We start from the raw sequence: 57,671 nt of genomic DNA on the forward strand, positions 1-57,671 counted from the left end.
TTGGCCCGCTCGCGGTCAATTCCCCGCGCGGGTGTCCACCTTCCAGCTCCGCCCTGGCCGATCTTGGTGGATTTACCACCGTTTTCGGTGTTAAATCCTCCAAGATCTCGGCTGGACGGGTTGCCCGCGCGAGGGGCTGACCGCAAGTGATCAGGCAGCCGAGAACAAGGCTCGAAACGGTGGTAAATCCATCAAGATCAGCCGGGGTGGAGCTGGAAGGTGGACATTCGTGCGAGGAATCGACCGCGAGCGGGCCAGCAGCTGAGAAGAAGGCCCGGAAACGGTGGTAAATCCACCAAGATCGGCCGGGGGGAAGGCCAGAAGTGGACACCCCCGTGAGCCCGCGTGCGGTCCGAACCGGGCGCCGGCCCACGGGTGGCGTCGGCCGGATGAGCGTCGTGGATAGCGCATAGGCTGTCCCGGTGGGGAAGGTTGTGCTGGTCACCGGATCGGTGTCGGGGATCGGGGCGGCTACCGCCCGGCGGCTGGCGGCGGATGGGATGACCGTTGCGGTTCATTCTCGGGCCAGCCGGGCCGACGGGGAGGCGCTCGCTGAGGAGCTCGGTGGCTCGTACCATCAAGCGGATCTTGGTGACGACGACGCGGCGTCGGGGCTGGTCCCGGCGGTCCTGGAGCGGCACGGGCGCCTGGATGTGCTGGTCAACAACGCGGGGATCAGCTGGCCGATTCCGCACGCGCGGCTGGACGGGCTGACCGCTGACGACTGGCGGCGGCTGCTCGACGTGAACCTGATCGCGCCCTGGCTGCTGTGCACGGCGGCACTGCCCGCGCTGCGGGAGAGCAACGGCTGTGTGGTCAACGTGACGAGCCATGCGGGGGTGCGGCCGAAGGGCAGTTCGATCGCGTACGCGGCTAGCAAGGCCGCGCTCAACCACGTGACGAAACTGCTCGCGGCGGCGCTGGGGCCGGATGTGCGGGTGAACGCGGTGGCGCCCGGCCTGGTCGACACCCCGATGACTGCTTCGTGGACGGATGCTCAGGAGTTGTGGCGTTCCGCGAGCCCGATGCGCCGGGCCGCTCAGCCGTCCGATGTGGCCGATCTGATTCTGATGCTCATCGGTCACACGTACCTGACCGGGGAAGTGATTCTCCTGGATGGTGGTCTCAACCTACGGTGAGAGCCATGGGTGATGTGATCTTGCGAGCGGCGACCGTGGCGGAGTTGCCCGCGGTGCTGGCGTTCTGGCGGTCGGCGGCGGAGAACGAGAGCCGGCCGGTGGACACCGGGGCCGCGGTGGAGGCGCTGTTCCGGCGGGATCCGGAGGCGCTGATCCTGGCCGTGGACGGTGCGGAGATCGTCGGGACGGTGATCGCCGGATGGGACGGCTGGCGCTGTCACCTCTACCGGCTGGCGGTGGCGCCACACCGCAGGCGGGAGGGTCTCGGCGGCCGTCTGGTCACCGCGGCGGAGGAGCGGTTCACCAGCTTCGGCGGTACGCGTACCGACGCCATGGTCCTGGACGGCAACATCGTCGCGCACGGCATCTGGGCAGCGCACGGATATCGGCGGCAGGACGACTGGTCCCGCTGGGTGAAGCCGCTGGGTCAGTAGAGGTCGGCCCGGTCGTCGAGGTCGTGGGCGGGTGGGCCGGTGAAGGCGCCACCCCGGTAGGTCAGGTGCAGGGTGTCGAGCCGGTAGTAGCCGTCGTTGGACCAGCGCCCGTTGAACCGGTAGTTGATCCGCCACCGCATCCACCGGCCGGGCGTCAGGGTGACGGCGGGGCGCTCGTACCATCGGGCCGGGTTGCCGCCCTGTGCCGGAGTCAGCTTCACGTGCAGGAGATCGCCGGTTTCCCGCAGGCCGAGGTCGGCGGGCGGTTCGTGACTGACCGACGCCCGCGGTACGAAATCCTGCCACTCCCGCATGTCGATCTCGTGCAGTAGTGGTCCACCGGTCTCCGGCAGCGGGAAGAGGGTGGGCAGCGCGTTGCGCCGGATGGCCGCGGCGCCACCCCGGGACTGTTTCGTCCATGCGATGCGCACCCACTGTGTGATCACGTCCATGCTTCGATCATCGGCGAAAACGCTTTGCCCGTGGTGGCCCGGGGCGGCGATCATCCATCGACATGAGGGACCGTGAGTTGCGGCAGGCGCTGGCCGGGAACCCGGCGCTTCCGCCGGTGCTGATCTCCCGTCTGATCGAGGGCGCCGACGACGAGCTGGCCGAGTGCCTGGCCCGGCGCACCGATCTGGATCCGGAGCAGGTCCGGGTGCTGGCCGCCCGGTCCGATGACATCGCGGCGGCGCTCGCCCGGGGTGGGCTGCTCGACGCGGGGGATGTGGACGAGGCGGTCCGGCCGTACACGGCGATGGTCCTGCTTGATGAGGGTCGTGGCCGCCAGGAGTGGGCGGTGGCCTTCGCCGGTGACCCCGATCCGAAGCGGAGGGTGAGCCTGGCGGCCTGCCCGGATCTGCCCGCGCAGGTGAATCTGCTGCTCGCGGCCGATCACGACTTCGAGGTGGTCGCCGAGTTGGCCTGCTTCACCACGGACGGTGATCTGCTGGCGCGGCTGGCCCGGCATCCGGACGACGGGGTGCGGGTGGCGGTGGCGTCGAATCCGGACACCCCGCCGTGGGCGCTCGCCGAGCTGGTCACCGACCCCCGATCCGAAGTTATCCACAGCCTCCTGGGTAAGGCTGTGGATAACCCGGCCACGCCGGTCGGGGCGGTGGCTAGGCTGGCCGGACATCAGTCATCGTTCGTGCGCCGGCAGCTCGCCGGGCGCGGTGATCTGCCGGTGGAGGCGGCGGAGCGACTGGCCACCGATCCGGTGCCCGGGGTGCGGGCCGCGGTGGCGGAGCACCCGGGGTTGTCCGAGGCGACGATGCGACGGCTGGCCGACGACGAGGATCGGGAGGTGCGCCGGAGGGTGGCGCGGAACCCGTCGGTGCCGCTGGATCTTCTCGGCCGGGCCATCCGCAAGACGGCCGACGGTCTGCTGCCGCGGATCGCCGCGGCCGGGCCGGACGAGGTGCGTGAGCTGGCCGGCAGCCCGTCGCCGCAGCTGCGGATGCGGTTGGCGGAGCGTCGTGATCTGCCGCCGGAGATCCGGGATCGGCTGGCCCGTGACCCGGACGCGAAGGTGGTCAGTGCGGTCGCGCCGCACCCGGGGATACCCGAGGAGTTGTTGCGGGACATGGTGGCCCGGCACGGTGCCCGGGTGATCGCGCGGGTCGCCGCGAACCCGGACGCGTCGGCCGGTCTGCTGACCGATCTGGCCGGGCGTGGGGCTGACCCGGAGGCGTCGGCCGTTTTGCTGACCGATCTGGCCGGGCGTGGGGCTGGCCCGGAGGCGTCGGCCGGTCTGCTGACCGATCTGGCCGGGCGTGGGGCTGGCCCGGACGCGTCGGCCGGTCCGCTCACCGATCTGGCCGGGCACGAGCCGTCGGTGCCGAAGGTGCTCCGGGTGATCGCCCGGCGGGCCGACGCGCCCGCCGAGGTTCTGGAGCTGTGCCTGGCCGACGTTCGGGCCCGGGTGATCGCCGCGGCCCATCCGAACCTGCCGGCCGCCCGGATCGTCGAGCTGATCACCGCAGGAGCCGGCGGCGAGACGGACGAAGCGGATGGGGGAGACATCGGGCTGGCGGCGGAGGCCGCCGCCAACCCGTCACTTCCGGTGGAGGTGATGGAGCGGCTCAGCGGCCCAGGGCTTTGAGCGCGGCCAGCGCCTGACCGAGGTGGTCGTCGCCGAACGGGCGCAGCACGACGGTGCCGGAGCCGACGTCGGTGAGAGCCTGGATCTTCGCGGGGATGTCGGCGGCCGGGCCGATCAGCCCGAACACCTCCTCGACCGGCACGCCGAGGAACCCGGCCTGCCCGGTCAGAGCCGTCGTCCGGATCTTGGCAGCGGCCTCCGGATCGTCTTCCACGTGCAGGAACGCGAAGTTGATGATCTCGTGGTCGTCGCCGGCCCCACCGCTGCGGATGGTGGCGATCGCCTCGGTGATCCGCTCCGGGCTCAGGCCCTCGACGATGATCGTGCCGTCGGCGACCCGGCCGGACAGCTCCAGACCCTTCGGCTTGACCACGCCGGTGACGATCGGCGGGACCACCGCGGGCGGGTGCACCAGCTTGACACCGTCCAGGTGCACCTCGCGGCCGTCCAGGGTGACGGTCTCGCCGTTGAGGAGGCCGCGGACGGCGACCACGTTCTCCTCCAGCAGGGACAGTGGCGACTTCGGGTAGGCGCCGACCTGCTTCATCCAGGCCGGCACGCCATGACCGATCCCGGCCACGATCCGGCCGGGGTGGATCCGGGCCAGCGTGGCGATCTCCATGGCGAGCAGGGACGGGTTGCGCAGTGGGGCGGGTGCGATGCCGATGCCGACCCGCAGCCGGGAGGTGGCGGCCAGGGCCAGGGCGGCGGCGCTGACGCCACCGTTCCAGCCCAGGTCCTCCACGACCCACAGGTCGTCGGCTCCGGCCCGGTCCAGGGCGGCGGCGAACTCGGGAAGCTCTTCGGGGGCGCGATTGCAGTCGAACATGACGCCGATACGGGGCATCACGGAAGCCTAAGCGCTTCCGGGAGGGCTTTCGAGTGCAATACCGAAAGCCTGGTGACGGCACGGGTGAGTACCACGTACAGACGGTTCAGGCCCTTCGGCTCGGCGGACACGATGTCGGCCGGCTCGTGCACGATGACATGGTCGTACTCCAATCCCTTGACCATCGTCGCCGGGACCACCCGGACCCGCGCCGGGCTGTCGACGTCGTCGGGCGTCGCGTGCTCCACCCCCGCGGCATCCAGGTGGGCGCGCAGCCGATCGACCGCCTCGTCGGCCGCGATGACCGCTACTGATCCTTCGTGCGCCAGGGCTGCGGTCACCTCGGTGAGCGTCCGTGGGTCCAGGTCGCCGGGCTCCGCCACGTCGATCACGGTGAGTTCGCCGTCCCGGCGCAGGGAGACGGCCTCCGGCACGTTCACCCCGAGCGCCGGCAGGAGGCGGTTGGCCAGGGCGACAACCACTTCCGGTACGCGGAACCCCACGGTCAGCGGGACCACCGCCGCGTCCGGTTTGCCGAGATGCCCGAGAATGTCCCGCCAGTCGGTGGTGGCCCACGGGGCGGTGCCCTGGGCCAGGTCGCCGAGCAGGGTGATCGACCCGTGCTCGCTGCGCCGGGCGATCGCGCGGGCCTGCATCGGGGACAGATCCTGCGCCTCGTCGACGACCACGTGACCGAAACTGGCCTCCCGTTCCAGCAGCCCGGCGGCCTCGTCGACGAGCACCAGGTCGGCCGCGCTGAACTTCGCCGATTTGACCGTCTTCGGCGGCTTCACCCAGCGGATCGCCTCCTGTTCCTCCTCGGTGAGCAGGTCGCCGGCGATCGACGGATCGGTCAGCAGGGCCACCACCAGCGCCTCCGGGGTGACCGCCGGCCAGCAGGCGTCCAGGAACGCGGTCACCGGCGCGATCCTGCTCATCCGGCGCAGCCAGGAGTCGTTCGGCGAGTTGCCGGTGCGGTACTCGGACTGGAGCTGCAACAGGTTGACCACCCGGGCGCGGACCCGTTCCCGGCCGGTCGCGTACGGCAGGCCCTCCCGGCGGGCCTCGTCGACGATCCGGCGCAGCGGCTCCACGTCGATGCGCCAGCGGTACGAACCGTCGGACACCATGATCGGCTCGTCCGGTTTCGCGATCCGGCTCCACAGTGTCCGGTGCAGGACCGTCGCCATGCGTACGTCATGTTTGACGGCCGTGACCGCGACCGGATCGACTGCCCGGACCGGCGCCCGGCCCACCAGATCGTCCAGCGTGGACTGCTGCACCTCGACCTCACCGAGGGTCGGCAGGACCGCCGAGATGTACGACAGGAAAGCGCTGTTCGGCCCGACGATCAGCACTTTCGACTTCCGCAGCCGCTCCCGGTGCAGGTAGAGCAGGTAGGCGGCCCGGTGCAGTCCCACCGCGGTCTTACCGGTGCCGGGTGCGCCCTGCACGCAGATCGAGTCGGCCAGATCGGCCCGGACCAGCTCGTCCTGCTCCGGCTGGATGGTCGCCACGATGTCGCGCATCGGGCCGACACGCGGCCGCTCGATCTCCGCGGTCAGGATCCGGGAACTGGTGCCCAGCTCCTCACCCCGGTCCAGGTGCTCGTCCTCGAAGCTGGTCAGCTCGCCCTTGACGAACCCGAACCGGCGCCGGGTCGACACTCCCTGCGGGTCGCGCACGCTGGCCCGGTAGAACGAGCGGGACAGCGGCGCCCGCCAGTCCAGCACCATCGGCTCACCGGCGTCGTCGGTGACGTGCCGGCGGCCCACGTGGTACGGGCTCTCGTCGATGTCCAGCCGCCCGAAGAACAGCGGGGTGTCCGGATCGTCGGCGAGTTCCTTGACCCGGCGGGCCATGTGCCGGCCCAGTTGCTCGGCGGTGTAGGCGTCCCCGGCGACCTTGTCACCGGTCGCGAACAGGGATTGGGCCCGGTCCCGCATCCGGCGCAACGCGGCCCGGGAGTCGTCGAGGTGGCTGCGTTCGGCGGTGAGTTCGGTGTCCAGATCAGTGGTGGGCACAGGTCGTCCTCGGTTTAAGCGATCGAGGTCGCTCGCGTATCCGCGAGGGCGTGTCGGCCGCCCCACGGCGCGGGGACGCCCGCTGCGGTGCTTTCTCACCACGGCCGTCAAGCGGCCCTCAACCCTACGCCGTTCCCTCTATCCGTCTACCCCTTTTTGGCTCCCCGGACCGTCGCAGGTTAAGGACATTATTAAATTCATGGGGAGGCTTCGCAGTGCAGTGGGAGATCATCATGACCTTGATCGGGCCGTCAGCACCGCTGGAGGACCCGAGGCGTTCCAGGAGGGTGTCGAGCGGATCCTGAACGAGGCGCGCGGTTGGCGGCTCGCCGAGCTGCGCAAGCGGCGCGGGATGACGCAGGAGCAGGTCGCCGAGCGGATGGGTGTCTCGATCGCCAGGGTGTCGCAGATCGAAGCCGGCTCCGTCTCCACCCAGGACGTGCTGGCCCGCTACATCGCCGCGCTGGGGGGAACGCTGCTGCTCGTAGCCGACTTCGGTGATGAGCAGATGAAGGTCGCCTGAGAGCTGCCGGGGCCGGCCCGGGGTGGGCTGGTGAGAATGGGGGGATGGCGGAGCGGGAGAGTGTGGCCGGTGGGCGGATCACGGATGCGCGGACGTTGCGGGCTCTGGCGCATCCGGCGCGGATCGAGATCGTCGAGCATCTGACCGCCACCGGGGAGTCGGTGACCGCTACCGAGTGCGCTGAGCTGGTCGGGTTGTCGCCCAGTGCGACCAGCTACCACCTGCGGGAACTGGCGAAGTACGGCCTTGTCGAGCATGCGCCCAGCCGTGGGGACGGGCGGGAGCGGCGGTGGCGCGCGGTGGGTGCCAGCCTGTATTTCGGCGGCGACTCCGAGGCGCCGGAGTCGATCGCGGCCGAGCATGCCCTGGTCGACCTCTATCTGAACCGGGGGCAGGCCCAGGTCCGGGAGTGGCTGGGGCGGCAGGCCGGGGAGCCGGGCGAGTGGCGTGAGGCGAGCGCCCTGATGGGTCAGCAACTGCTGCTCACCGCCGAGGAGCTGACCGAACTCAATCAGAAGGTGCTGGCCCTGACCGAGCCGTTCCGGTTGCGTGAGCGGCGGCCGTCGGCTCCGGAGGGCGCGCGTCAGGTGGTGGTGCAGTACATCGCTTTCCCCCGATAGCCGAACCGGCGGGAGCGGGTTGTGCCCGCAGATGTGAAGGAATACTTTCGAAGTATGTCCTTCACATCTGCCGATTCGCGCTGGGCCGACGTCTATCTGGCGGCCGCCGGTCGTGGTGTCTCGGTCTGCGGTGACTTCCTCGCGGCCACCACCCTGGCCCTGGTCCTGCAGGAGGCCGGGCACGGTGGGCTGGCCGTCTCCGGGCTCCTGCTCGCGGCCACCCTGCCGATCGCGCTGCTGGCGCCGCTGGCCGGACGGCTGGTGGACCGTTTCGACAGCCGTACGCTGCTGGTGTCCGCGGGTTTGATCCAGGCCGCGGTCTGCGCGGTCCTGGCCTTCGCCGCCCACCCGGTGTTGATCATCGCGTTGATCGCCACCCTGGCCTGCGGGCTGGCCATCACCCAGCCCACGCTGGCCGCCCTGATCCCGCGGATGGTGACCGAGAAGGATTTCCCCAGGGCCAGCGGCATCGTGCAGAGCGCCGGCCAGATCGGCATCCTGGTCGCCCCGGCGCTGGCCGGCGTCCTGGTCGGGCAGACCGGGCAGCGGCTGCCGCTGCTGATCGGCAGCCTGCTCGGCGGGCGGCTGCCGGGCCGGTGGCGGACTCCGGCCACGGTGCTGGGGCTGCTGGCCGGCTCCTGCCTGGCGGTGCTGATCGGTGGTGCGACGGTCGGCTCGGCCTGGCTGCTGATCCCGGTCTGGATGGCCGGCGGGTTCTTCAACGGCCTGCTCAACGTCTGTACGAGTGTGTTGATCGCCGGCCGGGTCCGGCCCGAGTCGCACGGCCGCGCGTTCGCCGCGTTCGGTGCGTCGATGCAGACCGCGGGCATCGTCGGCTTCTTCGTGGCGGGCCCGCTGGTCGGCCTCTTCGATCCGCGGGTGCTGGTGACCGGCGCCGGCGCGGCCGGTCTGCTGGCCGCGGCGGCGTGCTGGCCGCTGATCCGGCGGGAGATGCGATCTGAGACACGGCAGGCCCCGCCGACCAGCATGCGGGACGAGATCGGAGATACCGTCGCCCCATGAGCGACAGCGTCCGTCGGCCCCGGGTCGGGCACATCCAGTTCCTCAACTGTCTGCCGATCTATTGGGGGCTGATGCGATCGGGCGCTCTGCTCGACGTCGACCTGCGCAAGGACACGCCGGAGCGGCTCAGCGCCAGCCTGGTCGCCGGTGACCTCGACATCGGGCCGATCACGCTCGTCGAATTCCTGCGGCACGCCGACGAGCTCCTGCTGCTGCCCGATCTGGCGGTCGGCAGCGACGGGCCGGTGCTCTCGGTCAATCTGGTGTCCACCCGGCCGCCGGCCGAGCTGGACGGGCGGCCGGTCGCGCTCGGCTCCACCTCCCGGACCGGTGTGATGCTGGCCCAGATGCTCCTGTCCGAGAGATACGGCGCCGAGCCGGAGTATTTCCGCTGCCCACCCGACCTGTCCCAGATGCTGCTGGAGGCCGACGCCGGGGTGCTGATCGGCGACCCGGCGCTCCGCGCGATGTATGAGGCGCCCCGCAACGGTCTGGAAGTGATCGACCTGGCCGAGGCGTGGCGGGAGTGGACCGGTCTGCCCATGGTCTTCGCGGTGTGGGCGGTCCGCCGTGACTTCGCGGCCGCGCACCCGGGTCTGGTCAAGGACGTGCACGAGGCCTTCCAGCGGTCCCGCGACCTGTGCCTGGACGAGCTGGACGAGGTGGCCGAGGCGGCGGCCCGCTGGGAGCCGTTCGACGCGGCGACGCTCGCCAACTATTTCCGGGTTCTCGACTTCTCTCTCGGAGAGCGCCAGATCGCCGGTGTCCGGGAGTTCGCCCGGCGTGCGGCGAATCGCGGTGAAGTGCCGCCACTTCCGGCGGGCGGTCCGGTTTTCGCCGACGTTTGATCTTCGGCTTAGCGGGCCTTAAGATTCGCGGGCTCTTATCGGCCACCCCATGAAACGGTGACCATGCGTCTGCGCGCTCTGATCAATCGTCTCGCCCTGACCACAGCGGCTGCCGGGTTGACCCTGACCGGGCTGGCCACGCCTGCTCAGGCCGCCTCCGAGATGGATTTCGCCTATGTCGGCATCGTCGTCCCGGAAACGGTCACCGTAGTCAATGGGCAGACCAAGACGGTCAAATTCGACCTTTACAACCTCAGTGACGTAGCCGCCGAGAATGTCACCGTCGCTTTCGGTAGTGCGGCCAAACCGATCCCCGCGGATCTGGGATTCACCGCGCCCGCCGAATGCGCCGAGAACGTGTGCCAGGTCGGTTCCCTGAAGCCGGGTCAGCGGCGCAGCGTCACATTCACGCTGAAGCCGACCGGCTCCGGGACGACGCCGGCGTCGGCGATCACCCTGTTCAGTTCGGTCGCGGGCAAGCTCAGCGACGAGACCTCGCTCGCGGTGGTGCGTACCGCCAAGGGCGGCGTCGACCTGGAGATCGACGGCGTCACCGACATGAAGCTCAGCCCCGGCAAGTCGGCCGACGTCCCGGTGCTGATCCGCAACGCCGGTGACAAGGAGGTCAAGGCGCTGGGTCTGGTGCTGATGGCGCCGTACGGCATCACCCCCGTGCTGGACTACCGCAACTGCGAGCGGCTGGCCGAGGGTGGCATGTCCGTGATCGTCTGCGTCTTCAACGAGGGCCTGGCCGGGGGCGGCGCCTTCACGCTGCCCGCCGACACCCCGCTGCGGATCAAGGTGCCGGCCGATGCCGCCGGGCCGTTCGACTACCCGGCGTACGTGGGCGCGGTCGGTCTCACCGATAAGTACGTCTTCGACTTCGCCAAGCGGACCGCCGGTGCCGCCGGCAAGGAGCTGAAGATGGAGGCCCTGCTCTCGGCCACCGCCGAGGAACCGGATGTCGTCGAGGACCTGAACGAGGACGACAATTACGTCCACTTCACCGTCAGCGTGCCGAAGACCAGCGCGGACAGCGCCGCGATCGGCGGGGTGCTGCGCGGTTCGATCGGTTCCGAGGCCTCCGTCAAGGTGGGCCTGCGCAACAACGGCCCGTCGGCGGTCATCCCGCCGGGGATCGACTGGATGCCGTACGTCCACGTCAAGCTGCCCACCGGGGTCGAGCTCACCGAGGCCGACTACCGCTGTCTGCCCGGTAGGTCGCTCACCGACATCGACGAGACGGTGCAGGACCCGGCGGACGTCACCGACCTGGTGTGCCTGGTGATCGACTCGGTGAAGCCGGACAAGAAGTTCCTGTTCGACATCTCCGCGGAGATCATCGACTCGCTCGACTACAAGGCCGGCGCGGTCACCGTCGACGGTGGTGTGCAGGACTCGAAGAGCGGCAACGACAAGGCCGCCCTCACCGTGAAGCTGACCGCCGGGGGCGAGGGTGGCGGCCTGCCGATCACCGGCGCGCCGGCCGGCCTGATCGCCGCCGGTGGCGCGGCGCTGCTGGTGGCGGGCGCGATCGCCTTCCGCTCGGCCCGCCGTCGCCGCATCGTCACGGTCGTCGAGTAACCGAATTTCACCAGAGGGGGAGCCGGGCATCCGCCCGGCTCCCCCTCTGGTTTCAGGCGTTCAGCAACTCGTCCAGGGCGGCCACATCGGCGCCGGTCAGCTCCCAGGTGCCGGCCGTGACGTTGGCCAGCACCTGCTCGGCCGTGGTGGCCCCGGCGATCACACTGGCCACCGCGGGCTGGGCGGCCAGCCCGGCGACGGCCACGTCGAGCAGGCTGTGCCCGCGTTCGGCGCCGAACGCGGTCAGCGCCTCGATGGTGTCCCAATCGGCGGCGTCGAGCCACGACCGGTACCGCTCGTTCGACATCCGGCTACCGGCCGGCGGCTGCTCACCGCGCCGGTACTTGCCGCTCAGCAGTCCGGACTCGATGGGGAAGAAGGGCAGCAGACCCAGGCCGAACTGCTCACAGGCCGGCACCACCTCGGCTTCGACGTCCCGGTTCAGCAGGCTGTACCGGTTCTGCGCGCTGACGAAGCGGGACGTGCCGCCGGTCCGGGCGGTCCAGTCGGCGTCCGCGATCTGCCAGCCGGAGAAGTTGGAGTTGCCCAGGTAGCGGACCTTGCCGGACCGGACCAGATCGTCGAGTGCGGCCAGGGTCTCCTCGATCGGGGTGGCCGGGTCGGGCGCGTGCATCTGGTAGAGGTCGATGTGGTCGGTCTCCAGCCGCCGCAGTGACGCCTCGACGGCCCGGACGATGTAACGCCGGGAGCCCCGGGCGCCGAAGTCCCGCCCGTTCATGCCCTCCATGTCCATCCCGAACTTGGTGGCCAGCACCACCTCGTCGCGCCGGCCCTTGAGCGCCGCCCCGAGCAGCGACTCGGAGGAGCCGTGCGGGGTGCCGTAGATGTCGGCGGTGTCGAAGAGGTTGATGCCGTGCTCGATGGCGGCGTCGACGACCTCACGGGTGCCGTCGGCGTCGAGTTTGCGGCCGAAGTTGTTGCAGCCGATCCCGACGACGGACACGACCAGACCCGAGTCGCCGAGCCGGCGGTAGGTCATCTCACTCATCAGGGGTTCCTCCAGCTAGATCGCGGTAGTGGGGGCGCAGCACGTCGACAAGGGGCACGTGCCGGACTTTGACCGGTGGGGCGTCCAGCGCCCGGAGCAGCAGTTCGGGTGGGGTGGCGCCACGCGGTGGGCGTTCCCGCAGACGGCCGAGGCTGATCGCGGGGGAGTAGTAGTCGGCCAGCCGGGAGTCGAGTGGTTCGTCGTCGACGGCCAGCGGATCGACGGTCTCGTCCGGTTCCGGGGTGCCGCGCAGCGCGCCGAGCAGCTCGTCGCGCCCGCGGCCGCGCCACGCCAGCACCAGGAACGGGTCGTCGTCGAACGCCTCGGCCAGCACGTAGAGCGCCGCCGATCCGTGTTTGCAGGGGATGCCCCAGTCCGGGCAGGAGCAGTCGATGTCCAGCCGGTCCGGGAAGAGCGGCAGGCCCAGTTCGGTGAAGAGGTCGACGATCTCGTGCGGCATCTCACCGGCGAGCAGAGCGGCCCGGTAGAGCGCGCGGGCGCCGAGCTGCTCGGTGATCTCCGCCCACTGCTCGGCGCCGAAGCTATCGATCCGCACGGTGACCCGGTAGGGGTCCGGCCGCGAGCCCTGCACCCGGGCCTGCACCTGTCCCGGGGTCAGTGCGAAGTCGATGACCTGGCCTTTCCGGGCATAGGCCCGCCCACGGGACAGACGACCCGGATCACAGACGTTTTCCAATACGTCCACGAACCGGCGTGACCACCACTGCTCGCCGATCTTGCCGCGTTTGGACCGGACCGCCAGGCCACCGTCGACCTGGATCGGCCGGCCGCTCTCGAAGAAGGCCATCAGCGCACCGCCGCCGGGTCGAGCGCGAACAGCTCCCGCAACTGGGTGGTGCTCAGATCGGTGATCCACTCCTCGCCGGTGCCGACGACCGAGGAGGCGAGCGCCTTCTTCCGCTCGATCATCGCGTCGATCTTCTCCTCCAGCGTGCCGGTGCAGATGAACTTGCGGACCTGCACGTTGCGGGACTGCCCGATCCGGAACGCGCGGTCGGTGGCCTGGTCCTCGACCGCCGGGTTCCACCACCGGTCGAAGTGGACCACGTGGTTGGCGGCGGTCAGATTGAGTCCGGTGCCGGCCGCCTTCAGGGAGAGCAGGAAGATCATCGGCTCGTCGTCGGTCTGGAACCGTTCGACCAGTTCGTCCCGGCGCGCCTTGCTCAGCCCGCCGTGCAGCCAGAGCACCGGCCGGTCGGTGTGCGCGGCGAGATAGGGCTGCATCAGCGAGCCCCACTCCGCGTACTGCGTGAAGACCAGTGCCTTGTCCCCGTCGGAGATGATCTCGTCGGCCAGTTCCTCCAGCCGGGCCAGCTTGCCGGACCGCCCGGGCAGGCGGGAGCCGTCCTTGAGCAGGTGGGCCGGGTGGTTGCAGACCTGTTTGAGCTTCATCATCGCGGCCAGCACGTTGCCGCGCCGCTGAATCCCCTCGCTGCTCTCGATTTCGGCCATCATGTCCTCGACCACCGCCTGATAGAGGGTGGCCTGCTCGGGGGTGAGCGAACACCACACCTTCATCTCGTTCTTCTCCGGAAGGTCCGAGATGATGCTCTTGTCGGTTTTGAGGCGCCGGAGCACGAACGGCCCGGTGGCTCGTTTCAGCGCCGCGGTCGCGTCCTCGTCCTGCCGGGACTCGATCGGCTCCTGGAACCGGCGGCGGAACCGTTTCGCCGGCCCGAGCAGACCCGGATTGCAGAAGTCCATGATCGACCAGAGTTCGGCGAGATGGTTCTCCACCGGCGTACCGGTGAGGGCCAGTCGGGTCCGGGCCGGAATGGCCCGCACCGCCTGCGACTGACGTGTCCCACTGTTCTTGATGGCCTGCGCCTCATCGCACACCACCCGCGTCCACGTCACAGTCCGTAGTGTCTCTAGATCACGGAGCGCAGTCCCGTACGTGGTGAGAACCAGATCCGCATCGGCCACCGCGTCGTCGAACTCCACGCCCCGGAGCCGGGTCCCGCCGTGATGCACGTAGACCCGCAGACTCGGGGCGAACCGCCCGGCCTCCTTGAACCAGTTGCTCACCAGCGACATCGGGCAGACCAGCAGAGTCTTCGACGGCTGGTCGGTGAGCAGCAGCGACAGGGTCTGCGCGGTCTTGCCCAGGCCCATGTCGTCGGCGAGGATCCCGCCCAGCCCGAGCCTCCCCAGAAAGTGCAGCCAGGACAGACCCCTTTCCTGGTACGGCCGGAGAGCCCCCTGGAATCCCTCCGGCGTGGGCAGCGGATCGAGTCGCTCGGCGGCCTGCCCGGACAGCAGATCCCCCAGATCGCCGTCCGCGTCCACCTCGACGAGCGGCAGGTCCTCCTCGCCGCCGTCGGCCACCTGCTGGAGGATCTCGCCCGCGGTCAGCTCGCCCTCATGCCGCCGGCTGACCGCCTTGAGCGCGGCCTTCAACTGCCGGTCGTCCAGCTCGACCCACTGACCGCGCACCCGGACCAGCGGGATCTTGGCGCGGGCCAGCTCGGCCAGCTCCTCGGCGCTGACCATGGCGTCCCCGATCACCAGGTCGAGCCGGAAGTCGACGAGCTGCTCCAGCCCGAACCCGGAGTCGGCCGCCGCCCGGGACGCCCCGGCCTTCGACTTCGGTTTCGACCGGGTGGTCAGTTTGAGCCCGACCCCCTTGCGCCCGGCCCAGGCCGGCAGCTGCACCCCGAACCCGGCCGCCTGCAGCAGCGGCGCCGTCTGGCGCAGGAACTCGTAGGCCTCCCCGGTGGTCAGCGACATCGCGGCCGGACGTCGTTCGAGCAGGGCGATGTGCAGCACCGGGAAGAGCCGGATCGCCCGCCCGAGCCCGGCGAGCAGCGTCTCGTCCGGCCGCTGCGGCAGCCCGGGGAACCGCTCACCCGCCCAGAGGTCACGAGCGGGCAGGTAGAGCCCCGGATCCTCGGCCGACTGCAGAGCGAACTCCAGCGACCAGGCCACCGGAGCGGGCGGAAGGTCCGGCTCACCCGGGGCGGTCGTCCCGGCGGCGCGGCCGAGGTCCGGGTCCGGTTCGGCCGGGGTGGTGGTCCCGATGGCGCGGCCGAGGTCCGGGTCCGGTTCGGCGGGGGTGGTCCCGGTGGCGAGGATGGCGTCCGGGTCCGGTTCGATCAGCCGGAAACTGACCCGGATCGGGCCGTTCGCCTCGTTGGCCGCCCGCATCCAGTCGTCCAGGGCTCGCCGCAGGTCGCGCACGTCGGCGTCGGGCGCGCCGGGCAGGGCCGGGTCGGCGGTCAGGGCGCCCAGCCACCGATCGGGCAACGGCGCTTTCGGCCCGGGGCGCTGGCCCACCATGATGCGGTCCGGCAGGATCGACCGGGCCGCGCCGTCGAGCAGGGAGTCCAGGGCGTCGCGGATCACCCGGCCCAGCTGCCGGCCGCCGTCGACCGCCCGGACCACCGGGGGCATCCCGGCCGCGAAATCCTTGAACGTGGCCGCGTCGGAACCGGTCAGCACCGGCCGCCAGCGGGCCGCCGGCACACCGGCCTCGATCACCAGCTGCGGCAGCATCCGACCACGCCGGGCCAGGTCACAGGCGTAACCGGCGAGCAGGCTCAGGTAGCGCAGCGACGCCCCGGCGATCCACCGGCCGTCCGGGTCGGGCTCGGCGAGCAGCCCCAGCGCGGCCACCGCGGCATCGGCCGGCACCGACAGCGCCGGAACGGTCCAGACCCCCAGCTTGAGGCCCCGGGTGGCGGCGTCGGCGCCGGTCTCCGGGGAGGGCAGCGGGCCCCGGCCGGTGCCCGGCAGCTCGACATGCACCGGCGCGGCGACGCCGGCGGTCGCCGCCTCCCCGATGAATGCGGCGAGGGCGGCGGACGGCGCGGCGAACGGATGCGGGCGGGACCTCGCGCGGGACGTCGAGGTCAGCGGCAGCGCCGGATCCTCAGCCCAGATGATCAAGCGGCCCGGACGTCCGACCCCCGGAGCCCAGCCGCCGTGCACGACGAGCACATCCACCCCCAGAAACGATCTGTCGAGACTATCGGCCGACGATCCCGAACCCGCGCTTCCGGCGCGGGATGCGCTGTTCGAGGGGTGACCCTCGCCGCTGACGGTGGGCGGTGGGTGGACGTACGCTTCAGTTCGTGACCGCGAATCCGGAGATCGACAGCATCCTGCAGCGCGGAGCCGACGGCGGGCGCATCACGCCCGAGGAGGCCCTGCTCCTCTACACCGAGGCCCCGTTCCACGCGCTGGGCGAGGCGGCCGACGCGGTCCGGCGACGGCGCCATCCCGACGGTGTCGTCACCTATCTGATCGACCGGAACATCAACTACACGAACGTCTGTGTGACGGCGTGCAAGTTCTGTGCCTTCTTCCGGGCCCCGAAACACAAGCAGGGCTGGGCGCACCCGATCGAGGAGATCCTGCACCGGGCCGGTGAGGCGGTGGAGCTCGGCGCCACCCAGGTGATGCTGCAGGGCGGCCACCACCCCGACTTCGGGGTGGCGTACTACGAAAATCTCTTCTCCTCGGTCAAGCAGGCGTTTCCGCAGCTGGCGATCCACTCGATCGGCCCCAGTGAGATCCTGCACATGGCCAAGGTCGACGGTGTCTCCATCGAGGACGCGGTGCTGCGGATCAAGGCGGCCGGGCTGGACTCGATCGCCGGCGCCGGCGCCGAGATGCTGCCGGAGCGGCCGCGCAAGGCGATCGCGCCGCTGAAGGAGAGCGGGGCCCGCTGGCTGGAGGTGATGGCGATCGCCCACCGGCACGGCCTGTCCTCCACCGCGACCATGATGATGGGCACCGGGGAGACGAACTTCGAGCGGATCGAGCACATCCGGATGATCCGTGAGGTGCAGGATCTGGCGGTGGCGAACGGATATCAGGACGTTCCGGTCGAGCAGTCGCACGAGGTCGGCGGCTTCCGGGCCTTCATCCCGTGGACCTACCAGCCGGAGAACAACCACTTGAAGGGCCGCACCCAGGCCACCACGATGGAGTACCTGCGTTTCATCGCGGTCTCCCGGCTCTTCTTCGACAACATCTCGCACCTGCAGGCGTCCTGGCTGACCACCGGCAAGGACATCGGCCAGCTCTCGCTGCACATGGGTGTCGACGACCTGGGCTCGATCATGTTGGAGGAGAACGTGATCTCCTCGGCCGGCGCCCGGCACCGGTCGAACCTCCAGGAGCTGATCACCATGATCCGCACCGCCGACCGCATCCCGGCCTGGCGCGACACCTGGTACAAGCATCTCGCCGTGCACCACACGCCGGCCGACGACCCGACCGACGACCGGGTGGTTTCGCACTTCTCCTCGATCGCGCTGCCCGGCGGCGGCGTCGGGAAACAGCTCCCGCTGGTCGACGTGTCCTGAGAAGCGGCCCATTTGGTGGGTGGCAGTCGTCCGTTCGGCCAGGTTCGGATCGTCGGACCGGTGAGGCTCGGTTGCTCCTTCGTAACGAGCCCGGCGGTTGGCTGTACCGGCTCGTTCCCGCTGGTTACGTTGCCTGTGTAAGGCGTTGGTCACACAGGGCCTTGGTAACTCGGATACGTCGCAGGTCGCGGTCAGCGCCCGGTGACGAGCAGTCGGACCCGACCGATGGCGGTCGTATATATAACGCACAAGGCGCGGGCGGGATGGGCAACCATCCCGCCCGTTCTGTTATGCGCTCGTGGCAGGCTTTAGCGCGTGACGCGCGCAGACCTGGACAAGCAGCCGCACGAGGTCGCCGAGATGTTCGACGGCGTGGCCCATCGTTATGACCTCACCAACACCGTGATCTCGTTCGGGCAGGATCGTGGCTGGCGCCGCGCCACCCGGGCGGCCCTGGGCCTGCGTCCGGGGGAGCGGGTTCTGGATGTCGGCGCCGGCACCGGCGTCTCCACGGAAGAGTTGAGCCGTTCCGGGGCGTTCGCGGTGGGCGCGGACATCTCGGTGGGGATGTTGCGGGCGGGCCGCCGGGTGCGGGCCGAGGTGCCGCTGCTGGCCGGCGACGCGCTGCGCCTGCCATTCGCGGACAAGACCTTCGACGCGGTGACCATCTCCTTCGCTCTGCGTAATGTTGTGGACACTGCCGCTGCGCTGCGTGAGTTCGCTCGGGTGGTCCGGCCGGGCGGTCGTCTGGTGGTGTGCGAATTCAGTCATCCGACTTTCGCGCCGTTCCGGACGGTCTATCTCCAGTACCTGATGCGCTCGCTGCCGTCGGTGGCGCGGGCGGTGGCGACCAACCCCGAGGCGTACGTCTACCTCGCCGAGTCGATCCGCGCCTGGCCGGATCAGCGGGGTCTGGCGGACGTGATGGCCTCGTCGGGCGTCTGGGACCGGGTGGGCTGGCGGAACCTGAGTGGTGGAATCGTCGCGCTGCACCGGGCGACCCGAGTGTAAAAACGGTATTCCGCCCACAAAGCGGTAAATGCGCTGTTTAGCTCGAATCATGACTGATATCGGGCAACTCGACGACACCGACATCGACCTCGCGATCGACGAGGGTGAGGCGGGCGAGCGCCGCGCCACCGAGCTGGCCAGCCGGCTCCGGATGGTCGCGGCGCAGGACCCGGATCTCGCCCAGGACCTGGTCGAGGAGCTGATCGTGGCGCTGGACCGGGCGATGGGCGGTACCATCCGCGAGCATCTTGACGGTCCGGCACTCGGCGTGGCGGACCGGGTCCTTCGGGCACCTGAGCAGGGACGTTAGTCCCAACGAAACAATTAGGCGGACCTAAGCGCAAAGATCTTCGATTGTCGGCCTACACTCCGATCGAGGCATGCTTGTGAACTAATTCACGAGCATCCGGGCGAGACGGAGGTTGGACCGTGAACGACCACGTGGCTGGTGGACCCGTCGGTGACGAGGCGGACGTGATCGTGGTCGGGGCCGGCCCGGGTGGCTCGGCGGCCGCCTATCACCTGGCCCGGCATGGCGTGCGGGTCCTGCTGCTGGAGAAGACCGAGTTCCCCCGCGAGAAGGTGTGTGGCGACGGTCTGACGCCCCGTGCGGTGCGCCAGCTGGTCCGGATGGGCATCGACACCTCGGAGAAGGCGGGCTGGCTCCACAATAAGGGCCTGCGGGTGATCGGCGGTGGGGTTCGGCTGGAACTGGACTGGCCCGAGCTGGCCAGTTTTCCGAACTACGGTCTGGTCCGCACCCGGATGGACTTCGACGACATGCTGGCCCAGCAGGCGGTCGAGGCGGGCGCGCTGCTGCGCACCGGGGTGAACGTGACCGGCCCGGTCCTGAACGACGACGGCTACGTGACCGGCGTCGAGGCCAGGATCGGCCCGGACAAGGAGCCGGTGCGTTTCCTGGCCCCGCTGGTGATCTCCGCGGACGGCGTCTCCGGCAAGTTCCCGCTCGCCCTGGGCCTGGCCAAGCGGGACGACCGGCCGCTCGGCGTCGCGGTCCGGCGCTACTACCGTTCGGCCGTCAAGGCCGACGACGACTACCTGGAGTCGTGGCTGGAGCTGCGCAGCGCGCAGGACCCGGCCCGGCTCCTCCCCGGTTACGGGTGGATCTTCGGGCTCGGCGATGGCCGGGTCAACGTCGGGCTGGGCATCCTGAACTCGTCCGACGCGTTCGGCAAGACGAACTACCGCAACCTGCTGACGGACTGGCTGGGCAGCACCCCCGAGGAGTGGGGTCTGCGCGACGAGGCCAACGCGGACGGTCCCACTCTGGGCGCCGCGCTTCCGATGGGCTTCAACCGGGTGCCGCACTACACCCGTGGCGTGATGCTGGTCGGCGACTCCGGCGGCATGGTCAATCCGATGAACGGCGAGGGCATCGCGTACGCGATGGAGTCCGGCGAGATGGCGGCCGAGGTGGCCGTGCAGGCGCTGGCCCGTCCCGCGGGTCCGGAGCGCGAGCGCGCGCTGCAGGCGTACCCCGCCGAGTTGAGTCTCCGGTTCGGTGGCTACTACCGGATCGGTGGGATCTTCGTGAAGCTGATCGGCAATCCGCAGATCATGCGGCTCGCCACCAAGTACGGCATGCCGCAGCCGCTGCTCATGAAGTTCGTCCTCAAGCTCCTGGCCAACCTCACCGACCCCCGGGGTGGAGACGCCATGGATCGCATCATCAACGGCCTGACCAAGGTGGCGCCCTCCGTATGAAACAGGACAAAACGGGCACCCCGACCAAAGGACTGCAAAACCACATTAACTAGTGTGAAGCGGCTAACAGTCGTACGGGAGTAAACATGACGGTCAACCCTTATGTCCCGATCGTCGGGTTGCTGATTCTTGGCGCCCTGTTCGCGTTGTTCTCGGTGTCCATCGCGCCCATCGTCGGGCCCAAGCGCTTCAACCGCGCGAAGCTCGACGCTTATGAGTGCGGGATCGAGCCGGCGCCACAACCGATCGGTGGCGGGCGATTCCCGGTGAAGTTCTACCTCACCGCGATGCTCTTCATCATCTTCGACATCGAGACGATCTTCCTCTATCCGTGGGCCGTGTCGTTCGACGCGCTCGGCCTCTTCGGATTCGTGGAGATGGTCCTCTTCATCCTCACCGTCTTCATCGCCTACGCGTACGTGTGGCGGCGTGGCGGTCTCAACTGGGACTGATGCGACATGGGAATCGAAGAGAAACTCCCGGCCGGCATCCTGCTGACCAGCGTGGAGAAACTATCCAACTACGCTCGGAAGTCATCCTTCTGGGGCGCCACCTTCGGCCTCGCCTGCTGTGCCATCGAGATGATGGCCGCCGGTGGTCCGCATTACGACCTGGGCCGGTGGGGCATGGAGGTCTTCCGCGCCTCGCCCCGGCAGGCCGACCTGATGATCGTCGCCGGTCGGGTCAGCCAGAAGATGGCTCCGGTGGTCCGGCAGATCTACGACCAGATGCCCGAACCCCGCTCGGTGATCTCGATGGGGGTCTGTGCCTCCTCCGGCGGGATGTTCAACAACTACGCGATCGTGCAGGGTGTCGACCACATCGTCCCGGTCGACGTCTATCTCCCGGGTTGCCCGCCGCGGCCGGAGATGCTGATCGACGCGATCCTGAAGATGCGCGAGAAGGTCATGGCGCAGCCTCTCGGTCCCAACGGCCGCAAGATGCTCGAAGCTCGGCAGGCCGAGGGCCGAGTTCCGATCGTCGCGCCGGGTGCCATGCCGTCGTCCTACCGCGTGGACAAGGTCCGTCGTGAGGAATGGACTCAGGCCGTGAAAGAGGGACGCGAAGAGCAATTGCGGATCGAGAACTGGATGAAGCTCCAGCCGCATTTGCGGGAGGCTCACAAATGAGTATTCAAAGCGGAACTGAGGGTAGCGCTCCCCGGGGTGCGGAATTAGGCGCCCCCGCACAGACGCCGCCCAGCCCGGATAAGGGCATGTTCGGCGTCAAGGGAACCGGAGATGTCTCCGGCTTCGGTCGTCTGGTCCGCCCGAGACCTGCTGTTTTTGGCAGCGAAAGGCCCTACGGCGGGTATTTCGACGACGTCTATGACGCGCTTGAGGAAGCTTATCCGGCCATCTCCGACGCCATCGAGAAGGTGGTCGTAGATAGGGCCGAACTCACACTTCACGTGAGTGCCGAGCACATCGTCGAGGTGTGTCAGGTAATGCGTGACGACGAGTCCCTTCGCTTCGAACTGTGTTCGTCCGTTCACGCAACCGACTATCTCGGCTCCGATGAGCGCCGTTTCCACGTCGGTTATCAATTGACTTCGATGACCTATCGGCGGCGTGCGCGACTGGAGGTCGCCGTCGCCGAGGGCGTCACCGTTCCGAGCGTCGTCCGGGTCTACCCGACCGCCGACTGGCAGGAGCGGGAGATCTACGACATGTTCGGCGTCGTCTTCACCGGCCACCCGAACCTGACGCGGATCCTCATGCCGGACGACTGGGAGGGCCACCCCCAGCGGAAGGACTACCCGCTCGGCGGCGTGCCCGTCGAGTACAAGGGCGCCGAGATTCCGCCTCCCGACCAGCGGAGGGTCTACCAGTGACCACATCTGAGTACGCGACCGAGCGCGAGACGACCGAGGGCCGGGTCTTCACGGTCACCGGCGGTGACTGGGACGACCTCACCGCCACCGTCGATCCGCTCAGCAACGAGAAGATCGTCGTCAACATGGGCCCGCAGCACCCGTCCACCCACGGGGTGCTCCGGCTGGTGCTCGAACTCGAGGGCGAGACGGTGACCGAGGTCCGCCCGGTCGTCGGCTACCTGCACACCGGGATCGAGAAGAACCTGGAGTACCGCAACTGGACCCAGGGCGTCACCTTCGTCACCCGGATGGACTACCTCGCCAACATGTTCAACGAGGCGGGTTACTGCCTCGCGGTGGAGAAGCTGCTCGGCATCACCGACCAGATCACCGAGCGGGCGAACACCATCCGGGTCATGTTCATGGAGCTCCAGCGGGTCGCCTCGCACCTGGTCTGGCTGGCCACCACGGGCATGGAGCTGGGCGCCATCTCGATGATGCTGTACGGCTTCCGCGAGCGGGAGTACATCCTCGACATCTTCGAGGAGACCTCCGGCCTGCGGATGAACAACGGCTTCATCCGTCCCGGCGGGCTCTCCCAGGACCTTCCGGAGTCGGCGATCCGCAAGATCCGCGACTTCCTGAAGTACATGCCGAAGAAGCTCAAGGAATACGAGGCCATGCTGTCCGGCCAGATCATCTGGCAGCAGCGGACGCAGGGTGTGGCCGTGCTGGACGTGACCGGGTGCCTCGCGCTCGGCGTCACCGGCCCGGTGCTGCGCTCGGCCGGCCTTCCCTGGGACCTGCGCAAGACCATGCCGTACTGCGGGTACGAGGACTACGAGTTCGACGTGCCCACCGCGACCACCGCCGACGTCTGGGGCCGCTACCTGGTCCGGGTCGCCGAGATCCGGGAGTCGCTGAAGATCATCGAGCAGGCCCTGGACAAGCTGAGGCCCGGCCCGATCTGGATCGCGGACAAGAAGATCGCCTGGCCGGCCCAGCTCGCGATCGGCACCGACGGACTCGGTAACTCCCTCGAACACGTCGCCAAGATCATGGGCTCGTCGATGGAGTCGCTGATCCACCACTTCAAGCTGGTGACCGAGGGCTTCCGGGTCCCGCCCGGCCAGGTCTATGTCGGCATCGAACACCCGCGTGGCGAACTCGGCGTGCACGCGGTCTCCGACGGTGGCACCCACCCCTACCGGGTGCACTACCGCGAGCCGAGTTTTGTGAACCTCCAGGCCATCCCCGCGATGGCCGAGGGCGCCCTGCTGGCCGACGTGATCGCCGGCGGCGCCTCGCTGGATCCCGTGATGGGTGGGTGTGACCGATGACAACGGTGGAATTCTCGCCGGCCGCCGAGCCGCTGGCGGCCAAACTCCTCGACCAGGCACAGGAGATCCTGGCCCGGTACCCAGCCGGCCGGGAGCGCTCCGCGCTGCTGCCGCTGCTGCACCTGGTGCAGACCGAGGAGGGCTACGTCAGCCCGAGCGGGGTGGCGTTCTGCGCCGACCTGCTCGGCATCAACAAGGCCCAGGTCGGTGCGGTCGCGACCTTCTACACCATGTACAAGCGCAAGCCCACCGGCGAGTACCTGGTCAGCGTCTGCACCAACACCCTCTGCAACGTGATGGGCGGCCAGGAGGTGTACGACGAACTCGTCGAGCACCTGGGCGTCGGCCACGGCGAGACCTCGGCCGACGGCAAGATCACGCTGGAGCACGCGGAGTGCCTGGCCGCCTGCGACTACGCGCCGGTGGTGACGGTCAACTACGACTTCACCGTCGACCAGGCCACCCCACAGAGCGCCGTCGAGCTGGTGGACGGCCTGCGCCAGGGCGAGCGGCCGACGCCGGCGCGCGGCGCCCGGATCTGCTCGCTCAAGGAGATGCAGTACCAGCTCGCCGGGTTCGCCGACCCCCGGGACGGCGCGGTCGGCGACGGAGTGGCCGGAGCGCCGACCCTGCGCGGCGTGCGGCTGGCCCAGGAGCACGGGGTCGCGGTCGCCGGATTCGATCCGGACACCCCGATCACCAAGACCAAGCCGCTGCCGAAGGACGAGGTCACCACACCCGCCGAGAAGGCCGGGGTGGCCGCCAACAAACCGGCGTCCGACGCCAAGCCCGCCGGTGACAGCCGCCCGAGTGGCAAGGAGGGCGCGAAATGACCCAGCCTCGGCAGGAGGTCCTGCAGAAGCTCACCCCGGTCCTGACCAAGCGCTGGCTGTCGCCGGACGCCTGGCAGATCGGCGTCTACGAGCGGCTCGACGGCTATCTCGCGGTGCGCAAGGCGCTCGACGTGCACCCGGACGACCTGATCCAGCTGATCAAGGACTCCGGGCTGCGCGGCCGGGGTGGCGCCGGCTTCCCCACCGGGCTCAAGTGGGGCTTCATCCCGCAGGGCGACGGCAAGCCGCACTATCTGGTGATCAACGCGGACGAGGGCGAGCCGGGCACCTGCAAGGACCTGCCGCTGATGACCTACGACCCGCACTCGCTGGTCGAGGGCGCGATCATCGCCTCGTACGCGATCCGGGCCAGCCGAGCGTTCATCTACATCCGTGGTGAGGCCGTGCACGCGGCGCGGCGACTGCGCAACGCGGTGCGGGAGGCGTACGCCAAGGGCTATCTCGGCAAGAACATCCTCGGCTCCGGATTCGACCTCGACCTGGTCGTACACAGCGGGGCGGGGGCGTACATCTGCGGTGAGGAGACCGCCCTGCTGGACTCCCTGGAGGGGTTCCGCGGGCAGCCCCGCCTGCGGCCGCCGTTCCCGGCGATCGCCGGCCTCTACGCCAGCCCGACCGTGGTCAACAACGTCGGCACCATCGCCAGCGTGCCGTACATCGTTCTGGGCGGCGCCGACTGGTGGAAGAGCATGGGCACCGAGAAGTCGGCCGGCCCGATGATCTACTCGCTGTCCGGCCGGGTGGTCAACCCGGGCCAGTACGAGTGCGGCCTCGGCATCACCCTGCGCGAGCTGATCGAGCTGGCCGGGGGCATGCAGCCGGGGCACGAGCTGAAGTTCTGGACGCCGGGCGGCTCGTCGACGCCGCTGCTGACCGCCGAGCACATCGACACCGCGATGGACTTCGAGGGGGTCGCGGCGGCCGGGTCGATCCTCGGCACCACGGCGATGCAGATCTTCTCGGACCAGGACTGCCCGGTCTACAACACGTGGCGGTGGCTGGAGTTCTACCACCACGAGTCGTGCGGCAAGTGCACCCCGTGCCGGGAGGGCAACTACTGGATGGTCCGGACGTACCGGCGGATCCTCGCCGGGCACGGCACCTACCAGGACCTGGACACCCTGCAGGACACCGCGGACAACATCTTCGGCCGGTCCTTCTGCGGCCTCGGCGACGGCGCGGCCACGCCGGTCGTGTCGACGCTCAAGTGGTTCCGGGACGACTACCTCGGCTACATCGAGGGCCGCACCGCGCCGCGGCTCTCTGAGAAGTCCCTCGTAGGAGCACACTGATGACTGACGTGGAAAAGAGGACCGACCTCGTCACGCTGACCATCGACGGGGTGCAGGTCACCGCGGAGAAGGGTGAGCTGCTGATCCGGGTCGCCGAGCGGATGGGCACCGCCATCCCGCGGTTCTGCGACCACCCGCTGCTCGCCCCGGCCGGCGCCTGCCGGCAGTGCCTGGTCGAGGTGGAGGGCCAGCGCAAGCCGGTCGCCTCCTGCACCCAGACGGTGGCCGAGGGCATGGTGGTCAAGACCCAGCTCAGCTCGCCGGTGGCCGCCAAGGCGCAGGCCGGCGTGATGGAACTGCTGCTGATCAACCATCCGCTCGACTGCCCCACCTGCGACAAGGGTGGCGAGTGCCCGCTGCAGAACCAGGCGATGAGCACCGGCCGGGCCGACTCCCGCTTCGTCGAGAAGAAGCGCGAGTACGAGAAGCCGATCCACATCTCCAGCCAGGTGCTGCTGGACCGGGAGCGCTGTGTGCTCTGCCAGCGGTGCACCCGGTTCTCCGAGGAGATCGCCGGCGACAAGTTCATCGACCTGATGGACCGATCGTCCGGGGAGCAGATCAACGTCTACCGGGACGACTTCTTCGGGGGTACGGGCACCGGCGACGGGCAGGTCGGGGAAGGCGAGGGCGACGTCGCGTTCAACTCGTACTTCTCCGGCAACACCATCCAGATCTGCCCGGTCGGGGCGCTGACCGGCGAGCAGTACCGGTTCCGGGCCCGCCCGTTCGACCTGGTCAGCACGCCGAGCGCCTGTGAGCACTGCGCCTCCGGCTGCTCGCAGCGCACCGACCACCGCCGCGGCAAGGTGCTGCGCCGGCTGGCCGGTGACGACCCGGCGGTGAACGAGGAGTGGAACTGCGACAAGGGCCGCTGGGGTTTCCGGTACACCAACGCCACCGACCGTGTGCTGACCCCGCTGGTCCGCGACGCGTCCACCAGTGAGCTGCGGGAGGCCTCCTGGAGCGAGGCGCTGCTGGCCGCCGCCGAAGGGCTCCGGGCCGCGAAGGAGCGCGGGGTCGGCGTACTGCCCGGTGGGCGTCTGACGGTCGAGGACGCGTACGCGTACGCGAAATTCGCCCGCACCGCCCTGGGCACCAACGACGTCGACTTCCGGGCCCGCCCGATCCGCGCCACCGGCACCCCGCTGACCGGAACCGAGGAGGCCGACTTCCTGGCCGCCGTGGTCGCCGGGGCCACCGACGTGACGTACGAGCAGGTCGAGAACGCCCCGTCGGTGGTGATCGCGGGGCTGGAGCCGGAGGAGGAGTCGCCGATCCTCTTCCTGCGCCTGCGCAAGGGCCACAACCGGCGCAAGGTCCGGGTGACCGCGGTGTCGCCGTACCTCTCCCGGGGTCTGGAGAAGCTCGGGGCCGCGCTGATCGCGACCGTTCCGGGCGACGAGGCGCACGTCCTGGCGACCGACCCGGCGGTGGCCGGCGCGCTCGCCGAACCGGGCGCGCTGCTGCTGGTCGGCGAGCGTCTGGCGACCGTGCCGGGCGGGCTCACCGCGGCGGCCGACCTGGCCACCCGCACCGGCGCGAAGCTGGCCTGGGTGCCCCGGCGGGCCGGTGACCGCGGCGCGATCGACGCCGGCTGTCTGCCGAACCTGCTGCCCGGTGGCCGTCCGGTCACCGACACGGCGGCCCGGGCCGAGCTGTCGCTGGCCTGGAAGACCGACGTGGGGGTGCTGCCCGGCACGCCCGGGCGGGACACCGACCGGATCATCGCGGCGGCCGCGGACGGCACGCTCGGCGCGCTGCTGGTCGGCGGCGTCGATCCGGCCGACCTGGCCGATCCGGCGCTGGCCGAGGCGGCGCTCGACGCGGTGCCGTTCCTGGTCAGCCTGGAGATGCGGCAGAGTGCGGTGACCCGGCGGGCCGATGTGGTGCTGCCGATCGCGCCGGCCGTGGAGAAGGCCGGCACCTACATGGACTGGGAGGGCCGGCTCCGGTCGTTCAACGCGGTGCTGAAGAGCACCGCGATGACCGACGGGCGGGTCCTGGAGGCGATCGCCGCGCTGCTCGACGTCACCCTGAACACCGGGGACGTGGCGGCGATCCGGCGTGAGCTGGGTTCGCTGCCGGGCAACACGGCCAGCCCGGCCCGGCCGTCGGCCGAGGCGTCCCGGGCCGCGCAGCCGGCCGCCGACGAGGCCGTGCTGGCCACCTGGCACCAGCTGATCGACCTGGGTTCGCTGCTCGACGGCGACCGGGTCCTGGCCGGCACCGCCCGGCCGCCGGTGGTCCGGCTCGGCAAGTTCCTCGCCGAGTCGCTCCAGGTCGCCGACGGTGACCTGGTCACGGTCAGCACGTCGCACGGCTCGGTGACCCTGCCGGCCGCGATCACCGACATGCCGCCGCGGGTGGTGTGGCTGCCGACCAACTCGCCGGGTTCGACGGTGCGCCGCAGTCTCGGCGTGACCGCCGGAGCGGTGGTCAAGCTGTCGGCCGGCGTGCCCGGCCCGATCCTCGCCGAGCAGGTGGAGCGATGAACGAATACCTACTGGCGGCGACCGCCGTCGATCCGACCCTGGAGACGTTCGAGAACGACGTCTGGTGGATCTCGCTGATCAAGCTGCTCGGCCTGTTCGTGCTGCTGCTGCTCCTGACGCTGTTCACGATCAACTACGAGCGCAAGGTCGTGGCCCGGATGGCGGTCCGGCCGGGCCCCAACCAGGTCGGTCCGAAGGGCTGGTTCCAGAGCCTCACCGACGGCATCAAGCTGCCGTTCAAGGAGGAGATCATCCCGAAGACCGCCGACAAGGTGGTCTACTTCATCGCCCCGGTGATCTCCGCGACGGTGGCCTTCACCGCTTTCTCGGTGATCCCGTTCGGCGGCGTGGTCAACATGTTCGGCCAGCAGACCGCGCTGCAGCTCACCGACGTGCCGGTCTCGGTGCTGGTGCTGCTCGCCTGCTCGTCGATGGCGGTCTACGGCGTGGTGCTGGCGGGCTGGGCGTCCGGCTCGACGTACCCGCTGCTCGGCGGTCTGCGATCAAGTGCGCAGATGATTTCGTACGAGGTGGCGATGGGCCTGTCCATCGTGGCGGTGTTCATGACCGCCGGCACGATGAGCACCTCGCAGATCGTCAAGGCGCAGGCGAACGGCACCCCGATGGAGCTGTTCGGCTTCGAGCTGACCACCCCCGGGTGGTACGCCGTGCAGCTGCTGCCGAGCTTCATCATCTACATCATCGCGGCCGTCGGTGAGACCAACCGTGCCCCGTTCGACCTGCCCGAGGCGGAGTCCGAGCTGGTCGGTGGCTTCCACACCGAGTACTCGTCGTTCAAGTTCGCGCTGTTCTTCCTCGCCGAGTACATCAACATGATCACCGTCTCGGCGTTCGCGACCACGCTCTTCCTGGGTGGCTGGCGGGCTCCGGCCCCGATCACCACGTTCTGGGAGGGTGCGAACTCCGGCTACTGGCCGCTGCTCTGGTTCTTCGGCAAGGTGCTGATCCTGCTCTTCGGCTTCATCTGGCTGCGGGCCACCCTGCCCCGGATGCGCTACGACCAGTTCATGCGCTTCGGCTGGAAGGTCCTGATCCCGGTCAACCTGCTCTGGATCCTGGTGCTGGCCTTCTTCAAGGTCTCCCGCAGCGGCGCGATCTCCGACACCACCCGCTGGATCATCACCGGTGTGGTCGCGGTCGCGGTCCTGGCCGTCGCCTGGGGCTGGCCGTCACCGAAGAAGCCGAAGCAGCTCTCCATCGAGGAGGAGCTGCACCAACGGCCACCGGGCAGTTTCCCGGTCCCGCCGATGGATCTCCAGGTCCCCCCGAGCCCCCGAGCCCGCCGAGCCGTGGCCGAACGTGCCCCGGCCGGTGTCGGCGTCGAGCCCGATTCGAAGGAGGTGTGACATGGGTTCGTTCACCGGCTCCTTCAAAGGGTTCGGCGTGACCTTCGCGCACATGTTCCGCAAAGTGGTCACCACCGACTACCCGTTCGCCCCGCCCAAGCCGGCGCCGCGCTACCACGGGCGGCACATCCTCAACCGGCACCCGGACGGCCTGGAGAAGTGCATCGGCTGTGAGCTGTGCGCCTGGGCCTGCCCGGCCGACGCGATCTACGTCGAGGGCGGCGACAACACCGACGAGCAGCGGTTCTCGCCGGGTGAGCGGTACGCGAAGATCTACCAGATCAACTACGCCCGGTGCATCTTCTGCGGACTCTGCATCGAGGCCTGCCCGACCCGCTCGCTGACCATGAGCAACGAGTACGAGCTGGCCCGGGACAACCGGCAGGACCTGATCTTCACGAAGAAGGAACTGCTGGCCCCGCTGTTGGAGGGCATGGAGCAGCCGCCGCACCCGATGCGCCTGGGCGAGACCGACCGCGACTACTACGTCGGGGCGCTCACCAACCCGGGCACCTCGGCCGGTGCCGAGAAGGCCCCGTGGACCGTGGACGAGGGCACCGAGGGGAGCGAACGATGACCGCCGTCTCCACCGGGGAACAGGTCGCGTTCTGGATCCTCGGCTCGCTCGCGGTGATCGGCGCGCTCGGCATGGTGCTGGCCCGCAACGCGGTGCACTCCGCGCTGTGGCTGGTCGTCACGATGCTGAACCTCGGGTTCTTCTACGTGATCAACTCGGCGCCGTTCCTCGGCTTCGTGCAGATCATCGTCTACACCGGCGCGATCATGATGCTGTTCCTGTTCGTGCTCATGCTGGTGGGCCGGGACGCGTCGGACTCGCTGATCGAGACCCTGCGCGGGCAGCGGATCGCCGCGATCGTGCTGGGTGTGGCCTTCGCCGCGCTGATCGGCACCGGGCTGGCCCGGGCCCTCGGCGACGCCCCCGCGGTGGGGCTGGAGGCGGCCAACCAGAACGGCAACGTCCAAGGGCTGGCCTCGCTGCTCTTCACCAAGTACGTCTTCGCCTTCGAGGTGACCTCGGCTCTGCTGATCACCGCGGCGGTCGGCGCGATGATCCTCGCGCACGTCGAGAAGACCAAGGAGGAGACGCGCAACCAGGTGACCCGGATGAAGGAGCGCTTCCGGCCGGGCAACCATCCCGGTCCGAAGGCCGGCCCCGGCATCTACGCGAACACCATGTCGGTGGCCGCGCCGGCCCGGCTGCCGGACGGCAACGGGGCCGAGCGGAGCATCTCGCCGATCCTGCCGGTCCGTGAGCTGACCGCGGACGAGGCAGCGCCTAAGGGGACCGAGAAGTGACTCCTGACTATTACCTCGTCCTGGCGGCGATCCTGTTCACCATCGGGGCCTCCGGGGTGCTCGTCCGCCGCAACGCGATCGTCCTGTTCATGTGCATCGAGCTGATGCTGAACTCGGCGAACCTGGCGCTGATCACCTTCAGCCGGATCAACGGCGGCCTGGACGGCCAGATCATCTCGTTCTTCGTGATGGTCGTCGCCGCCGCTGAGGTCGTGGTGGGTCTCGCCATCATCATGTCGATCTTCCGTACGCGGCGCTCGGCGAGCGTCGACGACGCGAACCTCCTCAAGTACTGAAGGGCCTTCACGTGGAACAGACTGTGGAGTTCGCCCCCGCGACGGGAGTGTTGAGCAACATCTGGTTGCTCGTGGCCATTCCGCTGGCCAGCGCGGTGATCCTGCTGCTGCTGGGCAAACGGGCCGACAAGTGGGGACACTGGCTCGGCGTGGCCTCGGTCGCCACCTCATTCGTACTCGGGCTGATCTTCTTCTTCTCGCTCTCCGGTCTCGACGCCGGAGCCCGCTCGGCTGAACTGAGCCTGTGGGACTTCATCGTGGTCGGTGAGCTGAACGTCGACTTCGGGTTGCTCTTCGACCCGCTGTCCGGCGTCTTCGTCCTGCTGATCACCGGTGTCGGTTCGCTGATCCACCTGTACGCGGTCGAGTACATGAGTCACGACCCCGGCCGCCGCAGGTTCTTCGCCTACTTCAACCTCTTCGTCGCGGCGATGTTGCTGCTGGTCCTGGGCAACAACTACGTGATGCTGTACTTCGGCTGGGAGGGCGTCGGCCTGGCGTCCTACCTGCTGATCTCGTTCTGGTACACCAAGCCGGCCGCGGCCACCGCGGGCAAGAAGGCCTTCCTGATGAACCGGGTCGGCGACGCCGGCCTGGCCATCGGCATCTTCCTGATGTTCACCGAGCTGGGCACCACCCAGTACGACGGTGTCTTCAACGGCGTCGACTCGCTGGCCGCCGGCACGATCCTGATCATGGGGATCCTGCTGCTGCTCGGCGCGTGCGGCAAGTCCGGCCAGTTCCCGTTGCAGGCCTGGCTCCCGGACGCGATGGAGGGCCCGACCCCGGTCTCCGCGCTCATCCACGCGGCGACCATGGTCACCGCCGGTGTCTACCTGATCGCCCGCTCCAACCCGATCTTCTCGGCGAACACCACGCTGCAGCTGATCGTGGTCAGCATCGGCGCGCTCACCCTGCTGATCGGCTGTGTCATCGGCGCGGCCAAGGACGACATCAAGCGGGTCCTGGCCTGGTCGACGGTCTCCCAGATCGGCTACATGTTCCTCGGCGTCGGGCTCGGCGGCGGGGCGTACGCGCTGGCCATCGTGCACCTGCTGGCGCACGGCTTCTTCAAGGCCAACATGTTCCTCGGCGCCGGCTCGGTCATGCACGGGATGCACGACCAGGTCGACATCCGGCGGTTCGGTGGCCTGTCCAAGCACATGAAGATCACCTGGCTGACGTTCGGCACCGGCTGGCTGGCGATCATCGGCATCCCGCCGCTGTCCGGCTACTTCTCCAAGGAGCCGATCATCGCGGCGGCGTTCGAGCGTGAGGTGGCCTGGGAGGCCTGGGTCTTCGGCGGTGCCGCACTGCTCGGTGCCGGTCTGACCGCGTTCTACATGACCCGGCTCTTCGTGCTGACCTTCCACGGCCCGGCCCGCTGGACCGAGGACAACCAGCACCCGCACGAGTCGCCGGCACTGATGACGATCCCGCTGATCCTGCTGGCGGTCGGCTCGGTCGGCGCCGGTTTCCTGATGAGCACCAGCGTGCCGGACTGGCTGACGCCGGTGCTCCCGGCCGCCGAGGGTGAGACCCACGGCGTGCTCTCGCACACCGTGGTCACCATCCTGTCCCTGCTGGTCACGGTGCTCGGCGCGGGTCTGGCCTGGGCGCTCTTCCGCCGGGGTACGGCCCTGGAGCCGGAGCCGGCCGGAGTACTCGTCACCGCGGCCCGGCGCAACCTCTACACCGACTCGTTCAACGAGGCGGTGTTCGAACGGCCCGGCATCTACCTGACCCGGGCGCTGGTCTACCTCGACAACCGGGGGATCGACGGCCTGGTCAACGGAATCGCGGCCGGCGTCGGCGGCGGTTCCGGCCGGCTGCGGCGGATGCAGACCGGCTTCGTCCGGTCGTACGCCACATCGATCCTCGCCGGCGCCATGCTCGTGGTCGGCGCCTTCCTCGCGATCCAACTGGGGTGGTTGGCGTGAAAGATTTTCCCTTCCTCTCCGTACTGACGCTCCTGCCTCTAGTGGGTGCGCTGGTGGTGGCCTTCATTCCGCGGACCAAGGCGGAGCTGGCCAAGCTGGTCGCGCTCGGCTGGTCGCTCCTCGTGCTGGTGCTGAGCATCGTCATGTGGATCGCCTACAGCGTGGGCGGAGACCGGTTCCAGTTCCACGAGTCGTACGCCTGGATCCCCGCGTGGGGCGCCAACTTCACGTTCGCCGCGGACGGCATCGCGCTCGTCATGCTGATGCTGATCGCCATCCTGTTCCCGGTGGTGCTGCTGGCGTCCTGGCACGACGTGGACCAGAGCACCCGGTCGGCGCCGGCCTACTTCTCGCTGCTGCTGGTCTTCGAGTTCACCATGATCGGGGTGTTCGCCGCGGCGGACGTCTTCCTGTTCTACGTGTTCTTCGAGATCATGCTGATCCCGATGTACTTCATCATCGGCTCGTTCGGCAGCGGCCAGAAGCAGTACGCGGCCGTCAAGTTCTTCCTGTACAGCCTGGTCGGCGGCCTCTTCATGCTGGCCTCGGTGATCGGCCTCTGGGTGGTCGGCGGGAAGACCTTCGACTTCGCCGAGCTGGCCGCGGCCGCCGGTGACCTGGACACCAACACCGCGCGGTGGCTGTTCCTCGGCTTCTTCGTGGCGTTCGCGATCAAGGCGCCGTTCTTCCCGTTCCACACCTGGCTGCCGGACTCCGGTGGGGCCGCCCCGGCGGGTGCCGCAGCGCTGCTGGTCGGTGTGATGGACAAGGTCGGCACGTTCGGGATCCTGCGCTACTGCCTCTCGCTGTTCCCGGAGGCGTCACGCTGGTTCGCCCCGGCGGCGATGGCCCTGGCGGTGATCGGCATCATCTACGCGGCGCTGCTCGCGGTCGGCCAGAACGACCTCAAGCGCCTGGTGTCGTACACCTCGATCGCGCACTTCGGTTTCATCGGCATCGGCATCTTCGCCTTCACCACCCAGGCCGGCACCGGCGCGGTGCTCTACATGGTCAACCACGGTCTGGCCACCGGCCTGCTGTTCATCGTGGTCGGCATGTTCGTGGCCCGGCGTGGATCGTCGCTGGTCAGTGACTTCGGTGGGGCCGGCAAGCTGGTGCCCGTACTGGCCGGGGTGTTGTTCTTCGCCGGTCTGGCCTCGCTGGCGCTGCCCGGCACGGCACCGTTCGTCAGCGAGTTCCTGGTGCTGATCGGCACGTTCAGCACCAACAAGGGCTACGCGGTGGTGGCCACGCTCGGCATCGTGCTGGCCGCAGCCTACGTGCTCTGGATGATCCAGCGGACCACCCAGGGCACGCTCAACCCGGCGCTGACCGAGGTGCCGGCTATGTCCAAGGACATCACCCTGCGGGAGAAGGTCGTGGTCGCCCCGCTGATCGCCCTCCTGCTGGTGCTCGGCTTCTACCCGAAGCCGCTCACCGACGTGATCAACCCGGCGGTGCAGGCGACCATGCAGGACGTCGGCGTGCAGGATCCGGTCCCCACCGTGGAGGCCGGCGGAAAGGTGGGCGGCTGACATGGAACCGTTGACTCTGCCTCCCATCGACTACGGGGCACTGCTCCCGATGCTGATCCTGTTCGGCGCCGCGTGCGCCGGGATCCTCGTCGAGATCGTGGTGCCGCGTCAGGCCCGCAACGTGGTGCAGCTCTCGCTGTCCCTGCTCGCCGTGGTGGCCTCGCTGACCGCTGTGGTGCTGGCCCGGGAGACCCGGACGGTCACCATCGGCGGCGCCGTCGCGGTGGACGGCCCGACCCTGTTCCTGCAGGGGGCGATCCTCGTCCTCGGCGGGGTCTCGCTGCTGCTGATCGGCGAGCGCACCATCGAGCGGGGTGGCGCGTTCGTCGCCCAGGCCGCGGTCACCGTCGGCTCGGAGAAGGACGCCAAGCAGGCCAACAGCCCCGGCGCGACCGAGGTCTACCCGCTGAGCACCTTCGCGCTCGGCGGCATGCTCCTCTTCGTCGCGGCGAACGACCTGCTCACCATGTTCATCGCGCTGGAGGTCTTCTCGCTGCCGCTCTACCTGCTGTGCGCGCTGGCCCGTCGCCGGCGGCTGCTCAGCCAGGAGGCCGCGCTCAAGTACTTCCTGCTCGGCTCGTACGCCTCGGCGTTCTTCCTGTTCGGGGTGGCCTTCATCTACGGCTTCTCGGGCGGGATCCAGCTCAGCGTGGTGCACGAGGCGGTCGCCAACCCGCAGCGCAGCGAGGTGCTGCTCTACGTCGGCCTGGCGATGGTAGCGATCGGCCTGCTCTTCAAGGCGGCGCTGGCGCCGTTCCATGTCTGGACGCCCGACGTCTACCAGGGCGCTCCGACGCCGATCACCGCGTTCATGGCGGCCTGCACCAAGGTCGCCGCGTTCGGGGCCCTGCTGCGGGTGCTCTACGTGGCCTTCGAGGGGGTGCGCTGGAACTTCCAGCCGGTCCTCGGGGTGATCGCGATCCTCACCATGTTCGTCGGGGCGATCCTGGCGGTCACCCAGACCGACATGAAGCGCCTGCTGGCCTACTCGTCGATCGCCAACGCCGGATACCTGCTGGTCGGGGTGCTCGCGCTGAACGAGGCCGGGCTCAGCAGCACGATGTTCTATCTGGTCGCCTACGGGTTCTCGGTGCTCGCCGCGTTCGCGATCATCAGCCTGGTGCGGGACGCCGACGGCGAGGCCACCCACCTGTCCCGGTGGGCCGGCATCGGCCGGAAGAGCCCGCTGCTGGCCGGTGTCTTCACGTTCATCCTGCTGGCCTTCGCCGGCATCCCGCTGACCAGTGGCTTCACCAGCAAGTTCGCGGTCTTCGGGGCGGCTGTCGAGGGCGGTCAGACCTGGCTGGTCATCTTCGGTGTGATCAGCAGCATGCTGCTGGCCTTCCCGTACCTGCGGGTGGTCGTGCTGATGTGGCTCTCCGAGCCGGGCGAGACCACCCCGACCGTCTCCATCCCGGGTTACCTCACCTCGGCGGCGCTCGCACTGGGCGTGATCGTGACCGTGGCGCTCGGCGTGGTGCCGGCTCCGCTGATCGATCTGACCCGCGAGGCGTCACAGTTCGTCAGATAGCGACCATCCGGAACTGATCATCGGTTTTCATCGGCGGGAGTCCTTCGGATTCCCGCCGATGTGCTTTGCGGGCCGCTCACGGTGGGTTATCTCCCGGCGTCAGACCCGATTGGGGTACGCCGGGAGAACGGTCCCGCGTCGAGCCCTCTCCGGAGCTGTGCCGATCCGAGTGACCGTTTTCCATCACTTGGTGACCGCTCCAACCCGGACCATCGCATTCGGCCCGGCGCGGGTCCGGATACCTGGTGTGACGCCTACGTCAGTCGGTAGCCACGGTCACCTTCGTGGTCCGTACGTCCGCTGTCGGATTTTTGATCTTGTCTCGTGCCACCCTGGGACTGAAACCGTCAGATGGGTATGGCAAGGTGAAACCGTGGTGAGCACCGAGCTAGCTTTGGCATCGCTGGGCCTCGACGTCGACCCCGCGATGGACGAGTCGGTGTCCGCGACGCTGGCCGCTGTGGAGGTCGCGCTGCGCGGGCACGTGTCCAGCGCCGACCCGCTGGTGGCGGAGGCCGCGCGCCATCTCGCCGACGCCGGCGGCAAACGGTTCCGGCCGCTGCTGGTCGCGCTCGGCGCCCAGTTCGGCGACCCGGCCGCCCCGCAGATCGTCGCCGCGGCCAACGTCATCGAGCTGACCCACCTGGCGACGCTCTACCACGACGACGTGATGGACGAGGCGCCGGTGCGGCGCGGCGCGGCCAGCGCCAACGCCCGCTGGGGCAACTCGGTGGCCATCCTGGTCGGTGACTACCTCTTCGCCCAGGCCGCCGACCTGGCCGCCACCCTCGGCACCGAGGCCGTGCACCTGCAGGCGCAGACCTTCGCGCGGCTGGTGCACGGGCAGATCGCCGAGACCGTCGGCCCGCGCGACAGCGACCCGATCGAGCACCACCTGCACGTCATCACCGAGAAGACGGCGTCCCTGATCGCCACCGCGGTCCGGTTCGGCGGGCTGTTCTCCGGTGCCCGGCCGGAGGTGGTGGAGGCCCTGGCGGCCTACGGCGAGACCATCGGCATCGCCTTCCAGCTCTCCGACGACCTGCTCGACATCGCCAGCGAGTCCGGCCAGTCCGGCAAGACGCCCGGCACCGACCTGCGTGAGGGCATCCCCACGCTGCCGGTCTTCTACGCGCTGGCCGACGACGACACCGAGCCGTCCGCGGTCCGGCTGCGGGAGCTGCTGTCCGCCGGGCCGCTCACCGACGACGCGCTGCACGCCGAGGCCCTCACGCTGCTGCGCGGCTCGGCGGCGATGAAACGGGCGCGGGAGACCGTGCGCACCTATGCCGAGGCGGCCCGGTCCAGCCTGGCCCCGCTGCCGACCGGGGAGCCGCGGCGGGCGCTGGAGGCGCTCTGCGACGTCATCGCCGACCGGACCAACTGAGCGTCTTCTCTCCACGATCGGTCATCGCCGACCGGACCGGCTGATCAGGCGGCTGCCCACGATCATCAGGGCGGCCGCGCCGATCATCGCGCCCGCCGCGGTGAACCACATCGCCGGATAGCCGCCGGTCTGCGCGATGGTGCCCATCACGATCGGGCCGACACAGCCGCCGGCGTAGACACCGGTCTGAGTGATCGAGGTGGCCGCGGCCGGCGCCTGCGGGTGCAGCCGGACCACCGCGAAGGTCATCAGGCCGGGCCAGGCCCAGCCGAACCCGAAACCCAGCACCACGCCGGCCAGCAGCGCCGGGGTGCCCGGCACCGCCAGCAGAAGGAGCCCGGCCGCCCCGGTGGCCAGCAGAGCCGCGATCACGCCGATCTGGTGGTCCGGGTGACGGTCCGCCTGCCAGCCGCCGATGATCCGGGCCAGGGCGCAGATCGCGCCGCCCAGCGTCAGAGCCAGACCGGCCGGGCCGGGAGCGATGCCGCGCTCCACCGCTGACGAGACGACGAACGTGCCGAGAGCGTTGGCCGAGCCGGCCGCCAGGGTCGCGGCGATGCCGACGACGATCAGCGGGCCGGTGCTCCGGCCGGACTTACGTGCCGCTTTCTGATCACCGGTGTCCCGGGGCACCAGAAGGATCGCGGCCACCGCCAGCAGGCCGGCCAGAACGAACGCCCAGCGCCATCCCACAGTCAGCGCGAGCACCGGAACCGCGGCGCCGGCCAGCAGGGTACAGGCCGGAATAGCTGCCTGTTTGATGCCGAAGGTGAGGCCCTGCCGATTCATCGGGGTGTATCGGGAAAGGCTGGTATTGCTGGCCAGCTGACCCATCGCATTGGCCGCCGCGCCGAGCGCCAGAATGGCGGTCAAGGTCCACAATGATCGAGCCGCGAGTGCGATACCGATCAGTGAGGCGCCGGCCAGTCCGATAGCCGCCCGGGCGATTCTGGCGGAACCATACCGTTCCACCAGTTTTCCGGCCGGGACGGAAGCGAGCGCACTCACTCCGAAGTAGGCCGAGACCGCCAGTCCCAGTCCGGCCGGCGAGAAATCCAGCTCCTCGCCCACCTGCACGGCCAAGCCGCCGACCAGGAAGACAGGTATCGAGACAGCAATGGTCGTAGTCAGGGCACCGCTCGTCACCCGGACCGCGTTTGTGCTGGTGGAACCGGTCTGAGTGGGGTCTTTCGCGAGCCTGTGCATTGCAGGCAGACTAGGCGATCCCACCCCGGTCCTGATGCGGACAGTTCCATTGATCACACGCGCTGTGTAAATCGACCGTGATCCACATGCGTTTGGCATTCCGTCGACAGACGATTCTTCATATGGTGTAAGTCCCTGGGCCTCGGAGGTAGCTGTGCGTGACCCCTTAGCGGAGCCGTCAGATCTCATCCGGAGCGTGTCGCGTGCCCTGCGCGTGCTGGAATCGGTGGGCCGGGCACCACGCGGGCTCACCGTCAAACAGATCGCCCGCAGGTGCGAGCTGACGGTCGCTACGACGTACCACCTCGTGCGCACTCTGGCGTACGAGGGTTACGTCATACGCCGTGAGGACGGCACGTACATCGTCGGACTGGAGATCGCCGACCGGTACCGTGAGCTGGTCTCCGCGTTCCGTGGCCCGCCCGCCGTCGGTGAGGCGCTGCGCCGGGCTGCCGTCGACAGTGGATACAGCCACTACCTGGGCCGATTCGTCGGCGGGCGGATAGCGGTCACCGCGTCCGCCGAGGGTGCCCGGTCGCCGTTCCTGGACGACGTCGCCCCCGGCTTCGACGAAGGCGGGCATGCCACCGCGCTCGGCAAGGCGCTCCTCGCCACCCTCACCCCCGACCAGCGGTCCCGCTACCTGCGCGACTACGGGATGCGGGCGTTCACCCCGGCCACCCTTACCACCCCCGAGGCGCTGGAAGCCGACCTGGCCGCCGGCGAACGCCGCGGCATGCAGATCGAGATGGGCCAGTTCCGGCAGGGCCTGGCCTCCGCCTCCGTCGTCGTGGTCGCCGACCGGGACATGGAACGCCGCCTCGTCCTGGCCTGCTCGATGCCCGCCGCCGAAATGCTGACCTCGGCACGAGTGGTCCGCGCCAAACTCACCGCGGCCGCCCGGAACGTGGCCGAAGCCCTGTCCGGGGGAGAATCCGCAACCGCCTGAACAGGTGGTCGCTCTCCGGAATCATGCCGCCACGGCGTGAGGTGGAGTTCTAAGGCTGCGTTGAACCTTCACGCCTCGCGCCGCGTACCTCCAACCGGGAAGGGCAGACCCGGCGGGAGGCGGTACGCATGCGATGCGAGGACGGGCACGACGACGCCGCGTACGTCCTCGGCGCGCTGTCGCCGATCGAACGCGCCGCCTACGAGAGTCACCTGGCGACGTGCTCGTTCTGCCGGGAAGCGGTGGCCGACCTGTCCCAGGTGCCCGGCATGCTGGACCGGTTGGACGCCGACGAGTTCGAACGACTCCTCGACCCCGACCTGTTCGCGTCCGTACCCGACACCCGGCCCCGGCGCGCCCACGTCACCAACGGGCGGCCCCCGGTCAAAAAAGCCGGAAGACTACGGGCCCGGCTCGTCAGCACCGCTGTCGCCGCCGTCCTGGTGCTCGGCGTCGGCGGTGGAGTCGTCGCCTGGGGCATGGGCCAGGGAGATCCGGCCGGCCCGCCGCCCGGGCCGGCGATCGCGATGACCGCCGTCGAGAACGGGTCACCGATCGCCGCCACCATCCGGGTCACCAGCACCGCCGGTGGCAGTCAGGTCGAGATGCGCTGCGAGTACAGCAGCACCGCCAAGCCCTATACGTTCCGGCTCATCGCGTACGGGCCGGACGAGCAGACCGAACAGATCGGCTCGTGGCTGGCCCAGCCCGGAGCGGAGTTCCTGCTGCCCGGCGCCACCCACTTCGGCCAGGGCAGCCTGTCCCGCCTCGAACTCGTCCGCTATGACGGCAAAGTGATGCTGGTCTACGAACCGCCCCGGTGAGTTCCGCCCCCGAGGCCAGACCGCGTGCCGATTTGCGGCTCGAATCGAGCCACAAATCGACACACGAAGCTATCCACTTCGCGCCGGCTTTCCGGCTCGCGCGGGCTCCCTGCCCGTCAGCCTTCCCGCCTTCACCCGCCCGCATTCCCCGCATCTATCGGGCTGGGATCGGCTCGGCCGCGGAGACGGCTGCCGCCGCGCGACGCCGGGCCGCCCGGATGCCGTCCACCGTGAAGACGATCAGCGCGACCCAGACCAGACCGAACCCGGCCAGCCGGGCCGGCGGCATCGGCTCGTGATAGACCAGCAGGCCGACGGCGAGCTGCAGGATCGGCGCCACATATTGCAGAATGCCCAGCCCGATCAGCGGCACCCGGTTCGCGGCCCCGGCGAACAGCAGCAGCGGCACCGCCGTCGCCACTCCGGACAGCACCATCAGAATCGTGTGGGTGACCGACACGTGGCCGAACTCCGCACCGTGCGACAGATTGAGCCATGTCAGGAACCCCAGTGCCGGCAACGCCAGCACCGCAGACTCGACGAACAGCCCCTCGGCCGGCGGCAACGACATCCGCTTCTTGATCAGCCCATAGCAGCCGAACGACGCGGCCAAGGTCAACGCGATGTACGGCAGACGCCCGTAATCGATCGTCAGGATCGCCACCGCCAAGGCGCCCACCCCGACCGCCGCCCACTGCAGCGCCCGTAGCCGCTCACCCAGCACGGTCACACCCAGCAGTACGACCACCAGTGGTGTGATGAAGTAGCCGAGCGCCGCCTCCAGCACCCGCGACGAGTTGACGCCGTAGATGTAGGTGCCCCAGTTGACACCGATCAGCATCGCGGCCAGCGCGATCCCGGCCAGTTTGCGGGGTGTGCGCAGCAGCCGTCCCAGGAACCGCCAGTTCCGCATCACGGCCAGCAGCAGCGCGACGAACACAACCGACCAGAGCACCCGGTGCGCCAGGATCTCCAGCGGCGGCGAGGGCTGGAGCAGTTTGAAGTAGATCGGGAAGAAGCCCCACAACGTGTACGCCGTCAGGCCGTACACGTATCCACGCCGCTCTTCGCTCATCCCCTCACGGTAAGGGCGAGGTGATTCCGCGGTCCTTGCATATGAACCAGGTCACGAGGCCAATCCCCAGCTCGCGGCCCCGGTCCGTATTCGTTCCCGGGCGGCCTCAAACCCGCAGACGTTTCCGCCTATCCGGTCCGGCCGCCAGTCACCCGGCACCGGCAACAATCGTCCCGCTGCCGACGGCGGTCGTCCCTGCCACCGGCCGCGGTCATCCGGTGCCGGCCTCGGTCGTCCTGCCGCCGGCTTCGGTTGTTCGGTGCCGGTCTTGGTCGTCCTGCCGCCGGTCTTGGTTGTTCGGTGCCGGTTTCGGTCGTCCTGCCGCCGGCCGCAGTCGTCTGGCACCGGCGGCAGTAGCCCTGTGCCGGTATCAGTCGTCGCCGTCCGGGACCAGCATGTTGAGCAGCCAGCTCACGATGCCGACGAGGAGCGCTCCGAGAACGGCGGAGAGCACACCGTCCACGTGGAAACCCAGGTCGAACTGGCTGGCGATCCAACTGGTCAGCAGCAGAAGAAGCCCGTTGACCAGGATCGCGACCAGCCCGAGCGTCAGCACGTAGAGGCCACAGCCGATGGTCTTGATGATCGGCCGGAGAACCGCGTTGACCAGCCCGAAGATCACCGCAACAGCGAGCAGAGTGCCCACCTTGCCGGACGTGCTCTCAGTGTTCAACTCGATGCCGTCGATCACGAGCGTCGCAATCCACAGCGACACGGCGGTGATCACCAACCGGATGAGGATGCCCATGGCAGGCGATCGTGCCATGAGCTGTCCACCTGTGGAAACGACACCCCGCGATCTTCCTGAGATCTATGCCGAAGTTAAGAAATCCCACCTTCACCCAGACGAGTGCCCAGCCCTACACCAGTCCTATTTCCCGGACCCGGATTCGCCCGGACCCGGATTCGCCGACGGCTGATTCGCCTGGCGGCTGATTCGCCTGGCGGCTGATTCGCCTGGCGGGCTGATTCGCCCGGCCGCTGGCTCGCCCGGCCGCTGGCTCGCCCGGCCGCTGGCTCGCCCGGACCCAGATTCATCCGGACCCGGACCGGGACTCGCCCAGACCCGGGCCCACCCAGACCCGCATCCATAGGCCAAGGTCCGCCCACCCGATTTCGCTAGGCCACTCGTATTCGTTAGGCAACCGCGCTCGGCTCGCAGAAGCCGTCCGCCTTCGCCCTGGCTCGTGTCCGCCCCGGTTTTCGTTCGCCCCGATTGCGCTTGCCCTGCTCGTGCCCGCATTGCGCTCGGCCTGATCGTGGCCGCATTCGCGCTTACCCAGGAGCCGTCATGCCGTCCGGTGGGGTGGACTTAAGGAGACCGTTCGTCCGGCGGAGACCGTTCGTCCGGCGGAGACCGTTCGTCCGGCGGAGACCGTTCGTCCGGCGGAGACCGTTCGTCCGGCACTACCGCGCGGTTATGCCGTGGTCTGGACGCGTGCGGGTTCGCCGATCAGGCTTTGCTCGATCGGGGTCTGTGCCCACACCGCCCAGCGCACCGCCCGTCGGTTGATCACCGCGAGCATGTCGGCGCGCATCCGTGGGAAGTACTTCGCCGTGTCGCCGAGCCCCAGCGTGCCGCCGAGCAACTCGGCCTCGGCTGGTCGAAGCTGCTGGAGCACCACCAGGTCGGCCTCGGACGCGTGTGGGACGTCGGCAGTGCCGAAGTCGTCCCGGACCATCAGGGTGGTCCGCCAGCCCGCCTCCCGATCCGGCTCCGGTCCGGCCGGGGCCGAGCCGGTGTCCAGGATCGTCAGCGCGGGCCGTCGCACCGAGCCGGCCGGTGCCTCGAACGGCCGCCCGGCCGGCATCACCGTGATCGCGTCACCGGGAACGGCCGCACCCCGCACGAACGGCTCCCACGCCTGTGGCCGGGTCGTCCGGATGAGCACCCGAGCACCGACCGCCATCGCCCGGAATGCCACCATCTGCGCCCCTGGAAGTCCGCCCACCAGCAGCGCGCGGGTCGGCTCCGGCCGGAACAGGCGGATCAGGACCGGCCCACCACTCTGATTGCGGCCGAGCACCATGCCCGCCGGGCTGATCGGCACCTCCGGGACGCCGAACGCCGGACCGCTGGGCGCCGTGCCACCGAACGGCAGTGTCGCGGTCAGGCCGGGCAGGTGCGCCCCGTCCCACCGGCGGATCCGCACCCGCTCGCCGGTGAGCAGCGCACGCAGGGCACGCGCCGCAGTCTCCAGCTCGGTGACATCGGGCGCGGCCAGCCGGACGAAGAACGCGGTCGGCGTCAGGGACACGGTGGTCGCCGCCGTCGGCAGGTGCAGGACGCGGGTCACCAGGTTGCCGGAGAGATCGGCACCGGATGCCGGCTGGCACCGGAAGGTCGCCTGGACCAGGCCTCCGAGCGCCAGGTTGTTCCAGCTCTCCCGCCCGCCCGCGGTGTCGCCGACCTCGGCATTCGCCAGATCGGCCATCGCGCGGCGCGCCGCGACGTCACCGAGCGGCCGGGCCTGTGCCGAACCGAGACGACGGGTCAGCCTGCGGGTCAGGCCGGCCAGGCTGCGGTGCAGCTCCTCCTCCGACCACCCGCCGACCCGGGAGACCCGCAGCGCGAGCACCGCCCGCAGGTGGCCGAGCGAGCTGCCCTCGGCGAGAGTGCGGTAGGAGCTCTGCGCCCGGTCGGTGCCCGCCCGGGTGGATAGGGCGGAGACCGCGCTCAGCACCAGCTGCACCCGGACCTGTGGCTGGTCGCCGCCGGACGGTGACTGGTCGCGCCCGGTGGCGTGCAGCAGTGTCGCGAACGATGGGACCGGGGACGCCTCGTCGGCCGGATCACCCAGCTCGACGAGCACGGTCAGGCCCGTGTCGTCGGCGAACGCCGCGGCCGGGCCGGTCGGCAGATCCAGCGTCGTCATCCGCACCCGTGGAGCCGCGAAGGCCAGCAGAGCGTCCGGCCGGTCGACCGGCGCGGAACGGCGCCGGCCGGCGAAGCGGATCAGCACCCCCAGCCACTGGAAGGCCCACCGGCCTCGCAACCGCAGCCAGGTCAGGGTCAGCACACCGATCGCGGCGACGATCGCCGGGACCATCGCGATCCCGCCGGCCACCAGCCCGGCGAGCACCAGGACCACCGCGAGCTGGGTGGCGACGATCTGCTCCGGCCGGATCCCGAGGAGCCGACCGCCGCGGGGTGGCCGGATCAGGCTTTCGGTCATGGGGACCGCGACTTCGGTGCTCATGACTCCGCCCTTTCGGTTGCCGGACCCGCATTCACGGTGATGCGCGGCCCATCGTAGGGCAGCCGGCGACCGGCTCCGGGGTTATCCACAGCTCGGTCAAGAATGCGGGGTTATCCACAGGTTGAGGTACCGGGGCAGACGGAACTCGGGCGATCCGGCTAACGTCGTCGCCGATGTCGATCGCGGGCGGCGAGCCTGGTCGCGGCCGACTGACCTAGTGGCCCACGTCGATGCGGCGGCGGTCCACAGCGGATTGTTCTACGAGATGGGGTGACGTCCAATGGCGGAGACCAGAGCCAGTTCCGAAGCGATGGCGGGAGCGGCTTCGAAGTTCGACCAGGTCAACAGTGATCTGCAGAAGATGCTGACCGATCTGATGAACGAGCTGTCGACGCTCAACAGCACCTGGAAGGGTCTCGGCGCTGTCGCGTTCGAGAACGTCAAGCAGGGTTATGCGGCTGACCTGCGAACTCTCAACGACGCCCTCGCCCAGACCTCGGAGGCTATTCGTACCTCCGGCACCAGCTACAGCTCGGCCGACAGCGAGGCCGCTTCCCGGGTCGCCAAGTCCGGCGGCACGCTCTCTCTGCCGCTCTGACAACGGAGGAAACCCATGAGTGACGGAATGCTGCTCGTCAACTTCGGCGCGCTCGATCAGGCCAGCGCCGACATCAACCGCGCGCTGTCCACCATGCGCGCCAAGCTCGAAGAGGCCGAATCCATCGGTGGCGCCTTGTCCGCCGAGTGGGGCGGCGAGGCGAAAGAGGCCTACGCGGAGCGTCAGCAGCGCTGGCGGACTGCTTCCGAGGACCTGGCCACCACCCTTCGCCAGATCCAGAGCGCGCTGGACGCCTCCAAGGCCGACTACGCGGACACCGAGCGGGCGGCGACGCAGCGCTTCCAATGAGCCGATGGATGGGTCGCCCGTTCGCGTAATGGCCAGGCCGGCTCCCGTGGCTACCATCGGTTGTTGGAAGATCGCTTCGAGCGATCGGAGTGTGCTCGCGGGGGCTGGGCGAGGTCATGCCGGGACGTGCCGATATGCGCGTTCCGATGGTCAGCATGCCGCCGCCCATTGTGATTATGGCCTGACCTTGTAGGTTATACGCGTTGAGTTGGCTCGTTGACACGCGTGGGGAGAGGTGGACGTGTCCGAGTGGGAACCGGCTACGGACGCCGAAGTCGCGATGCGCGATGCGTTGCGCACCGACGACCAGGAGTCCTACTTCCGCATTCTCGCCGGTGTCGACCTTTTGTTACCGGTCTCCGCTGACGTTCTGGCCGGCCTTGCGCCGATGGGCTGGGGCACGTGGAGCACGGGCGGTCGCACCCACGTATTGGCGTTCACGTCGAACGCCGCATTGCGGTCGTGCCTAGCGGATTACACGGGTTCGGCGCGGCAGGTGCCGTATGCCGAGCTTGCGAACACCTGGCCGAACCTTGAGTGGTGGCTGGCGGTGAATCCCGGCCTGCCCATCGAGGGCTATCTGCCGGCCTGGTTCGTCGCGCAGCTCGCCCGTGGTGATCTGCGGCTGCCCACCCGTGGGCCCGGCCGTGAGCCGAACGGCGCCTCGAAGATCCAGGAGCTCGGCGCGGCTGCCCTGGCCGCGAGCCGAGCCGGTGGCGAGAGTGCGGCCGGTGGCCCGACCTACGACACCGACCCTGCTCTGACCGGCGCGGCCAGGTCCGCGGCCGACGGTCAGCCCCCGGCGCAGGCCACACCCGTGTCAGTGCCACCCGCCTCGGCGCCGCCTGCTTCCGCACCGCCTTCTTCCGCGCTGCCTGCTTCCGCGCTGCCTGCTTCCGCGCAGCCTCCTTCTCCGCAGCCGGCTTCCGGATCGCCCGGGTTTGCTCCTCCGTCTTCCGCGCCGCCGGTCGCCCCGTCGGTGGCACCTATCCCGCCGGTCGGCACCCCGGCGCCGCCGATGGGTGGTGGCGCGGGCGGGTTCACCCCGCCGCAGCCCGCCCCGCAGCCGCAGATCGGCCCCGGCGGCCTACCGATGCGGACGCCGAGCGGCACCAGCGCGAGTGGCCTGCCCACCCGCAATCCGGCCGCGCCCGCGACGCCCGCGGCCTACCAGCCGCCCGGTGTTCCGGGAGCTCCGCAGAGCCCGGCCGGTCCGGGTGCGCCCGGTTTCCCGCCCGGCGCTCCGGCAACGTCCGGCGCTCCGGCACCCGGCTCCACCACCGGCGCCCCGGCCTCCGGTTTCCCGGGTTCCGGCCCGGCTCCGGTTTCTGGTTTCCCGGGTTCCGGCCCGGCCCCGGCTTCTCATTTCCCGGGATCCGGCACTGTCCCGGTCTCTGGATTCCCGGGATCCGGCGCTGCCTCGGGGTCGGGTTTCCCGACGTCTGCTCCGGCTTCGGGGATTCCTGGACCGGGAGCTCCGGGTGTGGCTCCGGCCTCCAGCGTGCCGATGTCCGGTAATCCGGTCGGCGTGCCGGTCTCCGCGGTTCCCGGTGCGGGAGCCGGCATGGCGACGCCCGGATGGGACAGGGCGGGTCTGCCGTTCCGTCCGGAGGAGGACCCGCGTGGGCCGCTCCAGGACCCGAAGGCGCCTCTGCCCGTCCGGACTCCGATGGCCAACACTCCGCCGGTGCCCGAGCACGTCTCGCCGTACGATCCGGCGGAAGCCCGTGTCGACCAGAACTGGTCGGTCAACCGTGGCGAGGCCCCGGCCGCCGCGCCGGTCTCGGCCGCCCCGAAGTCTCCGTTCGTGCCGCCCGCGGCGCCGGTCAGCAGCCGTCCGGCCGGTCCGCCGTCCGGTGCGCCCGGCGCTCCCGGCTCGGCGGCGGGTGGCCCTCCGGCCGCTGCCCCGCCGGCGGCTCCCACTCTCGGTGGGGCATTGCCGCGACGGCAGCCCGGTCAGTCGACCGGTGGCGGTTCGATGTCGAGTATGGCCGGGTTCGTGCCATCCAGCGCCAATGCCGCCAACGTGGGCGGCGGTGGCTTGATGTCGAGTATGCCCGGCTTCGTTCCGTCCAGCACCAACGCGGCCAACGCCGCCAGCGCCGGTGGTGGCACTGCAGCGACGCCCACGATCCGCCCCGCGTCTCCGGCTGCGGCGCCGTCCTCCGGTCTCGGCGCGCCCGGTGGTTTCGCCGGCTCCCCGACCGGGAGCACCCCGGCATCCGGCTTCGGGCCGCCCGGCTACGCCCCGAACGCCAACACCGGCACCGGTCAGGGCGCCGGCACACCCGTGTCGGGTTACGGCGCACCGGGCACCGGCCCGGCTCCCGCCTTCGGCCAGCCCGGCCCAGGTCAATCTGGTCTCGGTCAGCCCGGTCTGGGTCAGCCCGGCCCCGGTCAATCCGGTCCCGGCCAGCCCGGAACCGGCGGAGCACCCGGCAACAGCGCGACACCCGTCAACAGCGCGACACTCGGCTTCGGCCCGGCAGGCAACGGCACACCGCCCGGCAACTCCGGCTACGGCGCCGCACCGGGCTTCGGCCCCGGCGGCAACGGTGCCGGATCAGCTCCGGGCTTCGGCCCGAGTGGTAACGGTTCCGTCGCGGGTCCGGGATTCGGTCAGCCCGGCAACGGTGCCCCAGCGGCGCCCGGTGGGAACGGGCAGCAGCCGGTCAGTCCGGCCGGGTCCGGTGGGCCCGCGGGACCGGGCGGGCTGCCGCGCCGTCAGGTGACGCCGCCGTCCGAGCGGCCCACTTCGATGGCGGCCGCCGCGCAGGCGCTCGGTGCCGCACGTACACCGACGGGTGAGACCGCCCCGCCGACCTGGACCAGGCAGGATTCGGCGGACCGGTTCGGGCCGTCCGGCCCCGCGCCGTCGATCGCGCCTCGCCCCGAGCCGGTGGTGAACCCCGCGGCCACCACCATGACGAACCTGCTTCCGCCGGTGATTCCGGGTGCTCCCGGAGTCGACCGGTCGGCGCCCTATCCGGCGTCGGGTTACGGGGCCGTGGTTCCGGGCGGTTCCGGTCCGGCGGCGCCGCAGGCGTACACCGCTCCGCCGCCCTCCGCCCCGGCCTCGCCGTACGGTCTGCTCCCGCAGGGCAGCCCGGCGTCGGCGTACGCCACCCAGTCGCAGTCGGCGTTCGCGACGCAGGTGCTGCCGGTCGCGACCGGTGGCTACCACCCGTCGGGTGCCTCCAACATGGGGGTTTCCGGTTCGGCCACCGGGTCTCGTGGTCCGGCCGCCGAGGAGTTCGTCCCGGCCAACGAGGTCGAGCGTGAGTTGCAGGACGCAGCGGACACGGCCAACACCGATGTCTTCCTGTCGACGCTGTTGTTGGCGAAGGTGCTCGTCCCGGTCGCCAACAACTCCCGGCCGGGTAGTGCGCCCGGTGAGTCCGGTTTTGCCTTCCTCCCGGAGGATGTCGACGGCGAGCGGTTCCTGATCGTCTTCACCAGCAAGGACCGGCTGTTCGAGCACTTCGGGGAGCCGACCCGGACGGTCGAGGCGCGCTTCTACGAGCTGATCCGCAACTGGCCGGACCCGTCCTGGTCGTTCGCGGTGAACCCGGGGACCCCGGTCGGCGCCAAATACCCGGGCGCCCAGATCATCGCGCTCGCGAACTGGGCGACCGAGGCGGGACTCGGCGCTGATCCGATGGACAACCCGGCGACCGAGATCCTGGTCGCCCCGGTGCCCGCTCCGGAGCCGGCCAGTGACGAGGCTCAGCAGGCCACCGTCATGCAGAAGACGATCTCGGCGGAGTTGGTCGACTACTACCTGGAGCGCGGTTACGACCGGGTGGCCGGGTTTGTGCACCGGGCTTCCGAAGTGGAGCATCTGCGGACGCCGGGCGAGTTGTTCGGCGCGCTGGGGCTGTTCTACGAGACGTCGCCGTTCCCGCCGGACGCCAAGGAGGCGTTCGTGTTGCGCTGGCCGGCGTACCGGCCGAGCCTCTACCGCATTCCCTACGGTGGGCAGAACGAGCAGGCCCTGCGTGCCATGGACGGCTGGGTGATCGAGCGCCCGCCGTTCCGCGGCAACGGGTTCGCGCCGGGTGAGGGCCGGGATGTGATCGCCGAGTTCAAGGTGGACAGTGTCCGCCTGCCGCACGGCGCCCAGCTCTGGAACATCGACGGGGAGGGCAACGAGCGGATGATCGCGATCTTCGACGCGGACGGCCCGCTGTGGCGCCGGGTGGGTGACCAGTGATCCGCGACGGTTATGTGGTGACCTGGCAGGGCCGGGAGTACGACGCCGCCCCCGACGGTGACAAGGTGCGGATCTACGACACGAGTCCGGGCGAGGGTTTCCAGGAGGTCAAGCCGGGGCGTTACGTCCGGGTCCTGGAGCCCGAGGAGTACGACGAGATGACCTACATCCGCACCCTCTGCACCTGGCGTGGCGAGCCGTTCGTGGTCCTGGGCGAGTCCGACAACTGGCTGCGCCTGGAATACACCGGCGGCCGCGCGCCGGTCGCCCGCCAACTCGGGCTCGAGGAGTTCGACTACGGCGTCTACCAGGGATGGGCCCCGGCTCACGAGGTCCGGGACCGTTACGAGCACCGCGTCTGAAAAACCAGGAGCCGATGGGGTACGTTCGTCGGCCCCACAACCGCATCAGCCCGCCCCGCTTCCACCGCGCGACGTCCCGACAACTCCGGACCGTTGCGCGGCCGCCGGGCTGATGCGGCCCACACCGGCCCGGGGTGAGACACGGGCCTGGAGCCGCCCGGATCAGGGTCCCTGTCCGTGTGCCGATCTGCGGCTCGAATCGAGCCGCAGATCGGCACACGGTCTGGTCTCGGCCGCTTTCCAACCCTGATGGTGATCCGGCTTTGGGGCGCAATCGCTGAAGGCGATGCGATGCCTCCCCTCAGCGGTAACCCTCAGCAAGAATCCGCCATCACTCGTGGTCAGCACTAGACAGTCACCGAGAGTGTTTCCGGGTCTGTGTGTCGCCGAGAGGCTGGGAGGGCTCCCCGCCTCGTGGCGGGGAGCCCGTCGCCCGTTGCGGGACCGGCGGCCGAGGAGGAGAGAAGGGAATGGCCGCCGGGCCGGGTTCGGGCGGACCGGTCGCCACCGTTGGCGAGGCAGGGGCTCGGCCGTCAGTGACGAGGCGGTCGGCCGATACCGGGAACGGCGTGGAACAGTGTTCGGTCGCCCGGTATCGGAGTTTCGTGCCGGCCCGGCGGGGGTCGGGCCGGCACATCGGGTGGGGGTGAGGTGGCTGAGAGGCGATGGGCTAGGGGATGAGGGCGGTTGCGGGCTGAGCGCCAACAGGCTGAGCGACTGCGAGTGCGGCAAGTTGGCTACTTTGAGTAGTTGTTCGGAGCGCTACCGGCGCTACCGAACGTGAGATTAAGGCAGATCTCGACCAAAGTTGATCTTTTAATGGTCACTTAAGCGGACCGTAAGACCGACCTCAGGTAGGCGTCTTCAGCCAGCGCAGGATCTCGCCGGTGACCACGTCCGGCGCCTCCTGGTGCAGGAAGTGGCCAGCTTCGGGGATGAGACGCCACTCGTACGGCGCGGTCACGTAGCGTCCCGACCCCTGCGCGGTCCGGGGCAGCACCGCGGTGTCCACCTCGCCGTGCAACTGCAGGGTCGGCACGCTGGACGGGCGCTGCATCAGCTTGACGAACCGGTACCCCTGGAGACGCAGCGCGCTGCGGGCCACCCAGCGGTACGCCTCCAGGGCACAGAACGACGCCTGCGGGATCTGCATGGCCTCCCGGCACCGTGCGGTGTACTCCGCGAACTCCGGTGTGGCCGCGAACCGTGGGCTGCTCCACCGGGTCATCAGCTCGCCGACCATGGCGGCGTCGTTGCGGGTCAGCACATGCTCGAACCGGGGCACCTGGAAGCGGGCCACAGTGGACGAAGCGGACAGCTGGCCGCGCGGGTCGGCGAAGAGGGCGGCCCGCAACCGCAGCGGGTGTGCGGCGCCGAGCACGACCAGGCGGTTGACCAGTTTCGGATGGAACGAGGCGGCAGCCCAGCCGATCATGCCGCCGGCCCCGGCACCGACCACGGTGGCCGACCGTTCGCCGAGGGCCCGGATCAGGCCGGTCACGTCGGCGGCCATGGTGTAGCCGTCGTACCCCCGTGGGGGTTTGTCGCTGGCCCCGTAGCCGCGCAGGTCGATCGCGGCGGCCCGGAAGCCGGCGTCCGCGACGCGGGTCATGATGTCGTGCCAGGCCCACCAGAACTCGGGGAAACCGTGCAGGAACAGCACGAGCGGGCCGGTGCCGACCTCAGCGACGTGGAAGCGGCTGCCGTTGGCGCCGACGAAACGGTGGCTCCACGGGCCCTCCGTCAGCACACACGACTCGTCCACCCGACCACCCATGTGGTCAGCCTAAGTCCCGATGTCACACACGGTGCCGGGCAGTGCTGAAACGGAATCGCACCGTGATCATTGGACCGGTTCGGAATCGGTCATCGCCATCAATGTGCCGGGGCCGCAGTAGATGCGCAGTGGAGTGCTCTCCAGCTTGACTTTCACCCGGTCGCCCTTGGTGAGTTCGGTGCCTCCGGTGCCGTACAGCGCGTACCGCTGGCCGTCGTCGGCGAGCAGACCGTAACAGGGGCCCTTTCCCCCGATGGTGACCGTGCCGGCCACCCAGCCGGTCGAGGGCAGGTTGTCGGTCGGCTCCTTGGGCGGCTTCTCGGTGAGCGTGACGGTGGGCAGTGGGTGGTCCGGTGGGGGCGAGAGGGTGATCGAGGGCGCGGGTGATGCGGGGGTCGGTGCGGAAGCGGTCGAGTCGGCGCTGTTGGCGCATCCGGCGATGATCGCTCCGGCGGCTACGGCCAGACCGATCCGGTACGTGGCGTTGGTGCGCATGAAACTCATCCTTCCCGCGTACGGCGTCGAAGATGGGACGAATCCCGGAGGCGAACGGTTCCCGGACGCGGGACGGCGCCCGGGACGAATCCCGGGCGCCGTCTGGAGAAACCGCTGAACGAGCAGGTGGATCAGTAGGTGGCCACCGTCAGCGAGGTGCCGATCTGGCTCAGCACCGCGATCTTGACGCCGACTGCCGGGAGCTTGACGCCGTGGTTCGGCATCTCCTCGTAGAAGTACTTGTCCTTGTCGTTGAAGACCGGTTTGCCGAGCTGCGGCTTGATGACCGACTTCGCGCCGTTCAGGTGCAGCGTCATGCCGTCGGTCGGGTAGAACCCGAACGGCGCGTCGTAGACCTGGACCCGGGCCCGCCACGGCACCCCGGTCGGGTTGAGCAGCGGCTTCGGGTGCGCGTCGATGATCAGGTTGCGGCCTTCACCGGGGTGCACGTTGGTGTTGTTGTCGGCCTGCGAGGTGTCCCAGTAGGAGATGAGCAGACCCTGCTGGTAGTTGTAGTGCTCCACCCAGTCCGGCTTGGTGTTGGCCCAGCCGAAGTTGTACGGGCCGGTCTCCAGGTACTTGTCGTACGAGGTGTAGGTCCGGTTCCCGGCGATGTAGAAGTGCGGGAAGCCCTGGCTGACCGAGGAGCCGACGACGGTGAAGCCGTCCAGCGTCCAGGTCGGGGTGCTCTCGGCGCCCTCGACGGAGACGACCGCGCCGTCGGCGGTCACGGTCAGCTCGTCGCCGAAGAAGCCGCCCTCGGAGACACCACCGTCGGTCAGGTAGTGCAGCCGGAAGTCGATCTTCTGACCGGCGTACGCGTCGAGCGGAACGTTGATGTCGAGCCACTCGCCGTTGCTGGAGCCGGTGATCGCCGGGCTGCCCGCGCCGTCGGCGACGAACGGGGCGCCGCCCACCGTGCCGTTGAGCTTGACCCAGTTGGCGCCGCCGTCGGTGGACGCCTCGGCGTAGAGGTAGTCGTAGTCGATCTCGATCGAGTAGCGGCCCTTGAGTGAGACGCTCGCGGTGCTCTTCCCGGTCAGGTCGATCGGCGTGGACAGCGCGTTGTTCAGGTCGTCGGCGTTGCCCGAGAAGAACTGCTTGCTACCCGCGTACGGCGTACCGAGATCGGTGGTGACCTGCTTGTCCGGCAGTTGCACCACGAGGGCCTGCTTCTTCTTGGAGTTGTACTCCTGCGGGCCCAGGTTGACGATCTTCTTGGTGCCGGCCTTGACCAGCTCGTAGTCGAGCCAGCCGAGCTGCAGCTTGTTCCACGCGCCGAGGTCGCCGGAGCGGGTGCCGATGCCCTGGTCCTTCTTGGCGCTGAGCCGGCTCTGCGCCATCAGCGTCCAGTACTCGCTGTTGTTGTCGCCGAGACCGCTGGTGTCGTAGTCGTCCGGCAGGCCCAGGTCGTGGGCGTACTCGTGGACGAAGACGCTCAGGCCACCGTTCTCCGGCTGCACCGTGTAGTCGCCGACCCACAGGTCGCTGGAGCCGACCTTGGCGCCGCCGAGCTTGTTGTTCGCCGGGCCGGTCAGGCCGATGTTGCTGTTGTAGGCGTACCAGCGGTGGCTCCAGATGGCGTCCTCACCCTGGTACGGGTCACCGTCGGCCTGGTCGCCTCCGGAGTGGACGATCTGGAAGTGGTCCAGGTAGCCGTCGGGCTCGTTGAAGTTGCCGTCACCGTCGAAGTCGTAACGGTCGTAGACGTCGTACTCGGCGAGCGCGGCGTTGATCTGGGCCTCGGTCTTGCCGGCCGCCTTCTGGTCCGCGTACCACTGGTTGACGCCGTCCTGGACCAGCGCCCACACGTTGGTGCAGTTGCTGCTGGCGCAGACGTTCGGGTCGTCGCCGTTCTCGTCGTTCGGGTTGTCGTTGGACCGGCCGTACCGGGCCTCGTTGTACCGGACCTTGACCCAGTCGGAGACCTCACCGTCGACGCTGTAGCGGCCGGACGACTGGGTCTCGAAGTAGGTCTTGACCGACTCGACGTCCTTGCCGGTGCCGAAGTACAGCTTCTCGTAGTACTCGGGCGAGTAGTCGGCCTGCCAGATGGTGCTGTTGTCGACCTTGCGGTCCGGCGCCGGGATGGCGTTGTGCAGCGGACCCTCGAAGGTGGACGGACCGGCGTACTGCGTGGTCGTGTCCTGGTCCGGGAAGTTCGGGTGCCGCTCGTTGCCGAACTCGGTCAGGATCACGAAGATCTTGTCGGTCTTCTCCCGGGCGAGTTCCACGTACTGGTTCTTGCCGACCTTGCCGAAACCGCCGCCGCCGTACGTCCTACCCAGGTTGACGACCTTGCTGCCGTTCCGGGTCTCGACCTTCGCCCGTCCGCTGAACACCTCGGAGACTGCCTGCTCGCGCAGTGCGCGGCGCTTCTCCTCGAGGGGGTTGGGCAGATCGTGATCATCGACGTGAGCCGCCTCCGGCGCGGTCTCCGCTGGTGGCGCCGCCATGACCTGGACCGGGGCGAACGCTCCGACTCCGGTCACGACCACGGCGCCGAGCAGTCCTGCGACCACCTTGCGCACTACGTTTACCTCCGCTTTCGCCAGCCGGATCGTCTGGGGTACGGGCGTCCGGCGTGAAACGGTCCCGATCGATCGGGATCCAGGTGAACGTATGCAAACATGACGATGCTCGGGGGATGTGCAGCGTATTGATGACCAACAGTTACTTGATATGACCCCGTCATAACACCGGGACCGGCAAATGCGACAAAGGCTGGCAGCGCAGGTGCGCTACCAGCCTTTATTCGTACTCGTCAGTCTTCGGGTTTGGCGGTCTTCAGCCCGGACGAGATGAGGTCCATCACCGTCGAGTCCTGCAGGGTGGTCACGTCGCCGAGCGACCGGTTCTCCGCCACGTCCCGCAGCAGGCGCCGCATGATCTTGCCGGAGCGGGTCTTCGGCAGCTCCGTCACCAGCATGATCTGACGCGGCTTCGCGATCGGGCCGAGCGTCTTGGCCACGTGGTTGCGCAGCTCCTTGATCAGCTCCTCGCCGGCGTCGCCCTCGGTGTCCACACTGCCGCGCGGGATGGTGAACGCGACGATCGCCTGACCGGTCGTCGGGTCGGTCGCGCCGACCACCGCGGCCTCGGCCACCGCCGGGTGCGAGACGAGCGCCGACTCCACCTCGGTGGTCGAGATGTTGTGCCCGGACACCAGCATCACGTCGTCGACCCGGCCGAGCAGCCAGAGCGCGCCGTCCTCGTCCTTCTTCGCGCCGTCGCCGGCGAAGTAGAAGCCCTCGAACCGCGACCAGTAGGTGTCGATGAAGCGCTTGTCGTCGCCCCAGATGGTGCGCAGCATCGACGGCCACGGCTCGGTCAGCACCAGGAAGCCGCCGCCGCCGTTCGGCACCGACTGCCCCTGGTCGTCGATCACGTCGGCGCTGATGCCGGGCAGCGCGGTCATCGCCGAGCCCGGCTTCGCCGCGGTCACCCCGGGCAGCGGCGAGATCATGATCGCGCCGGTCTCGGTCTGCCACCAGGTGTCCACGATCGGGGTGCGCTCCCGGCCGACGTGCTCCCGGTACCAGATCCAGGCCTCCGGGTTGATCGGCTCACCGACGCTGCCGAGCACCCGCAGCGACGACAGGTCGTACTTCGCCGGGATGTCGTCGCCCCACTTCATCATGGTGCGGATCAGCGTCGGCGCGGTGTAGAGGATCGACACCTTGTACTTGTCGACGATCTGCCAGAACCGGCCGCGGTCCGGAGTGTCCGGGGTGCCCTCGTACATCACCTGGGTGGCGCCGTTGGAGAGCGGACCGTAGACGATGTACGAGTGGCCGGTGACCCAGCCGATGTCGGCGGTGCACCAGTAGACGTCGGTCTCCGGCTTCAGGTCGAAGACCGCGTGATGGGTGTACGACGCCTGGGTCAGGTAGCCGCCGGTGGTGTGCAGGATGCCCTTGGGCTTACCGGTGGTGCCCGAGGTGTAGAGGATGAAGAGCGGGTGCTCGGCGTCGAACGGCTTCGCCTCGTGCGTGGGGCTGGCCTGCTCCACCGTCTCGTGCCACCACTTGTCCTTCTCCGTCCAGGCCACCTCCTGCCCGGTACGCCGGACGACCAGCACGTGTTCGATCTTGTCGCCGCGGGCCACCGCCTCGTCGACGGTCGGCTTGAGCGCCGACGGCTTGCCCCTGCGATAACCACCGTCCGCGGTGATCACCACCTTGGCGTCGGCGTCGTCGATCCGGGTGGCCAGCGCGTCCACCGAGAAGCCGCCGAACACCACGCTGTGGGTGGCGCCGATCCGGGCACAGGCCAGCATCGCCACCGCGGCCTCGGGGATCATCGGCAGGTAGATCATCACCCGGTCGCCCGCGGTGACCCCGAGGTCGGTCAGCGTGTTGGCCGCCTGGCTGACCAGTGTCAGCAGCTCGGCGTAGGTGACGGTGCGGGTGTCGCCGGGCTCGCCCTCCCAGTGGATCGCCACCCGGTCGCCGTTTCCGGCCTCGACATGCCGATCCACACAGTTGTACGCGATGTTCAGCTCGCCGCCGACGAACCACTTGGCGAACGGTGGGTTCGTCCAGTCCAGGATCTGCTCCCACGGCTTGGCCCAGGCCAGGCGCTCGGCCTGTTTCGCCCAGAACGCGAGCCGGTCGGACGCGGCCTCCTCGTAGGCCTCGGCCGTCACGTTGGCGTTGGCCGCCAGCTCGGCGGGCGGCGGGAACTGCCGAGTCTCGGAGGACAGATTCTCGAGTGTCTCGCTCATGAGGGCGGCTCCTCTGCCGTGACCGGGGTCTCTTTTGTTGCACACTAGTTGCGCCGGAGGCCCCGGCGAAGGTTTGCGCCGCAGCTCGCGCTCGGTGGTGTCGTTCGCGCGCTGACCGGCGTATCGATGCTCGCTACTGCGCGAATCTTGCCAGTTCCGAGCTCATTTGTGCACCCCATGTTTCCGCTGGTTTACCGCTCAGCACGTTGATTACCGTGGTCACGTGGATCCACTCGCCCCCCTTCTCGATCTCGCCGACGTCGGCCCCGCCTTCGCCGCCGCCCGGGAGTCCGTCGACGCCGCCCACCGCCACCGCGCCCTGCGCAAGCACGGCGGGCAGGTCGCCGCCGAGGTCAGCCTGCGCGCCGCGGTCGCCAGCGCGGCACTGGAAGGCAACAAATTCGATCTTGATCTGGTACGCGGGGGAGCGGTCACCGATCCGGTCGTCCAAGGCGCGTTACGGGTCGCCGAGGCCCTGCCCGGACTGGTCGACCTGTGGTCCCGCGCGCCCCGCCAGGTCCTGGCGAAACTGCACGTGCTCGCGGCCCGCGGAGTCGTCCA

47 protein-coding genes and 2 pseudogenes (1 of these 49 running past the window's edge) are annotated in these 57,671 nt (G+C 69.3%); 35 read left to right on the forward strand and 14 right to left on the reverse strand.

What is annotated here, in order from left to right:
- The first annotated feature begins 422 nt into the window (after positions 1-422).
- Both ACQ0O7_RS07345 and ACQ0O7_RS07350 read left to right on the forward strand, forming a co-directional pair.
- On the forward strand, positions 423-1,139 hold the full coding sequence (locus tag ACQ0O7_RS07345) for an SDR family NAD(P)-dependent oxidoreductase (protein ID WP_430781004.1): 717 nt from the start codon (positions 423-425) through the stop codon (positions 1,137-1,139).
- Between the two features lie 5 nt (positions 1,140-1,144).
- Positions 1,145-1,573, forward strand: coding sequence for a GNAT family N-acetyltransferase (locus ACQ0O7_RS07350; RefSeq protein ID WP_430781005.1), 429 nt, complete (start codon positions 1,145-1,147; stop codon positions 1,571-1,573).
- Here ACQ0O7_RS07350 and ACQ0O7_RS07355 read toward each other — a convergent pair.
- On the reverse strand, positions 1,567-2,025 hold the full coding sequence (locus ACQ0O7_RS07355; protein ID WP_430781006.1) for a hypothetical protein: 459 nt from the start codon (positions 2,023-2,025) through the stop codon (positions 1,567-1,569). The two genes, ACQ0O7_RS07350 and ACQ0O7_RS07355, sit on opposite strands and share 7 nt — an antisense overlap.
- A gap of 62 nt (positions 2,026-2,087) precedes the next feature.
- Between ACQ0O7_RS07355 and ACQ0O7_RS07360 the strand changes: the two genes are divergently transcribed.
- Entirely contained in the window at positions 2,088-3,677 is a 1,590-nt protein-coding gene (locus ACQ0O7_RS07360; RefSeq protein ID WP_430781007.1) for a hypothetical protein, read from the forward strand.
- Here ACQ0O7_RS07360 and ACQ0O7_RS07365 read toward each other — a convergent pair.
- Entirely contained in the window at positions 3,658-4,524 is an 867-nt protein-coding gene (locus tag ACQ0O7_RS07365) for an LLM class flavin-dependent oxidoreductase (protein ID WP_430781008.1), read from the reverse strand. The genes ACQ0O7_RS07360 and ACQ0O7_RS07365 overlap by 20 nt on opposite strands.
- Positions 4,524-6,530 carry a HelD family protein gene (locus tag ACQ0O7_RS07370; protein WP_430781009.1) on the reverse strand — a complete coding sequence of 669 codons (2,007 nt, stop codon included), beginning with the start codon at positions 6,528-6,530 and terminating at the stop codon, positions 4,524-4,526. The genes ACQ0O7_RS07365 and ACQ0O7_RS07370 overlap by 1 nt, the downstream gene beginning before the upstream one ends.
- A 220-nt stretch (positions 6,531-6,750) precedes the next feature.
- Here ACQ0O7_RS07370 and ACQ0O7_RS07375 point away from each other — a divergent pair, with 220 nt between their 5' ends.
- The 5 genes from ACQ0O7_RS07375 to ACQ0O7_RS07395 are packed head-to-tail and all read left to right on the forward strand — an operon-like array spanning position 6,751 to position 11,128.
- Positions 6,751-7,053, forward strand: coding sequence for a helix-turn-helix domain-containing protein (locus ACQ0O7_RS07375; protein WP_430781010.1), 303 nt, complete (start codon positions 6,751-6,753; stop codon positions 7,051-7,053).
- Between the two features lie 44 nt (positions 7,054-7,097).
- Positions 7,098-7,673, forward strand: coding sequence for a helix-turn-helix domain-containing protein (locus tag ACQ0O7_RS07380; RefSeq protein ID WP_430781011.1), 576 nt, complete (start codon positions 7,098-7,100; stop codon positions 7,671-7,673).
- Positions 7,674-7,727: 54 nt separating this feature from the next.
- On the forward strand, positions 7,728-8,696 hold the full coding sequence (locus ACQ0O7_RS07385; RefSeq protein ID WP_430781012.1) for an MFS transporter: 969 nt from the start codon (positions 7,728-7,730) through the stop codon (positions 8,694-8,696).
- Positions 8,693-9,544, forward strand: coding sequence for a menaquinone biosynthetic enzyme MqnA/MqnD family protein (locus ACQ0O7_RS07390; RefSeq protein WP_430781013.1), 852 nt, complete (start codon positions 8,693-8,695; stop codon positions 9,542-9,544). The genes ACQ0O7_RS07385 and ACQ0O7_RS07390 overlap by 4 nt, the downstream gene beginning before the upstream one ends.
- Before the next feature lie 57 nt (positions 9,545-9,601).
- The gene (locus ACQ0O7_RS07395) at positions 9,602-11,128 is read left to right on the forward strand and encodes a hypothetical protein (protein WP_430781014.1); all 1,527 of its coding nucleotides are present in this window, start codon (positions 9,602-9,604) and stop codon (positions 11,126-11,128) included.
- A gap of 52 nt (positions 11,129-11,180) precedes the next feature.
- On the opposite strand, the gene ACQ0O7_RS07400 is transcribed toward ACQ0O7_RS07395, so the two are convergent.
- From ACQ0O7_RS07400 to ACQ0O7_RS07410, 3 genes are read right to left on the reverse strand one after another with little or no spacing between them, the layout of a single operon-like run.
- Positions 11,181-12,137 (reverse strand): aldo/keto reductase, encoded by a 957-nt coding sequence (locus tag ACQ0O7_RS07400; protein ID WP_430781015.1) that lies wholly within the window; start codon positions 12,135-12,137, stop codon positions 11,181-11,183.
- Positions 12,130-12,945: an SWIM zinc finger family protein gene (locus ACQ0O7_RS07405; RefSeq protein ID WP_430781016.1), complete on the reverse strand. Its 816-nt coding sequence runs from the start codon at positions 12,943-12,945 to the stop codon at positions 12,130-12,132. Before ACQ0O7_RS07405 ends, ACQ0O7_RS07400 begins: the two co-directional genes overlap by 8 nt.
- The gene (locus tag ACQ0O7_RS07410; RefSeq protein ID WP_430781213.1) at positions 12,945-16,097 is read right to left on the reverse strand and encodes a DEAD/DEAH box helicase; all 3,153 of its coding nucleotides are present in this window, start codon (positions 16,095-16,097) and stop codon (positions 12,945-12,947) included. The genes ACQ0O7_RS07405 and ACQ0O7_RS07410 overlap by 1 nt, the downstream gene beginning before the upstream one ends.
- Positions 16,098-16,231: 134 nt before the next feature.
- Between ACQ0O7_RS07410 and mqnC the strand changes: the two genes are divergently transcribed.
- The 19 genes and pseudogenes from mqnC (at position 16,232) to ACQ0O7_RS07505 (ending at position 37,376) form a co-directional block, all read left to right on the forward strand.
- A complete protein-coding gene (gene mqnC, locus ACQ0O7_RS07415) occupies positions 16,232-17,470 on the forward strand; it encodes a cyclic dehypoxanthinyl futalosine synthase (RefSeq protein WP_430781017.1) in 1,239 nt (412 codons plus the stop codon).
- A gap of 315 nt (positions 17,471-17,785) precedes the next feature.
- Positions 17,786-18,481 (forward strand): demethylmenaquinone methyltransferase, encoded by a 696-nt coding sequence (locus ACQ0O7_RS07420; RefSeq protein ID WP_430781018.1) that lies wholly within the window; start codon positions 17,786-17,788, stop codon positions 18,479-18,481.
- A 49-nt stretch (positions 18,482-18,530) separates the two neighbouring features.
- A complete protein-coding gene (locus ACQ0O7_RS07425; protein WP_430781019.1) occupies positions 18,531-18,791 on the forward strand; it encodes a hypothetical protein in 261 nt (86 codons plus the stop codon).
- Positions 18,792-18,910: 119 nt separating this feature from the next.
- Entirely contained in the window at positions 18,911-20,206 is a 1,296-nt protein-coding gene (locus ACQ0O7_RS07430; protein ID WP_430781020.1) for a geranylgeranyl reductase family protein, read from the forward strand.
- Between the two features lie 86 nt (positions 20,207-20,292).
- Positions 20,293-20,658: an NADH-quinone oxidoreductase subunit A gene (locus tag ACQ0O7_RS07435; protein WP_430781022.1), complete on the forward strand. Its 366-nt coding sequence runs from the start codon at positions 20,293-20,295 to the stop codon at positions 20,656-20,658.
- Between the two features lie 6 nt (positions 20,659-20,664).
- Positions 20,665-21,336, forward strand: coding sequence for a NuoB/complex I 20 kDa subunit family protein (locus ACQ0O7_RS07440; protein WP_430781023.1), 672 nt, complete (start codon positions 20,665-20,667; stop codon positions 21,334-21,336).
- Complete coding sequence (locus ACQ0O7_RS07445; protein ID WP_430781024.1) at positions 21,333-22,040, forward strand: NADH-quinone oxidoreductase subunit C; 708 nt, start codon at positions 21,333-21,335, stop codon at positions 22,038-22,040. Before ACQ0O7_RS07440 ends, ACQ0O7_RS07445 begins: the two co-directional genes overlap by 4 nt.
- The gene (locus ACQ0O7_RS07450) at positions 22,037-23,362 is read left to right on the forward strand and encodes an NADH-quinone oxidoreductase subunit D (RefSeq protein WP_430781025.1); all 1,326 of its coding nucleotides are present in this window, start codon (positions 22,037-22,039) and stop codon (positions 23,360-23,362) included. Before ACQ0O7_RS07445 ends, ACQ0O7_RS07450 begins: the two co-directional genes overlap by 4 nt.
- Positions 23,359-24,244, forward strand: a pseudogene (nuoE, locus tag ACQ0O7_RS07455) (NADH-quinone oxidoreductase subunit NuoE); the annotation flags it as partial. The gene ACQ0O7_RS07450 and the pseudogene nuoE, both read left to right, overlap by 4 nt.
- Entirely contained in the window at positions 24,192-25,508 is a 1,317-nt protein-coding gene (gene nuoF / locus ACQ0O7_RS07460) for an NADH-quinone oxidoreductase subunit NuoF (protein WP_430781026.1), read from the forward strand. The pseudogene nuoE and the gene nuoF, both read left to right, overlap by 53 nt.
- Positions 25,508-28,003, forward strand: coding sequence for an NADH-quinone oxidoreductase subunit G (locus ACQ0O7_RS07465; RefSeq protein WP_430781028.1), 2,496 nt, complete (start codon positions 25,508-25,510; stop codon positions 28,001-28,003). Before nuoF ends, ACQ0O7_RS07465 begins: the two co-directional genes overlap by 1 nt.
- 11 nt (positions 28,004-28,014) lie before the next feature.
- On the forward strand, positions 28,015-29,370 hold the full coding sequence (nuoH, locus tag ACQ0O7_RS07470) for an NADH-quinone oxidoreductase subunit NuoH (protein ID WP_430781214.1): 1,356 nt from the start codon (positions 28,015-28,017) through the stop codon (positions 29,368-29,370).
- Between the two features lies 1 nt (position 29,371).
- Entirely contained in the window at positions 29,372-29,947 is a 576-nt protein-coding gene (nuoI, locus tag ACQ0O7_RS07475; protein WP_430781029.1) for an NADH-quinone oxidoreductase subunit NuoI, read from the forward strand.
- Positions 29,944-30,687, forward strand: coding sequence for an NADH-quinone oxidoreductase subunit J (locus ACQ0O7_RS07480; protein WP_430781031.1), 744 nt, complete (start codon positions 29,944-29,946; stop codon positions 30,685-30,687). Before nuoI ends, ACQ0O7_RS07480 begins: the two co-directional genes overlap by 4 nt.
- Positions 30,684-30,983, forward strand: a complete 300-nt coding sequence (gene nuoK, locus ACQ0O7_RS07485) for an NADH-quinone oxidoreductase subunit NuoK (RefSeq protein ID WP_430781033.1) — start codon at positions 30,684-30,686, stop codon at positions 30,981-30,983. The genes ACQ0O7_RS07480 and nuoK overlap by 4 nt, the downstream gene beginning before the upstream one ends.
- Positions 30,984-30,994: 11 nt before the next feature.
- Entirely contained in the window at positions 30,995-32,923 is a 1,929-nt protein-coding gene (nuoL, locus tag ACQ0O7_RS07490) for an NADH-quinone oxidoreductase subunit L (RefSeq protein WP_430781035.1), read from the forward strand.
- Positions 32,920-34,458 (forward strand): NADH-quinone oxidoreductase subunit M, encoded by a 1,539-nt coding sequence (locus ACQ0O7_RS07495; protein ID WP_430781036.1) that lies wholly within the window; start codon positions 32,920-32,922, stop codon positions 34,456-34,458. The genes nuoL and ACQ0O7_RS07495 overlap by 4 nt, the downstream gene beginning before the upstream one ends.
- A gap of 1 nt (position 34,459) precedes the next feature.
- On the forward strand, positions 34,460-35,989 hold the full coding sequence (gene nuoN, locus ACQ0O7_RS07500; protein WP_430781037.1) for an NADH-quinone oxidoreductase subunit NuoN: 1,530 nt from the start codon (positions 34,460-34,462) through the stop codon (positions 35,987-35,989).
- 427 nt (positions 35,990-36,416) lie between these two features.
- Entirely contained in the window at positions 36,417-37,376 is a 960-nt protein-coding gene (locus tag ACQ0O7_RS07505; RefSeq protein WP_430781215.1) for a polyprenyl synthetase family protein, read from the forward strand.
- Between the two features lie 21 nt (positions 37,377-37,397).
- On the opposite strand, the gene ACQ0O7_RS07510 is transcribed toward ACQ0O7_RS07505, so the two are convergent.
- Positions 37,398-38,771, reverse strand: a complete 1,374-nt coding sequence (locus tag ACQ0O7_RS07510; protein ID WP_430781038.1) for an MFS transporter — start codon at positions 38,769-38,771, stop codon at positions 37,398-37,400.
- Between ACQ0O7_RS07510 and ACQ0O7_RS07515 the strand changes: the two genes are divergently transcribed.
- Complete coding sequence (locus tag ACQ0O7_RS07515) at positions 38,737-39,531, forward strand: IclR family transcriptional regulator (RefSeq protein WP_430781039.1); 795 nt, start codon at positions 38,737-38,739, stop codon at positions 39,529-39,531. The genes ACQ0O7_RS07510 and ACQ0O7_RS07515 overlap by 35 nt on opposite strands.
- Before the next feature lie 128 nt (positions 39,532-39,659).
- On the forward strand, positions 39,660-40,355 hold the full coding sequence (locus ACQ0O7_RS07520; protein WP_430781040.1) for an anti-sigma factor family protein: 696 nt from the start codon (positions 39,660-39,662) through the stop codon (positions 40,353-40,355).
- A 154-nt stretch (positions 40,356-40,509) separates the two neighbouring features.
- Here ACQ0O7_RS07520 and rarD read toward each other — a convergent pair whose 3' ends face one another.
- The 3 genes from rarD to ACQ0O7_RS07535 form a co-directional block, all read right to left on the reverse strand.
- Entirely contained in the window at positions 40,510-41,430 is a 921-nt protein-coding gene (rarD, locus tag ACQ0O7_RS07525; RefSeq protein ID WP_430781041.1) for an EamA family transporter RarD, read from the reverse strand.
- Between the two features lie 370 nt (positions 41,431-41,800).
- Positions 41,801-42,178, reverse strand: a complete 378-nt coding sequence (locus ACQ0O7_RS07530; RefSeq protein ID WP_430781042.1) for a phage holin family protein — start codon at positions 42,176-42,178, stop codon at positions 41,801-41,803.
- A 670-nt stretch (positions 42,179-42,848) separates the two neighbouring features.
- The gene (locus tag ACQ0O7_RS07535) at positions 42,849-44,630 is read right to left on the reverse strand and encodes a type VII secretion protein EccE (RefSeq protein ID WP_430781043.1); all 1,782 of its coding nucleotides are present in this window, start codon (positions 44,628-44,630) and stop codon (positions 42,849-42,851) included.
- 280 nt (positions 44,631-44,910) lie between these two features.
- Between ACQ0O7_RS07535 and ACQ0O7_RS07540 the strand changes: the two genes are divergently transcribed.
- From ACQ0O7_RS07540 to ACQ0O7_RS07560, 5 genes and pseudogenes are all read left to right on the forward strand, one after another.
- Entirely contained in the window at positions 44,911-45,228 is a 318-nt protein-coding gene (locus ACQ0O7_RS07540; protein ID WP_430781044.1) for a WXG100 family type VII secretion target, read from the forward strand.
- Between the two features lie 15 nt (positions 45,229-45,243).
- Positions 45,244-45,537 (forward strand): WXG100 family type VII secretion target, encoded by a 294-nt coding sequence (locus ACQ0O7_RS07545; protein ID WP_430781045.1) that lies wholly within the window; start codon positions 45,244-45,246, stop codon positions 45,535-45,537.
- Between the two features lie 241 nt (positions 45,538-45,778).
- Positions 45,779-46,384: pseudogene (locus ACQ0O7_RS07550) on the forward strand (SseB family protein); the annotation flags it as partial.
- Between the two features lie 717 nt (positions 46,385-47,101).
- Positions 47,102-49,750, forward strand: coding sequence for an SseB family protein (locus ACQ0O7_RS07555; protein ID WP_430781216.1), 2,649 nt, complete (start codon positions 47,102-47,104; stop codon positions 49,748-49,750).
- Complete coding sequence (locus ACQ0O7_RS07560) at positions 49,747-50,112, forward strand: hypothetical protein (protein ID WP_430781046.1); 366 nt, start codon at positions 49,747-49,749, stop codon at positions 50,110-50,112. Before ACQ0O7_RS07555 ends, ACQ0O7_RS07560 begins: the two co-directional genes overlap by 4 nt.
- Before the next feature lie 850 nt (positions 50,113-50,962).
- On the opposite strand, the gene ACQ0O7_RS07565 is transcribed toward ACQ0O7_RS07560, so the two are convergent.
- From ACQ0O7_RS07565 to acs, 4 genes are all read right to left on the reverse strand, one after another.
- A complete protein-coding gene (locus ACQ0O7_RS07565) occupies positions 50,963-51,889 on the reverse strand; it encodes an alpha/beta fold hydrolase (RefSeq protein ID WP_430781047.1) in 927 nt (308 codons plus the stop codon).
- A gap of 66 nt (positions 51,890-51,955) precedes the next feature.
- Positions 51,956-52,384, reverse strand: coding sequence for a hypothetical protein (locus ACQ0O7_RS07570; RefSeq protein WP_430781048.1), 429 nt, complete (start codon positions 52,382-52,384; stop codon positions 51,956-51,958).
- Positions 52,385-52,515: 131 nt separating this feature from the next.
- Positions 52,516-54,840 (reverse strand): immune inhibitor A domain-containing protein, encoded by a 2,325-nt coding sequence (locus ACQ0O7_RS07575; RefSeq protein ID WP_430781217.1) that lies wholly within the window; start codon positions 54,838-54,840, stop codon positions 52,516-52,518.
- A gap of 308 nt (positions 54,841-55,148) precedes the next feature.
- Positions 55,149-57,110 (reverse strand): acetate--CoA ligase, encoded by a 1,962-nt coding sequence (gene acs / locus ACQ0O7_RS07580; RefSeq protein ID WP_430781049.1) that lies wholly within the window; start codon positions 57,108-57,110, stop codon positions 55,149-55,151.
- Positions 57,111-57,333: 223 nt separating this feature from the next.
- Here acs and ACQ0O7_RS07585 point away from each other — a divergent pair, with 223 nt between their 5' ends.
- Positions 57,334-57,671, forward strand: the beginning of a protein-coding gene (locus tag ACQ0O7_RS07585) for an oxidoreductase (protein WP_430781050.1). It continues 394 nt past the right edge of the window; the window shows 338 of its 732 coding nt (coding positions 1-338); its start codon is at positions 57,334-57,336; its stop codon lies beyond the right edge, outside the window.

Source organism: Actinoplanes sp. G11-F43 (assembly GCF_050589265.1).
GTDB lineage: Bacteria > Actinomycetota > Actinomycetes > Mycobacteriales > Micromonosporaceae > Actinoplanes.

Coding starts and splice junctions, on each gene's coding strand:
- ACQ0O7_RS07350 (WP_430781005.1), top strand. CDS start 1,145: ATGGGTGATGTGATCTTGCGAGCGGCGACCGTGGCGGAGTTGCCCGCG.
- ACQ0O7_RS07355 (WP_430781006.1), bottom strand. CDS start 2,025: ATGGACGTGATCACACAGTGGGTGCGCATCGCATGGACGAAACAGTCC.
- ACQ0O7_RS07360 (WP_430781007.1), top strand. CDS start 2,088: ATGAGGGACCGTGAGTTGCGGCAGGCGCTGGCCGGGAACCCGGCGCTT.
- ACQ0O7_RS07365 (WP_430781008.1), bottom strand. CDS start 4,524: ATGCCCCGTATCGGCGTCATGTTCGACTGCAATCGCGCCCCCGAAGAG.
- ACQ0O7_RS07380 (WP_430781011.1), top strand. CDS start 7,098: ATGGCGGAGCGGGAGAGTGTGGCCGGTGGGCGGATCACGGATGCGCGG.
- ACQ0O7_RS07385 (WP_430781012.1), top strand. CDS start 7,728: ATGTCCTTCACATCTGCCGATTCGCGCTGGGCCGACGTCTATCTGGCG.
- ACQ0O7_RS07390 (WP_430781013.1), top strand. CDS start 8,693: ATGAGCGACAGCGTCCGTCGGCCCCGGGTCGGGCACATCCAGTTCCTC.
- ACQ0O7_RS07400 (WP_430781015.1), bottom strand. CDS start 12,137: ATGAGTGAGATGACCTACCGCCGGCTCGGCGACTCGGGTCTGGTCGTG.
- ACQ0O7_RS07405 (WP_430781016.1), bottom strand. CDS start 12,945: ATGGCCTTCTTCGAGAGCGGCCGGCCGATCCAGGTCGACGGTGGCCTG.
- ACQ0O7_RS07425 (WP_430781019.1), top strand. CDS start 18,531: ATGACTGATATCGGGCAACTCGACGACACCGACATCGACCTCGCGATC.
- ACQ0O7_RS07435 (WP_430781022.1), top strand. CDS start 20,293: ATGACGGTCAACCCTTATGTCCCGATCGTCGGGTTGCTGATTCTTGGC.
- ACQ0O7_RS07440 (WP_430781023.1), top strand. CDS start 20,665: ATGGGAATCGAAGAGAAACTCCCGGCCGGCATCCTGCTGACCAGCGTG.
- ACQ0O7_RS07445 (WP_430781024.1), top strand. CDS start 21,333: ATGAGTATTCAAAGCGGAACTGAGGGTAGCGCTCCCCGGGGTGCGGAA.
- nuoF (WP_430781026.1), top strand. CDS start 24,192: ATGACCCAGCCTCGGCAGGAGGTCCTGCAGAAGCTCACCCCGGTCCTG.
- ACQ0O7_RS07465 (WP_430781028.1), top strand. CDS start 25,508: ATGACTGACGTGGAAAAGAGGACCGACCTCGTCACGCTGACCATCGAC.
- nuoI (WP_430781029.1), top strand. CDS start 29,372: ATGGGTTCGTTCACCGGCTCCTTCAAAGGGTTCGGCGTGACCTTCGCG.
- ACQ0O7_RS07480 (WP_430781031.1), top strand. CDS start 29,944: ATGACCGCCGTCTCCACCGGGGAACAGGTCGCGTTCTGGATCCTCGGC.
- nuoN (WP_430781037.1), top strand. CDS start 34,460: ATGGAACCGTTGACTCTGCCTCCCATCGACTACGGGGCACTGCTCCCG.
- ACQ0O7_RS07505 (WP_430781215.1), top strand. CDS start 36,417: ATGGACGAGTCGGTGTCCGCGACGCTGGCCGCTGTGGAGGTCGCGCTG.
- ACQ0O7_RS07510 (WP_430781038.1), bottom strand. CDS start 38,771: ATGAGATCTGACGGCTCCGCTAAGGGGTCACGCACAGCTACCTCCGAG.
- ACQ0O7_RS07520 (WP_430781040.1), top strand. CDS start 39,660: ATGCGATGCGAGGACGGGCACGACGACGCCGCGTACGTCCTCGGCGCG.
- rarD (WP_430781041.1), bottom strand. CDS start 41,430: ATGAGCGAAGAGCGGCGTGGATACGTGTACGGCCTGACGGCGTACACG.
- ACQ0O7_RS07530 (WP_430781042.1), bottom strand. CDS start 42,178: ATGGGCATCCTCATCCGGTTGGTGATCACCGCCGTGTCGCTGTGGATT.
- ACQ0O7_RS07535 (WP_430781043.1), bottom strand. CDS start 44,630: ATGAGCACCGAAGTCGCGGTCCCCATGACCGAAAGCCTGATCCGGCCA.
- ACQ0O7_RS07540 (WP_430781044.1), top strand. CDS start 44,911: ATGGCGGAGACCAGAGCCAGTTCCGAAGCGATGGCGGGAGCGGCTTCG.
- ACQ0O7_RS07545 (WP_430781045.1), top strand. CDS start 45,244: ATGAGTGACGGAATGCTGCTCGTCAACTTCGGCGCGCTCGATCAGGCC.
- ACQ0O7_RS07555 (WP_430781216.1), top strand. CDS start 47,102: ATGGCGACGCCCGGATGGGACAGGGCGGGTCTGCCGTTCCGTCCGGAG.
- ACQ0O7_RS07565 (WP_430781047.1), bottom strand. CDS start 51,889: ATGGGTGGTCGGGTGGACGAGTCGTGTGTGCTGACGGAGGGCCCGTGG.
- ACQ0O7_RS07570 (WP_430781048.1), bottom strand. CDS start 52,384: ATGCGCACCAACGCCACGTACCGGATCGGTCTGGCCGTAGCCGCCGGA.
- ACQ0O7_RS07575 (WP_430781217.1), bottom strand. CDS start 54,840: ATGGCGGCGCCACCAGCGGAGACCGCGCCGGAGGCGGCTCACGTCGAT.
- acs (WP_430781049.1), bottom strand. CDS start 57,110: ATGAGCGAGACACTCGAGAATCTGTCCTCCGAGACTCGGCAGTTCCCG.